The sequence below is a fragment of the Streptomyces sp. NPDC007088 genome, assembly GCF_042869355.1.
GTDB lineage: Bacteria > Actinomycetota > Actinomycetes > Streptomycetales > Streptomycetaceae > Streptomyces.
This window is the reverse complement of record NZ_JBIAFO010000020.1, coordinates 1-57,671: the sequence shown is the minus strand read 5'-3', so window position 1 is coordinate 57,671 and position 57,671 is coordinate 1. Positions and strand designations below refer to the sequence as shown.

Below are 57,671 nucleotides of genomic sequence, written 5' to 3'. Positions count from 1 at the left end.
CCACCGGGAGGACCCGGTGACCCGGCTGACCGGCAGGGCGTACTTCCTGGAGCGGCTGGCGCGGGCGCTGGAGGACGGCGCGCGGCGCGGCGACGTGGGCCGGGTGGGCCTGTGCTGCCTGGGCCTGGACGGTTTCGAGGCGCTCAACGCGACCTTCGGCCACCGGGTCGGCGACCGCTTGTTGCGCATGGTCGGCGAGCGCCTGACGGGGTGTGCGCGGGCGGCGGCCCCAAGGCCGGACAAGGTGCCGCTGGTGGCGCGTCTGGGCGGGGACGAGTTCGGGCTGCTGATCGAGGACTGCCGGGGCCAGGAGCAGGTGACGGCGCTCGCCGAGTCGGCCCTGCGGGCGGTGCGGGAGCCGTTCGTGGTGGCGGGGCGGCGGCTGTCGCTGTCGGCCTCGGCGGGGGTCGTGGAGCGGCACGCGTGCGAGACGAGCCCGGCGGACCTGATGCGGGCGGCGACCGCGACGCTGCGCTGGTCGAAGAGTGACGGCCGGGACCGCTGGACGCTGTTCGACGCGGAGCGCCACGAGCGGTGCCGTGACCGGCAGGTCTTGTCGGCGGCGCTGCGCCCGGCGGTCGAGGACGGGCAGTTCGAGCTGGAGTACCAGCCGCTGGTGGCCCTGAAGGACGGCACCCTGCACGGCGTGGAGGCGCTCGTGCGCTGGCGCCACCCCCGGCTCGGCCGGCTCGCCCCGGGCCGTTTCATCGAGCTGGCCGAGCAGGACGGCTCGATCGTCCCGCTGGGCCGCTGGGTGCTGCGTACGGCCTGCGCCCAGGCGCGCGCGTGGCAGCGGGACCATCCGCTGAGCCGGCCGGTGTTCGTGAGCGTCAATGTGGCGGTGCGCCAGCTGTGGGACTCGGATCTGGTGGGGGACGTCGCGACGGTCCTCAAGGAGACGGGGCTGTCTCCGGAGCTGCTGCAACTGGAGCTGACGGAGTCGGCGGTCGTCGGGCAGACGGGCCGGCCGCTGCGCGCCCTTCAGGAGCTGAGCGACATGGGGGTGCGCATCGCGATCGACGACTTCGGCACGGGCTATTCGAACCTGTCGTACCTCAGCCGCCTCCCGGTGTCGGTGCTCAAGCTCGACGGATCGTTTGTGCGGGGCTTCCCGTACGAGGCGGGGGACGGGGGCACGTCCGGGGACGGCGAGGCGCACCAGGCCGAGGAGGTGATCGTGCAGGCGCTGGTGGAGCTGGCGCACCGGCTGGGCCTGACGGTGACGGCGGAGTGCGTGGAGACCCGGGGCCAGGCGGAGCGGCTGCGCGGCATGGGCTGCGACACGGGGCAGGGCTGGCTCTACTCCCGTCCGGTCCCCCCGGACCGCATCGGCGACCTGCTGGAGACGACGGGCTGCTGTCCGGGCTGGCCGGGCAGCAGGACGACCGGGGGCGAGGACACGGACACGGCACCCGGCGAAACCGGGCCGGGCACGACGGACTGACCGCCCAGAGACGACGAACGGACCGGGCACGGCGAGCAGACCACCCCGGGGACGACGAGCGGACCGGGCACGACGCGCAGACCGGGCACGACGCACCGACCGCCCAGGGACGACGAACGGACCGGGCACGGCGAGCGGGCCGGGCGGCGAGCGGGCCGGGCGCGGCGGCGGCTCAGCCCCCCGCGCCCGCGCCGCCCCCGGTGCGCCGTCCCACGTCGAGGACCATCGTGTCGGCCTCCCCGGAGCGCCCCACCGCCGTGAACCCGGCCTCCCGGTACAGGCGCGCCACCCCGTTGCCGTCCTCGACGCTGAGGCTCAGGCGGGCGACGCCGCGCCGGGCGGCCTCGTCGACGAGGGCGGTGAGCAGGGCACGTGCCAGGCCCCTGCCCCGGTGGCCGGGTGCCACGGCGAGCATGATCTCGGGGACGTCGGGGGCGACGAAGCCGCATCCGGGGTCCTCGGCGGGCAGGGCCCTGGCCCAGGCCGCCCCGGCGGGCTCCTCCCCCGCCTCGCCCTCCTCGACGGCGACGACCCCGAAGTCCCCGGGCAGCGGCCAGCCCTCGACGTGGTGGGCGATGGCGGGGTCGGTGCGGACCTGTTCGCGGGTGAACCGCCCCTGGCCGGTCCAGTCGAACGCCTCGCGCAGCATGTCGGTGAGGAAGGGGGCGTCCTCGGCGGTGGCGGGACGGATGGGCATGGGGGTGCTCCTGGGGTCACGTCGACGGGACCGGCCGACCTTAGCCCGCCGTGGCGGAGTGTCCGTGCTCACAGGTGGCGGAACTCACGCGACTGGGCGTGCGCGCGGCGCGGACCGCCACATTCCAAGCCGGTCCGGGGCCCTGGGCACCGTAAAGCCACGCCGGGCGGGCGGGACGGGATGGGAAAGGAAGCCGTGGACCCGGCGGGCGGGCCTTTGGCGGGCCGGGGCGTGCGCGGCAATCGCCTCGCAGGCCGGTTGACGCGGCCGTAAGGTGACCGGCATGCAGGTGATCCAGTCGACGAAGCTCGCCAATGTCTGTTACGAGATCCGGGGCCCGGTGCTCGACGAGGCCATGCGGCTGGAGGCGGCGGGTCACCGCATCCTGAAGCTCAACACCGGCAACCCGGCCTCCTTCGGCTTCGACTGCCCGCCGGAGATCCTGGAGGACATCCTCCGCAACGTGTCCTCGGCGCACGGCTACGGCGACGCGAAGGGCCTGCTGGCGGCGCGCCGCGCGGTGACGATGCACTACCAGACGCTGGGCGTGGAGTCCGACGTCGAGAACGTGTTCATCGGCAACGGCGTCTCCGAGCTGATCGTCATGGCGATGCAGGGCCTGCTGGACGACGGCGACGAGGTACTGGTCCCGGCCCCGGACTACCCGCTGTGGACGGCGGCGGTCTCGCTGGCGGGCGGCACGGCGGTGCACTACCGCTGCGACGAGCAGTCCGACTGGATGCCGGACCTCGCCGACGTGGAACGCCGGGTCACCGACCGCACCAAGGCCCTCGTCATCATCAACCCGAACAACCCGACGGGTGCCGTCTACGACGAGGAGATGGTGCGCGGCCTGACGGACATCGCGCGCCGCCACAACCTGCTGGTCTGCTCCGACGAGATCTACGACAAGATCCTGTACGACGGGGCGACGCACACCCCGACGGCCGCCCTCGCCCCGGACCTGCTGACCCTCACCTTCAACGGCATGTCGAAGGCGTACCGGGTCGCGGGCTACCGGGTCGGCTGGATGGTGGTGTCCGGTCCGCGCGCCCACGCCAGTTCGTACCTGGAGGGGCTCACGATCCTCGCCAACATGCGGCTGTGCGCCAACATGCCGGGGCAGCACGGGGTGGTCGCGGCGCTCACCGGGCGCCAGTCGATCAACGATCTCGTCCTGCCGGGCGGCCGGCTGATGGAGCAGCGCGACACCGCGTACGAGCTGCTGACGCGGATTCCCGGGGTGAGCTGCGTCAAGCCGAAGGGCGCGCTGTACCTGTTCCCGCGCCTGGACCCGAAGGTCTTCAAGATCAAGGACGACCGCGAGATGGTCCTCGACCTGCTCCGCAAGGAGAAGATCATGGTCGTGCAGGGCACCGGTTTCAACTGGCCCGACCCGGACCACTTCCGGATCGTGACGCTGCCCAACGTCCAGGACCTGACGGAGGCGGTGACCCGGATCGGGCACTTCCTGGACGGCTACAGCCAGAGCTGAGCCCGTACCGCCCGGCATCACGGCGGGGACGCCGCCGCCGAACCATCACACGGGCGGCATCGCCGCGACCACCACACGGGCGGCCCGCCGCGACCACCGCACGGAGGGCACCGCCCGCCCGGCCGACGACACGACCACGGGGCGACCCGGCCTCGGGAAAGTGCGCGACGCTACTTTGGACAGGTTCTAACTTAGACACGATCCAATGTAGGATGGTCCCCAGATACCACCTGGAGGCCCCCATGTATGAACCGATCCGCGGCAAGTCGGTGCACTCACCCGCCGGCGACCAGGCTTCCTTCCCGCACCGTTCACGCGAGGAGGAGCTGGACATCCAGCTCGCCGGCCATCTCGCCGCCCTGCTCGCGGTGACCGACGAACTGCGTTCCCTCTCCCCCGACGAGGCCGCCGGGGACCTGGACGAGGCGGCCGCGGAGCTGTCCCGGCACATCGCCCGGCTGCGGCGCGGGAACGCCCCGGCCCGTTCGGCCGTGGTCCGCGCGATCCACGAGCCCGCGCTCTCCGCCCTGCACGTACGGGCGCACGCGCTCGCCGGCCGGGCCCTGGTCGTGGCCGCCTCGCGCGCCGACACGACGGTGGCGATCCTGGCCGCCCGCCGTATGGAGGCGCACGCCGCGCAGGCCGAGGGCGCCGGCGCCGTCGGCCACTCCGACCACGTCGCCGCCGGCCACTCCGCCGCGTCGGCCGACGGCCCGGCACTGGCCGCCGCCTGAGCGGTCCCGTCACCGGCGCCCGCCGGGTGCGCCACGCGGAAGACGGGCCTTCTGGGCCCGCCGCACGGGGAACGGGCCCCTCGCACGCCGTTGTGCGAGGGGCCCGTCCCTGGTTCCACGCCGGTTTCGTGCCCGGCGAGGAGGCTGGGGCGGCCCGTGGGCCGGGGCCGCGACCGGGGGGTCAGCCCAGGCGTCGTACGAGCGCCCGGTACTCGTCCCACAGCTCCTTCGGGGTGTGCTCGCCGAAGGTGTTGAGGTGCTCGGGCACGAGGGCGGCCTCCTCGCGCCAGACGTCCTTGTCGACGGTGAGCAGGTAGTCGAGGTCGGCCTCGGACAGGCCCAGGCCCCCGGTGTCCAGGGCGCCCTTCGCGGGCAGCACGCCGATCGGGCTGTCGACCCCTTCGGCCCGGCCGTCGAGCCGGTCGACGATCCACTTGAGGACCCGGCTGTTCTCTCCGAAGCCGGGCCACACGAAGCGGCCGGACTCGTCCTTGCGGAACCAGTTGACGTAGTAGATCCTCGGCAGTTTCGCCTGGTCCCTGCCCTTGGCTACGTCGATCCAGTGCCCCATGTAGTCGCCCATGTTGTAGCCGCAGAAGGGCAGCATCGCGAAGGGGTCGCGGCGCAGTTCGCCGACCTTGCCCTCGGCGGCGGCGGTCTTCTCGCTCGCGACGTTGGCGCCGAGGAACACGCCGTGGTTCCAGTCGAAGGACTCGGTCACCAGCGGTACGGCGGAGGCGCGGCGCCCGCCGAAGAGGATCGCCGAGATCGGCACGCCCCTGGGGTCCTCCCACTCGGGCGCGATGATCGGGCACTGGGCGGCGGGCACGGTGAAGCGCGCGTTGGGGTGCGCGGCAGGGGTCCCCGACTCCGGGGTCCAGTCCTGGCCCTTCCAGTCCGTGAGGTGGGCGGGGGGCTCCTCGGTCATGCCCTCCCACCACACGTCGCCGTCGTCGGTGAGCGCGACGTTGGTGAAGACGGCGTTGCCCCACAGCGTCTTCATCGCGTTGGCGTTGGTGTGCTCGCCGGTGCCGGGCGCGACGCCGAAGAACCCGGCCTCCGGGTTGATCGCGTACAGCCGGCCGTCCTCGCCGAACCGCATCCAGGCGATGTCGTCGCCGATGGTCTCGACCGTCCAGCCCTTGACGGTGGGTTCCAGCATCGCGAGGTTCGTCTTCCCGCAGGCGCTCGGGAAGGCGGCGGCGACGTACTTGCTCTCGCCGCGCGGCGGGGTCAGCTTGAGGATGAGCATGTGCTCGGCGAGCCAGCCCTCGTCACGGGCCATGACGGAGGCGATGCGCAGCGCGTAGCACTTCTTCCCGAGCAGCGCGTTCCCGCCGTAGCCCGATCCGTAGGACCAGATCTCGCGGTCCTCGGGGAAGTGCGAGATGTACTTCGTGGGGTTGCAGGGCCAGGGCACGTCGGCCTCGCCCTCCTGGAGCGGGGCGCCCAGGGTGTGCACGGCCTTGACGAAGAAGCCGTCCTCGCCCAGTTCGTCCAGCACGTCCTGTCCCATGCGGGTCATGGTGCGCATGGACACGGCGACGTACGCGGAGTCGGTCAGCTCGACGCCGATCGCGGACAGCGGGGAGCCCAGCGGCCCCATGCAGAACGGGACGACGTAGAGGGTCCGGCCGCGCATCGACCCGCGGAAGACGCCCCCCAGCCCGTCCTTGCCGCGGAAGACCTCGCGCATCTCGGCGGGGTCGCGCCAGTGGTTGGTGGGGCCCGCGTCCTCCTCCCTGGCGGAGCAGATGAAGGTCCGGTCCTCGACGCGGGCGACGTCCGAGGGGTCGGAGGCCGCGTAGTACGAGTTCGGCCGCAGCGTCGGGTCCAGCTTCCTGAAGGTGCCCCTGCGGACCAGTTCGGCGCTGAGCCGGTCGTACTCGGCCTCGGAGCCGTCGCACCAGACGACCGCCTCCGGCTCGGTGAGGGCGGCGATCTCGCCCACCCAGTCCACGAGCGCCCGGTGCCGGGTACGGGAGGGCCCGGGATCGACGGCGAGGGCGACCGCCGCGGGCCCCGCGTTTCCCGAGGGGGCCGGGGCGCCCGGCGAGGCGGGCGTACCCGAGGAGGCGGGAGCACCCGAGGAGGCCGGGGTGCCCGAGGAGGCCGGGGTGCCCACCGGAGCCGGGGTGCCCACTGGAGCCGGGGTGCCCGGGTCGGCGGAGTACTGGGGAGCCGCGTTGTCGCGCGCCACGATCGCTCCTAAGCGAGGGGTTCGAGGGTTGTGCCCCTTGGGGGCTGCGACCCGGATGCTTCGTAGCCGCTCATCCGGTGCCGACCGCACTCATATGATCCTGCGCCGTTCCCGCCCATCTGTCCAGAGGGCCTCACATCTGAGCGGAGTGACGCGGGACACGGCCCGGCGCCCCTCGCCGCACCCGCGCGCCCCCGGCTCCCGGGCACCCTCGGAGGCCGGGGAGAACCTCGCTTACGATGCCGATATGACTGCGCCCGCGTCCGACGCGACGCCGAACCACCCCGTCCCCACGGGCGAACCCACCGAGATCGCGCTTCCCGCCGTGGTGAAACCGAGAATGCGGGGCTGGCTGCATGCCGGGATGTTCCCGGCGGTGGTCGTCGCGGGTCTCGTCCTCACCGCGCTCGCCGACTCCGGCCGCGGCCGCGTCGCCTGCGGGATCTACACCCTGAGCGCGTGCCTGCTGTTCGGCGTGAGCGGCCTGTACCACCGGGGCGACTGGGGGCCGCGGGCCGGCGCGGTGCTGCGCCGGCTGGACCACGCCAACATCTTCCTGATCATCGCGGGCACGTACACGCCGCTGACCCTCCTGCTGCTGCCCGACAGCACCGGCCGATGGCTGCTGTGGAGCATCTGGGCCGCGGCCGCGGCGGGGATCGCCTTCCGGGTGTTCTGGGTGGGCGCGCCCCGCTGGCTCTACACGCCCTGCTACATCGCGATGGGCTGGGCCGCGGTGTTCTTCCTGCCGGACTTCATGCGGGCCGGCGGGACCGCCGTCCTGGTGTGCGTGGTCGTCGGCGGCGTGCTCTACAGCGCGGGCGGGATCATCTACGGCATCAAGCGCCCCAACCCCTCACCTCGGTGGTTCGGGTTCCACGAGGTCTTCCACTCCCTCACGCTCGCGGCTTTCGTCGTGCACTATGTCGGCATCTCGCTGGTGGCCTACCAGCACGCCTGACCCCCAGTACCCCCGGGCGCGGCGACGCGCCCGCCGCGCCCCCGGTGGCCGTGGCGGCCTCGACGCCACGGCCACCCGCCACGTCAGGGCGGCCACCCCGGCACTCACCGCGACGAACACGGCGAGGGCGCCGCCGGCGAGGAACCCCAGCACGACAGCGGCCGCGACGGCGAGGAACGCGGCCACCTCCCGCAGGACGCGCCCTCGCGTCCCGCCCCGTGAACCGGCGCCTCTCCTCCCGCCGGCACGCCTCGCCCACCCGTCTCCACGCGGCGCATCACCCGTCATGGGCCCTCCTCCTTGTCCTCTCGCGACCTCCGCGCCCTCCGCGACCTTCCATGATCACAACCGGTTGACCGACCGTCATCCCAGCGTGACACACACCTCGGACAATGGAGGAGGTTCCCCGCATTTGACTGAGGGCGGTAATTGCGAGCTACTGCCGCTTGATGGGCGGCGGACGGCGAACCGGGGGCCGGGAGGGGACGGGGCGGGCTGGAGCGGGAACGGGGCGGGCACGCCTCGTGACACGAGGCGCGGCACGAGGCGCGCGACACGAGGCGTGAACCGGCCGCGACGGGAACAGCCGGCCGGCCGAGACCGCGGGTGAGGACGGCGCGGAATGCCACCGGGCATAGCCCCGCCCGTCGGGGATGGCCGACAATGAGGCCATGGAATCGGTACAGTCCCCGGCGACCGCAACCACTCCCCACCTGGGTCTTCGGGAACGCAAGAAGATCAAGACCCGCCAGGCGATCCGGACCGCGACCTACCGCCTGATCGCGGCGCAGGGCTACGAGGGCACGACGGTCGAGCAGATCGCGGAGGCGGCCGAGGTCTCCCCCAGCACGGTCTTCCGGTACTTCCCGACCAAGGAGGACATCCTCCTCACTGAGGAGTACGACCCGCTGCTGGAGGACGCGCTGACGAACCGGCCGGCCGACGAACCGCTGGTCGAATCGCTGCGCCAGGTGATGCACCACGTGATGCGCGAGCAGTACGAGAACCACGCCGACGAGGTACGGGTCCGCTCCCGCCTCCTGAACGAGGTGCCCGCGCTGCGCGCCAGGATGCTGGAGAGCTTCTCGCTGACGGGCGCCATGCTGTGCCGCGTCATCGCCGCCCGCACCGGCAGGGACGCCGGAGAGCTGGAGGTGCGGGCCGTGGCAATGGGCCTGATCGGCGCGATGTCCCAGACCACGCTGTACTGGGCCGAACACCACCACGAGCACAGCCTGTTCGACCTCGTGGACCGGGCCCTCTCCCCTTTCGCGAACGGCTTCGCACTCTGACGGGGGCGTTGGTCGTCTGTCGGCGGGGGACGCGGAGGGTGTTCCGTCTCCTCCTCTTCAGGTGGCTCATCACCGGTGGCTCTTTATCGGTGGCTCCACACCGGTGATGAGCCACCGGTGAAGAGGGGCGCGGAGGGTGTGTTCGCCTTCTCCGCGCCCTCCGGCACCTCCCCGCGTGGTCGCTTCGGGCCGTTCGAGGCGCCTGGGCCGCCGCCTGGGCCGCCGCCCGGGCCGCCACCTGGGCCGCCTATACGATCATCACCCCTCCCTTGTGGATAACTTCGGGCAGCAGTCGCCCCGGCGTGCCACTCTGACCGCGTGAACGGACCGCAGATCGTCATCGCGTTCGGGCGCGGCCTGGAGACCTTCGTCTCCGCCGGCCGCCGCCACGGGCCCACCACCGCCACGACGGACGGGGTGTCCACCCTCGGCCACGTCGTGGAGTCCCTCGGCGTGCCACTGACCGAGGTCGGCGCTCTTTTCGTAAACGGCGCCCCGGTCGGCCCCTCCCACATACCGGCGGCCGGGGAGTCGGTGGAGGTGCGCCCGGTGGGCCGCCCGCAGCCGGTTCCCGGGGCGCCCCTGCGTTTCCTGCTCGACGTCCATCTCGGCACCCTGGCGCGGCGCCTGCGCCTGCTCGGCGTCGACGCGGACTACGAGGCGCTGGACATCGGCGACCCCGCGCTCGCCTCCCGCTCCGCGGCCGACCGCCGCGTCCTGCTGAGCCGCGACCGGGGACTGCTGCGCCGCCGGGAGCTGTGGGCCGGGGCCTACGTCTACAGCGACCGCCCCGAGGAACAGCTGCGCGACGTCCTCGACCGCTTCCGCCCGGCCCTCGCTCCGTGGACCCGGTGCACGGCCTGCAACGGCGCACTGCGCGAGGCCCGCGCGGAAGAGGTGCGGGACCGTCTGGAGGGCGGCACCAGCCGGACCTACGACGTCTTCGCGCAGTGCGTGGAATGCGGCCAGGTCTACTGGCGGGGCGCCCACCACTCCCGCCTGGAGGCGATCGTCGCGGACGCCGTGCGGGACTTCGGACAGCCGACGGCCACCACCCCCTTAGACGCCGCCGTCCTGAACAACGCGGCCTGGTGCTCCACCGTGTGCGCGACCCACGAGGGGCCGGGCACCTTCGGTTCCGGGGTGTGGTGGAGCGGGGGCGCGACTCCCCCGTACTACCCGGACGCGGTGACGCTGAGCCGGGAGGTCCGCGCGCGGGAGGTCGCCCAGCTGCTCGACGGTGCGAGTTCCGCCACCGCGGTGAAGGACAGTTACGCGTGCCTGGACCTGTCGCCGTACGGGTTCTCCGAGCTGTTCTCGGCGACCTGGACACACCTGCCCGCAACCACCCGTCCGTCCCCGCCCCCGTCCCCCCGCCCGCGGGTCGTGGCCGTACGGGAGGCGGGCGCCCTGGAGCGGTGGCAGCGGGCCTGGAGCGAGGAGCCCGTCGACGTGTTCCGGGCCGCCCTGCTCGACGAGCCGTCGGTGCGGGTCCTGGAGGTGCGGGAGGAGGACGGCTCGCTGTGCGGCGGGGCGGTCCTCAACGAGGCGGCGGGCGTGACCGGCCTGTCGAATCTCTTCGCCGTACGGCAGGGCGAGGAGCCGCGGGTGCTGGGCGCGGTCGTCGATGCCGCGGCCCGGCTGTTTCCCGGCTCCCCGCTGGTGGGCTACGAGTCCGGCGAGGCGCTGGCCGTGGCCCTCGCGGCGGGTTTCTGCCCGCTGGGCGATCTCCGCGTCTGGCTCCGCACCTGACCGAAGCCCGAGCGCGGTGCGGGCCGGGGCCCGCCCCAGGGCAAAGGTGCGGGCCCGCACAGGGGCGGCGAAGGTCCGGGAGCGCCCCGCCCCCGCCCCCCGCTGTCTCAGCTTCGGCTGCCGAGACGTTCGGCGACGGCCTCCGGGTCGGTCTCGGGCCGTTCGCACACGAAGCCCTTGCACAGGTAGGCGGCCGGGGCGCCGTCGACGAGCGGGCGGCCGGCGAGCAGCGGGAACTCGGGCTCCTCTCCGGGGGCGCCGACGGCCACGACCGCTCCCGGGGACGTGGCGAGCAGCGCCGTACGGTGCAGGGCGCGGGTGCGGGGGTCCTCGCGGTCGCCGACGACGGCGATCTCGTAGGGGCCCGCCAGCCGGGCTTCGGCGACGGCGAGTCCCTGGCTGATGAACCGGGGTACGCGCGGGCCGAGTGCGCTGACGACGCCGAGCGCCTGTTCGGCGGCGGTGCGGTGGGCCTCCGAGCCGGTGTGCGCGGCATAGGAGAGGAGGGCTCCGGCGGCGGCGTTCCAGCCGGAGGGGGTGGCGTTGTCGGTGGGGTCCTGCGGGCGGCGGATGAGGGGTTCGGCGTCGGCGGCGGTGTCGTACAGGGCACCGGACGCGTCACGGAACTGGTCGAGGACGATGTCGAGCAGGAAACCGGCGAACTCGACCCAGACGCCTTCCCCGGTGACGGAAGCCAGGGCGAGGAAGCCCTCGGCGACGTCCGCGTAGTCCTCCAGGACTCCGGCGGTGGTGCCGGGGCGTCCGTCGCGCGAGGTGCGGGTGAGCCGGGCGTGCGGGTCGAGGTGGAGGCGGACGAGGAGGTCCGCGGCGTCGACGGCGGCCTGGACGAGGTCGGGCCGTTCGAAGGCGGCTCCGGTCTCGGCGAGCGCGGCGACGGCGAGCCCGTTCCAGGCGGCGACGACCTTGTCGTCCCGTCCGGGCGCGGGGCGTCCGGCGCGTGCTTCGAGGAGGCGCGCGCGCAGGGAGTGGAGCTTCTGGGCGTCCAGGAGCGGTCCGCGTCCGCGGTCGCCGCCGGAGGCGTCGGGGCCGGGGCCGTCCGGGTCCAGGGCCTCCAGGTCGGGGCTACCGTACTCGTGGCTGTCACCGGCGGGGAGCCGCAGTACGGAACTGCCGTGCTCGAAGGTACCTTCCTCGGTCACTCCGTAATGGGCGGCGGCGAGCCGGGCGTCCTGTTCACCGAGGACGGCGCGCAGTTGTGCGGGGGTCCACACGTAGTAGGCGCCCTCGACGTGCCGGCCGCTGCCGTCGTCGCTGTCGGCGTCGAGCGCGGAGGCGAAGCCGCCCTCGGGAGTGCGCAGTTCGCGGACCATGAAGTCGGCGGTCTCCAGGGCCACACGGCGGGCGAGCGCGGAACCGGTGGTACGCCACAGGTGGGTGTAGGCGCGGGTGAGGAGCGCGTTGTCGTACAACATCTTCTCGAAGTGCGGCACGACCCACTCGCGGTCGACGGAGTAGCGCGCGAAGCCGCCGCCGAGCTGGTCGTAGATACCACCGCGGGCCATGTGCTCGGCGGTGTCGACGGCCATCTGGAGGGCGCCCTCGGAGCCGGTGCGCGCGTGGTGACGCAGCAGGAACTCCAGGGTCATGGACGGCGGGAACTTGGGCGCGTCACCGAAACCGCCGTGGGTGGAGTCGTAGTCGCGGGTGAGCCCGAGGAGGGCGGCGCCGAGCACGTCCTCGCCGGGCAGCGCGCTGTCCTCGGGGACGTTCAGCCGGCGTTCGGCGAGGTCGGCGGTGATGCGCGCGGCCACGTCGTCGACCTCCGCCCGCCGCTCGGCCCACGCGGAGCCCACCCCGTCGAGAACCTGCCGGAAACCGGGCGAACCGTGCCGGGGCTCGGGCGGGAAGTAGGTACCGAAGTAGAAGGGTTCGGCGTCGGGCGTGAGAAAAACAGTCATCGGCCATCCACCGTGCCCGGTGGCCGCCTGCACAGCCTCCATGTAGACGGCGTCAACGTCCGGCCGTTCCTCACGGTCGACCTTGATGTTGACGAACCCGGCGTTCATGACGGCGGCCGTGGCCTCGTCCTCGAAGGACTCGTGGGCCATGACGTGGCACCAGAGATCAGCAGGCTAAGTGGCACGACGAATATCCCACCGAGAGAAGGATGGGTACGTCGCGCCGCTTGGCCTCTTGCATCGCCTCCTCTCCCCATGGCCACCAGTCCACAGGATTGGAGGCGTGCTGGAGGAGATAGGGCGACTGCTCGTTGGCAAGTCGGTTCATGGCGCCATCGTCGCACGGTCCCCATCGCGACGGGGGATCATCCGGCCGGGCACGCTGACAATGCGTTCGGCGGGGTGTCCGGCAGAGCGGGCTGCCGCACGGCACGGTCAACCGGCTCGCGCCCCGGCGCCCGCGTACGGCTGCGGGCCGCGGGGACCGAACGCGACGGTGGCTCCGGCTGTCGACCCACCGATCGCGCCCCTGATTTCGGCTCCCTGGTTCACCGGGGGTGATCACCTTGAGCTGCGCAGCGCCCGCGACTGGTCGTACGACCGACTCGCACGCCCTGTCCGTCTCACACAACCGCGCCTCCACCGCGCTGACATGTTTCCCGGCAGTCGACACCGAGTCGACGGCCTTGGGCCGATCTCCGGCGCCGGGGACGCGTCTCTGCGACGATCGGGTCTCGTCGAACGAATGAAGGGCGGGCTGATGCCGAACTCAACCGTGGAGCTGTCGACCGGACGGGCCTCGTATCTGATCGGCGGTCGGCGCGTCCGGGTTTCGGACCTCGTGAACGCCGGCCTGCTCGCTGCGGGGACACGGCTCACGTTCCCGCGGAGGCGATCGGGGCAGGAGTACACCGGTTTCGTCACCGCGGACGGCAAGATCGAACTCCCCAACGGGCGGAAGTTTCGCACCCCCTCCAAGGCAGCGGCCGCGGCCACTGGACGAGGCCCCTATGACGGCTGGACCGCCTGGCAGTTGCCCGACGGCACACTGCTGGACGCCCTGCGCCAGGAGTTGCTCGACGCGGCTGCCGAACCGTTGTCCGGTGAAGCGGTGCCGGACGACAGTTCGGCGGCCAGGCACGCCTGGCTGAAGGACGCCCGAAGGCAGGCTGACGCCTCGGCACCTATCACACTCACCGTCCGCAACCTCCTGGCGTGGTGGGGCGTCTCCCGACGCGGCTATCTGGTCAGCGAGCAAGTGGCGACGGAGTTGGCGAACCACGGGCTGTCCACTGTGCCGGACTTCGCGGCGGTCGGCCTCGACGACCAGATCACCCTGACCGGGCCACCTGTGAACACCGAGGACGATCAGGAGACAGCGACCGGGGACGAGCTGTTGTCAGGACGGCTGATGGTCGGAGTGACGTCCGGTGAGCCAGAGGAGACGCGGCCAGAAAGCGCTCCCCTGGCCGCCGTCCCACCGCCCACCCCCTCTGTTGACAAGAAGAGCGAGGACGAGGACGAACCCATACAGGGGCAGACGGTCGGTAACCTGCGCTCCGCCCTGGGAGGAGTGACATCCGTGAAGTCCTCGGCCAGCTTCGAGGAGGCGTTCACCAAGATGCGGCTCAACGGGTACTCGCAGCTTCCGGTACTGAACGGGACGCGCAGTCTCCAGGGTGCCGTCACCTGGGAATCCATGGCGCTGGCCCGCTATACGGACGCCGGAGCGCCCTTCGCCCGAGCCGTGGTCAGAGCGCACGCCGTCAGCTACGCGGATCATCTGATCGACGTCCTGCCGCATCTCGAACAGTTCGGCTTCGTCCTGGTCAAGAACCAGACGAACGAGATCGCCGGCATCGTCACCATCGCCGATGTGGCCGTGGAGTACGGGGCCACGGCCAGGCCGTTCTTGCTCATCGGCGACCTGGACCGGCAGCTGCGCCGGATCATCTCGGAAGGGCTCGACCTGGCGGACGTGATCGCGTTGTGCGACGCGGACGGACGCCGCGGGCTCACGTCGTTCGGCCACTTGTCCTTCGGCGACTACCAGCGCGTGTTGAGCAATCAGGAGCAGTGGGACAAGCTCGGTTGGCCGCTGGACCGCAAGTCCTTCACGGACTGCCTGAACGAACTGCGTGAGGTCCGCAACGAACTCATGCACTTCAACGACAAGGACAAGGCCGGCGACGCGGCCATCCCGAAGTTGCGCAACATGATCGAGTTGCTCCGCGAACACGGGGGGTGAGGGCGGCAGCCCCACACGGCCGGCCGGACACCTCCCGGTTCGCGGAGCCCGGACGTGCGAGCCGCCGATGGCGTCGGACGTGCCGGCGGACCGGCTCTGCGGAGTTGCGCGAGAAGGACCTCGTGCGGGCGCGACCGCCCCCGGCCTCGTCAGGTCCCGCAAACCTCGCCGGCACCTCATCCCGTCGCGGCCGATTGTCTCGGTTGGCACGCCTGCCCGCGTCACGCCCGTCCGCGCGGCGCGGATGAGCCCCCGCCGAGCCGCATGGCCCCCAAGCCTCCGCGCCGGGATCATCCTGGAACGAGACGTCACCGAGGCGGAGGGCGAGCCCCCGCCACAGACCGCCCAGCCGCGAGCCGATATGGAACGTTCATCCGTATTCGGGTTCGGATTCCCGAACCCGAATACGGGTGAACGACCCATAGTGCCAGAGGACACGCTCTTCGTAACGTACGCGACATGCATCCCAGGACCCCCCGTCGGCACATCCTGTTCCGCGCTCTCGTACTCGCCCTCGCCGCCACTGTCTTCCCCGCCATGACCTGCGGTACGGGGCCGCCCGGGAACGCCGAACCTGCGCGCCCCTCGCTGCGGGGGCTGTGGCGGAGCAGCGGATACGGCACCGTCGTCTCGGTCAGCGGACGCCACCTCCGCACGTACGAGACGACACGCGTCAGTTGCCTGCCCGGCGGCCTGGAAGCCGAGCAGAGCGGCTCATCCCGGGCTGGCGGTGCCGTGGACTACACGCCGGCTGCCAAGGCGGACGCCGGTCCCATCACCCTCACTCCGTACACCGACGACGACTCCGCTGTCATCAGGCTCCGCTTCGCGGACAACGCGGGGTTCCGCACGTTGCACCGCGTCCACGAGCTCCCCGAGAGGTGCGCTCAAAGAGCGTCCGCAGACCCTCGTTCCGTTTTCGACACCTTCTGGCAGACGTACGCGGAGAACTATCCCTCCTTCACAGCCAAGGGCATCGACTGGGCCGCGGTACGTGACCACTACCGTCCCACCGTCACCGCCGACACCACCAATGCCGAACTGTTCGGTGTCCTCAAGGACATGATCGAGCCGCTGCACGACGCCCACACCGCCGTCGTCGCGGGCGCAGACCAGCACTTCACGGGCCACCAGCCGGACACGAAGGTGCCCACGCCCGACACCGTCACGAGGATCGAGAAGGCGACGACCGCAAGTGTGGGCACGCCGCAACAACGTTGGGGGCGGGGCGCCATCGGATACGCCGACCTGCCCAACCGCCTCGGCTACCTGCGTATCATCCGCTTCTCCGGCTTCACCGAGAACGGCGACTACGCGAGGGACCAGGCCGCACTCGACAAGGCCCTCGACGCCGTATTCACCGAAGCGCGCACCCGTGGCCCCCGGGCGCTGCGCGCACTCGTCATCGATCTCCGTTTCAACGGCGGCGGATCCGACTCCCTCGGGCTGCGCGTCGCCTCCCGGCTCACCGCCCACCCGTACACCGCCTACACGAAGCAAGCCCGCGACAACACCGAGGGGGCGCAATCGTTCACCTCACCCCAACCGATCAGGGTAAGCCCGCAGCCGGGCGGCCCGGTCTACACCGGCCCGCTCGCCGTGCTCACCGGCCGCCTGACCGTCAGCGCGGGAGAGACCTTCACTCAGGCCCTCATGGACCGCGCCCCGGCCCCTGTCCGTATTGGTGAGAACACCCAAGGAGCCCTCTCCGACACCATGGACCGTGTCCTGCCCAATGGCTGGTCCTTCACCCTGCCCAACGAGAGGTACCTCGCACCGGACGGTGCGGATTTCGAAGGGACCGGTATTGCGCCCACCGTCCGCGTACCCGTTTTCACCGATGCCGACTTCGCGGCCGGCCGCGACAGCGCACTCGCCCGAGCACGCGAGCTTCTCGACTGAGCCAGGTGAGGTGGGCGCGCGTGTCTGTGCACCGCAGGTTTCGCCTGTCCGGCACCCTTCAGCCGGGGTGAGGATCGCTGACGCCTTGCGGACAGCACCCGGCCCGGTCCTTGCCGCGGCGAGCGGAGCCGGGTGCGGACGCACGCGCCTTGTGCCGGCGCCTACTCGGGAGCGGGCACCATGTCCTCCAGGCTGTGCAAGACCAGGCCGGAGGCCGGTTTCGGGCCGAAGGAGGTCGACTTCCGCGGCATCGTGACGCCTCGGCGCGCCAGGTCGTGCACTACTTCCTCGCGTACCGGATGCATCAGCACGGCCGTCGCGTCACGCATCTCGGCCTGGGCCACCGCCGCCTCCGCGTCATGGACGTACCCGATGGAGTCGGCGGCATCCGGGATGCGCCACACCTGGGCCAGCAGGGTCTCGTGCAGTACCGCGGCGTCCAGGGCACGCCAGTCCGCCGGACGATCCGGTCGCACCGTACGGGCGAGAAGTGCTGGGTCCGGGCTGTCGAGGAGGTGATAGGAACCATCGCCCGCGAGAAGGAAGGCGTTACCGGTGGAGGCGGCTTCCTCCAGGGCTGTCATGGCCTGCGAAAGCGACGTGTCCAGGTGTCTGACGCGGAAGGAGCCCCCTACCGCGGCCAGCGCCTCGGAGACGGGAAGCCGATGGAGGAGCCGGTGGATCGCGTTGACCTGAAGGGGGTACAGCGCCGTGTCCACGAGGAGAACGAGACCGTAGTCCCAAGGGCTGGGGGCGGCGGCCTGCTCCTGCTGCAGACGTAGGTACGTGGCCCATCGGTGGTGGCCGTCGGCGATGAGAGCCTGGTGACCGGCGAGGTGATCGGCCACCTCACCGACGTCGGCCGGGTCGGTTATCGACCACAGGCGATGGTGGAAGCCGTCCTCCGTGGTGGTGACCGACAGGGGAGGGCGGGCTGTCGCTCGCTCGACCACGGACGTGGCTCCAGTCGGTTCGACCGTGCCCCGGTAGCTGAGCAGCAGGGGTTCGAGATGGGCCGCGGTGGCCCGCACGAGAGCCGCCCGTTCCTCCAGGGCGTACGCGATGACGTCCTCGTGGGGAAGGACGATTCCCTCCTCGGGCGGAGAGAGCGCCAGGGCGCCGATGACGCCGCGTTGCACAAGGTCGCCGCGCGACTGTTCGTACACGTACAGGGCCGGTTCGGCGTCGGAGGCGAGGATGCCTTCGGCAACCCACGCACGCAGCGTCCCTGACGCCTGTCGTCGGCGGCCCTCGGCCGTGTCCGCCTGCGGAAGTATCAGGCGGACGATGTTGTAGGGGTGCGTGGGCGCCTGCCCCACACGGCGGACCACGCCGTCGAGCGGGGACGAGACCACCGCTTCCAGGCCGCCGACCTCTTCCGGCACATAGCGCACTCCACGCAGCGGGAGCAGCCTCAGACCGCGGGTCTCTGCCGGTGGTGCGGGGTCGTCCTTTCCGGGAAGGAGATCGAGCATGGTCGTTCACCTGTCACCGAGGAAGGCAGCGGGCGGGCGGCGGGACCGCCTCGTCTGCTCGAAGGCGTGTGCCAGGCGAAACAGAACCGGTTCACTGAACGCCCTACCGGCGAAGGTGACACCGACCGGCAAGCCCTCCGTCCAGCCCGCCGGCACACTGATGGCCGGGTAGCCGGCCACTCCGGGCACGAGCGCGGCTCCTTGCGGCTCGGGATCGCCCTCGACGGCGTCGATCAGCCACGGTGGCGGGCAGGTGGGCATGACCAGCGCATCGAGCCGGTACTCGTTCATGACGGCGTCCATGCCTTCCGCCTGCGCTTTTCTCCGCATAGTGGCCAATGCGTCACGGTAACCCGGGTCGTTCAGGTCGGGGGTGTGCGCGGCCAGCATCTCCAGGACGTCCTGCTCGTACAGCTCCAGCTCGACCGCGGCGTTCTCCCGGTTGGCCTCCACCAGGGCGGCGATGGTGCGCGGGTGGCTGCCGGGCGTTCGGGCAAGGTAGTGCCCCAGGCCGTGGGCCGTCTCGTTCACCACGACGCGGCCGAAGGCCGGATGGGTGGTGAACTCGTCAGCCCCCGGGATCTCCGTCCCCTCGACGACGACCGCGCCAAGCCGGCTCAGGACCTCCAGAGCGGACTCGGCGACCGCGTCGGCCGCTTCGCTGTAACCGAAGAACATCTTGCGAGGCACACCTAGGCGCACACCACGCAGGTCCGTGGCGCCGAGGAAGCTCCGGTAGTCGAGCAGGGGCACACCGGCCGTCGCCTCGTCCAGCGGGTCGGGGCCGGCGATCACGGAGAGGACTTCCGCGGCGTCCGCGACCGAACGCGCCAGGGGTCCGACCGAGTCGAAGCTGGGGATACCGGGAATCATGCCCGCCCGGCTGGTGAGTCCCGTGGTCGGCTTGACCCCGACAAGACAGTTCGCGGCCGCGGGCCCCAGGATCGAACCGACCGTCTCAGTGCCGAGCGCCACCGCGCACAGGTTCGCCGAGGCGGCTACCGCCGAGCCCGAACTCGACCCGTGTGGCGACCGCGAGGGGTCGTACGGATTGCGCGTCTGGCCACCCCGGGCACTCCAGCCCGCGGGTCCGAGAATCCACGACGTCTTGTTCGCCTTGCCGAGCAGCACGGCTCCGGCGGCTCGCAACCGGGCCACGGCGGTGGCGTCGCGGACCGGTCGGGACCCGAGCATGACCGTCGAGCCGCTCGTCGTGTGCATGCGATCGGCAGTGTCCAAGTTGTCCTTGAGCAGGACGGGGATGCCGTGCAACGGGCCGCGGGCCGGGCCGGCGTCCAGCCGGGCGGCCTCTGCCTCGGCGTCCGGATTGACTTCGATGACCGCGCACAGTTCGTCGTTGAAGCGTTTGATGCGGTCCAGGTACCAGCGGGTCAGTTCGAGGGCGCTGAGGCTCCCGTCGGCGAGAGCCTTCCGCAGTCCAGCCACTGTCGCCTCGGTCGGTTCAAACACGGGACACCGCCCGCAGCGAGGAGATCTCCCGCAGCAGTGCCGCCTCGTGGTCGGCCAGGTAGAAGTGGCCACCGGGGAATCGGTGCGCCTCGAAGGGGCCCGTGGTGACCTCGGCCCAGGCGTCGACGTCGTGCGCCCGGGTATCAGCGTCATCCTCGCCGTAGCACGCGTGCACCGGGCAGCCGAGCAGGTTCGGACTGCCCGCGCGGTAGGTCCGGACAAGCGTGAAGTCCGCCCGGAGCGGGGGCAGGACCAGATCGCGCAGCTCAGGGTCCTCGAAAAGCTGGGCGTCGTACCCGCCAAGCCGTTTGACCTCCTCGACGAGTGCTTCGTCGCTGAGCTCGCCGGTTCCGTCGCCTCGGCGGGCTGAACCGGGGCGGGCTGAGTTCCTTCGTGAAGGCGGCACCTGGCCCGAGACGATCAACGCGTGCACGGGTGTCCGCTGCGCCACCTCGTACGCGATCCACGCGCCCATGCTGTGCCCGAACAGGACGAGCGGCCGGTCGAGGAGTGGCGCGAGCGCCTCCGTGACCGCCTCGGCCATCGGCTCCATCCGGTCGAGACAGGGCTCGGTCACACGGTCCTGCCGCCCTGGATAGCGCACCACGACCACCTCGACATCGGAGGGCAGCGCGGCGGGCCACGTACGGAAGGCGCTCGGGCCCCCGCCGGCGTGCGCGAAGCAGACCAGGCGGACCCGGGGCCGCTCTACCGGTCGGTATCTCCGCAACCAGGTGCTGGTCTGTTGAGCGGCGATCATGATACGCCTCCGAATAAGAGTTCGAGTGGGGGTGCGGCACGGCCTCGGCGCTTCCCGCCGCTCATGGGCACCGACACCGCAGACCACCGCGGATACCAGCCTCGCGGGCTCGACGAGAGGCGGTCAGTCGACCCTATGGAGGGCCGGTATCGCGCTGCTATCAGCCGGGTACTTCACGTGGAAAAGGGAGGCCGCCAGAACTCGGTCGCACGCCGCCTTGCGAATGGGGGCGGCCACCTCCATATGGGCGGTCCGCTCCGCGTGCAGGGCGTGCAGCGTGGGCAGGCGATACCGGAACCAGCCGTCCGGGCCGGTGTCGGCCACTTCGAGCAACGTGGCGTCGACCAGTTCCTCGAGCAGTCGCTGTGCGACCATCGCGCTGACTTCGAGGAGGGCCTCGGCCTCCCAGACCGCGATGCACTCGCCGTTGACGAGACCGAGCCTGGCGTACAAGCCCGCAGCCGCGGGCGACAGCGTCCGATACACGCTGTCCAGGACCTGCCGGAGAACGGGGGCGCCCGTACTGAGCTCGTCCAACCGGTGCCGGCGATCGCAGAGCCGGGTCAGCAGATGGGGAAAACGCCAGTGAGGCTTGGCGACGAGGCGCGCGGCAGCCGCGGACAGGGCGAGCGGCAGGTAGTCGCACAACGAGGCGAGGCTGTGCGCGGCGGCCCTGTCTTCCTCGACTCGTCCGTCCGCCACGAGAGAGCCGAGCAACGTCACGGCGTCCGCCGGGGTCAGTTCCGGGACCCTCAGCCGCACCTGTGCCGAGGTCGCGAGTACGCGTCGGCTCGTCAGCAGGACGCAGCACCGCCCCGCCTTGGGAACGAGATCGTGGGCGACGCTGTCGTCGGGGACCCCGTCAAGGATCACCAGGAGCCGCAGTTGCCCGACCTGCCGATGGAACTCCCTCAGCCGGTCCTGGTAGTCGCGGGGTATCTCGTGATCCGACATGCCGAGGGCTCGCAGAAGTGCGGCAGGGGCGTCGGCGGTGCCGGTCCGTTCGAAGTCGACATAGAGCCGGCCATCGGGGAACGCGTGGGTCGCTCTGCGCGCCCAGTGCAGTACCAGTGCGGTCTTGCCGATTCCGGGGCGGCCCACCACCAGGCCCACGGACGATATGCCTTCGCGGGCCCGGCGAAGCAGCGCGTCGAGAGACTGGATCTCCCTCTCTCGTCCGATGAACTGCACCGCACCCAAGGGAAGTTGAGGCGAATCGACGCCAGTGTTCAGCGGGCCCACCACATCCGTGGGCGGCATCAGGTCGGAGGCTTCCCGCAGGATGGCCGTGTGCAGGTCCTGAAGGACCCGGCCGGGTTCGAGGCCGATCTCCTCACGGAAGACCCGCTGCGCCTGACGGAAGAGGGCGAGAGCCTCGGACCGGTGGCCCAGGCGGTAGTGGGCCAGCATGAGCGCGGCTCGCGCCTGCTCCCACAACGGCCGGTCGTGCACGAGGGCCGTCAGCTCGGAGATGACCTCCCGGTGCCGGCCGAGCTGCAGTTGCAGGGTCGCGTACTGTTCGTATGCGGTGAGCCTCCGGTGATCCAGGAGCTCCGCCTCCGTCTCCAGGACGGGGCTGGACATGTCGGTCAGCACCGGGCCTCGCCACAGCCCGAGCGCCTGTCCGAGCCGATCGGCGGCGGCGCTGACGTCTCCTTGGCGTGCGAGGGTCTGCGCGGAGTCCACCCCGGCCGCGAACTCCATCGAGTCGATGTGGTGTCCGGCCGAGTGCAACAGGTATCCGGGCGCGGAGGTGGCGATCAGTTCGCCGGCGTACCCAGCGGTCCGGAACGCCTTGCGCAGGCTGGCGACGCAAATGGCGATCTGGGTACGGCACGTGGTCGGCGGCCGCCCGTTCCAGACGGCTTCGACCAGCTGGTCGATCGACACGACCCGGTCCGGCGCAAGGAGCAACATCGCCAGCACGACTCTCTGTCGGGGCCCACCGATCTCCACCTTGCGCGCCCCCACCCACGCCTCCAGCGGGCCGAGGACCTGAAATGAGATATTCGGCGCGGCTCGCCCGGCGCTTCCCTGTCGTGCCCGGTCACCCGCGGGCGTTCCCTCCGCTTCGGACAGTGTCGCCAATGAAGCTGCAGCCGCATGATGCATTCCTTAAGTCCCCGTTACTTAAGTCACCGTTAATTACTGTGCGCCAGAATCTCGGGCCCATCCTGTTCAGGCTCGGTCAGGTCACATACCTTCACAGACCAAAGGGGCTGTCCGGCCCGTTCGGCAGCCATACCGCAGCCCCCTCCGGTCGCGTCAGCCCCGTACCTCGTGCAGTTTCCGCCAGACGAAACCCTAACGCTTCACCTATTGCACGTGAAGGACGAGGCGGTGAGGCCGCTAAGCGCGCCTATTGGGTTCGCACACCCCGCATGAGCCACCCTGGGCTCTTGCCGTCTAGAGAAACGGCTTCCGACGTGGAGGCTATTCCCAGTCTCCATAATTTGTCTCCACCGGTCAACCCGACCGCAAAAAGAGCTGCTGAACCGCCCTGACCGCGATATCCCGCCCCCTCCGCTCCATTGCACCCCTCTGCGGTGCACGGCTCCCCCGGTACTGTGCGTTTACTTTCAGAACCGCTCACCGCGATGACCGTTGCGACTGCCACCCACTCCGCGTACCGGAAACAGAATAGACGGTTCCGGTTATGGGGACACTCGCCTGCGCGTGCCCCCACCACGAAACTTGATCACACAAGCCCTGCCCGGACAAGACCTTTCACCCCGCCGGCCGCCTTCTGCGCTCTACCCGAAACCCGACCAAGGGGAAATCAGGCACGATATCCCCTGACCCTCTCCGGCAGGCTTCTCAGCGTTATGCAAGAGTGAAGAAGACCATAGGGTTGTGGCGACTCTCGCGAACGGGAGCGTCAAGATGCAGCTTTTTTTTCGTCGTGCCGAGATGCTCGATGACTTCGGGAGCCTTCGCGGCCGAGGGGGTGAAGAAGCCGATGCCTCGCCTGGCAAGCCACTTCACGAGAACCGAACCCTCACTGATTGGCTTTGGCCGGCGGCCATGGAATACGTCGTGCACACTGACCGGGGTTCCGGGGCGAACCACCGGGAATAGGTTGTCCACGTACCAGCGACCAAATCGAGCACCGTGGTCGGCGTCGATGAAGAGGTAGTCCGCGTTGCGGACAGTATCTCCGAGCGTCTCCCGAACGTCCCCCTTGGTGAATGTCCAGCGGTTGGCAGACAGGTCAGCCGGGACGTTGCTCACCACGTTGTCGACGATGTCGAACGAATACAGGCGACCCCCACCGTTGTCTCGCAGCGCACTGAGAATCCACATGGTGGACCAACCGTAGAACGTGCCGATCTCGACCACCGTCTCGGGCCGGTACTCGCGCAGCAGCAAGTAAGTGATCTCCGCCTCGAAGTCGTCGAGTTGCGCCTTCATGGACTTGCCCCGCCGCCGAAGGAATTCCCGCTGCCGGTCCCTTACGGCACGCAGATCCTCCTGGTACTTCACATAGAGTTCCGACACCGCTTCCACGGTGAGGTCTTGAAGAGAGTGCACCGCACCACGCGCGGGAGTCACCTCAGTACCGCTTTCCACCGAGCCCCGAATGTTGTCCGAGATGGCCATCAAATTCCTCCTGCTGCATGTTGAGTCAAAATACATTTCAGAAATACCGAAAACCATAGGCCAGTACGGCATTATTCGATTATTGGCCGATTATCGGAGCCGCCGGGCGGATTCTTCCACGCCTTTGAAAGCCAGCCAGAAGAGAGCGAGTACGCATGCGAAGGCAGGGATCCAGCCGAGTCGGAAAGCCACCCAGTGCGGGTCTTCCGGGGCCGTGTGGAGTCCAGGCCAGCGCCGCCCGAACCCGAGCGAGATCACGGTGGTGGCGAGCATGGACGTCTGATGCCAGAGGAAGATCGTCATGGCCGAGAGGTTCGACAACGCCACGGCCGCCCAGCAGAACTGCCCCGCGGTGGCACGTGCCCCTTCAGCATCGGATGTGCCGGCCGGGGGTGAGGTGACCGGCTCTTTCGGTTGTCCGGTGAGCCGGCGGAGCGAGCCGCACAACAGCAGGCCGAGACCGCACTGGGCCAGGCCGAAGCAGACAGCCGCGAGACTCGGCGGGTTGAGGTTGGAAAGGGCGGCCCCGGGGACGCCGACCATGCTCGCCGGATAATCACACCAGAGCACTAAGCTGGCCAGACCAGCCACACCACCGACGAGCAGGCCGACTGCGTGTGCGCGACGGGCGAGGCCACCGGTTGCCCAGAACACTCCGAGGGCGTAGGGCACCAGCCAGCCGGTGAAGACGTTCAGCCATCGGAGCGTACCGACCCACTCCAGGTCGCCGGCTGACACGCGGACCAGATCCGTGGACACGACCAGGGCGAAGGCCACCACCACCAGCCGGCCCGCTCCACACCGCCTGATCATCGGAGTGGCCGCTGTGACCACCGCGTAGACGCAGAGAAACCAGAGCGGGGACACCGCAAGCCGCAGCAAGGTGCGGATCGTCTCGAAGGCAACACCTTCCACGCCCAGCCCGATCAGCACCAACACCCACACGCTCAGCAGGGCCAAGGTGGGACGCACCAGCTGACGTAACCGCTGGGCCAACCAGATTCGGTAGTGGGCTCCGGCCGCTGCCGCGGAGGTGTAACTCTGGGATCCGACTCTGCCGCCGACGAAGAAGAACAGAGAGAGCGGCTGCAACAACCACGTCACCGGAGTGAGCGCCGGCATGTGGTGCAGTGGGCTGTCGCCTCCCAGATGGCCACCAGCCCGGAGCACCACCGCACTCACGAGCCAATGGCCGAGCACCACGCCGAAGATGGAATAGGCGCGCAGGACATCGACCGCACGGTCCCGGGAGGGCGGGGTCGCCACGTCGATACGCAGCACCGCTCGGTGCAGCCGCTCCACCGGCGTCAGCCGGACGGGCTGTTCCGGTACCGGCTCGTCCCGGCCCAGGGGAGGGAGAGGCTCGGTCTCCGTACTGACCCGTACATCAGCCATGGGACACCTGCCGGCCTCGGTCCAAGCCGATCAGCGCGATGTTCCGGAGCGCGAGGCCGCCAGGACGCAGGTAGTCGCCGTGGCGGCTGTCACCGGCGGGGAGCGGTCGAGCGCCGAACCCCACGGACGCCGGATCCGGACCGAACCCCACTCTCTCGCCGAGGAAGCCGTACTGAGCGTGCGGCACGTTCGAGATCCAGTCCCTGCTGCCCTGGCCCACCCAGACCGGGAAGCTCGCGCCCAGGTCAGCGGCCGAGTCGACGCCCATCCCCGGACTACCGAAGACTGCCAGGCCCGTCAGCGTGGACTGGGCGGACCGATCCATTCCGCGCACCGCGTCCCCGCACACCACCGACCCGTACGAATGGCACAGCAGAGCCACGGAGGCACGGGGGTTGATTCGCCGCAGCCGGTGGATCTGGCGGCGGAGCAGTCGCCCGCCCTCCTCCGCCCTGTCCTGAGTCAGGGTGTCGCGGCTCTTGGTTCGCGGCGCCCGATAGCCGTACCACCCGATGACGGCGACCCGCGTTGCCGGGGCGGCGGCTCGCATCTGCGCGTACAGCGCCCGGCTTCCGCCGGCTACCGAGCCGTGCCGGGAGCCGAGGTGGTCGAAGGTGTCGACCGTGGTGTCCGAGCCCGGAACCAGGAGGGCGATCCGCTGGGCCTTCGCCAGGTCTCCGAGCACCTCCACCGCCCGGCCGTCGCCGTCGGCCGAGACCTCCAGGAAGTCGCGGTCGGGAGAGGCGAGAGCGGCCAGTACCCGGGCGCGCTCACCGTCCCCCATCCGGCCTGCCGCTTCGGCTACGCGGGTGAGGTAGCTTCGGTTCTCACCGTAGAGTTCGGGCAGGTCCTCCGCTGTGAGGGCCACGTTCCGGGGCACGGCCGGCAGGCCGGTCACAGTGTTCGCGGCGGCGGCCGTGACGGACGCGATGATGCATCCGGCCACGGTGGCTATCAGCACTCCGAGTCTGATCCGCGCAGCGCGCATGGACAGCTCTCCTTCCTCCGGGCATGGGTCGGCGCGAGACGTCGGACCGTGGGCGTCGGGAACGACGAGGTGGTGGGGCGGGGCGGGCCCGCGGGAGAGGTGAGCGGCCCGTTGTGAGCGGAAGTTCAGATCCGGACGGGCATCTCAAGCACGACGGTGGTCGTACCCGTTGGCGGGCTGTGGACGCTGAGGGTGCCGTCGACCGCGGTCAGCCGTTCTCTGAGACCCGACAGGCCACTGCCCGCACCGATCCGGGCTCCGCCGCTGCCGTCGTCCTTGACCTGGATCCGCAGCACTTTCCCGACGACGCACGCGTCCACCGATGCCTTCGTCGCCCCGCTGTGTTTGGAGATGTTGGTGAGCAGTTCGGCGACACAGAAGTACGCCACCCGCTCGATCACCGGATCCGGTCGCTGCGACGTCTCCACGGTGAGAGCCACTGGTACTGCGGCCTGTCCCGTCAGCTGGGGCAGGGCGTGGACGAGTCCCCGGTCGAGCGCGGCGGGGCTTATCCCGTCGATGAGACGTCTCAGTTCCGCGATAGCCGTGTCGGTCTGCGTGCGGGCCCGCGCGATGAGGGTACCGGTGCGTCCGGTGGCCGACTCGCTGTCCAGGGTGTCGGTGGCCAACGACAGCGTCATGGCGATCGCGACCAACTGTGCCTGCGTGCCGTCGTGCAGATCTCGTTCGACCTGCCTCAGGTCACGGGTGCCCTCGGTGAAGGCAACGGTGCGCGCCCGTTCCAGGGTCCGCACACGCAGTTGGGAGGCGCTGGGGCCAAGCAGCGCCCGGCCCAGCTGCCGGTGCAGCCTCATCATCGTGCCGGCCGCCACCGGGGCGAGGGCCAGGACGATCAACCCGCCCAGGACCAACGTCACCGCCAGCCAGAGCTCCGGGCCTCCGATCACCGCCCAGACGATCGACCACACAGCGAAGGCAGGCAGGGCGGCCGTCACCACGAAGCCGATCAGGTCGAGGGGGAGCCGCAGCATCAGGTAGAGCATGCTGCGCCAGGCAGTCACATCGGCCAGACGGCTCCGGACCCAGCGCACCGCGCCGGGTGCCACCGCCAGGGGCGCGGGGGGATCGATGTCCTCGCCTATCAGGGTTCTCATCAGCCGGGCGTGAGCGCGGCCGAGGTGGCGCGCCCCCCACAGACCGGTCGCGAGTACCGGCAGCCCGATCACGGTCAGTGAGAGCAGTCCGCCGACGTAGAGGACCACAAGACAGTAGGCCATGCCGAGGAGGGAGAGCGGTACTCCGGTGACGGCGAAGAGGATCGCTCCCGGCCTCACCTTCCGTTGTCCGTGGCGGTCCTCGTCCGCGAGGCGGGGCGCGGTCACCGCGCGGCCACGGCGGTGACCGCCGGCTCCGAGGTGGCCCGCACACCGGTGAGCAGGATCGTCAGCACGGTCAGCGCCACGGGTCCCAGCACCACAGGTGCATACGTGTGGAACGCGATCACGGGAAGCAACTCACCTCTCGCCGCACTCGCGAACGCCATGCTCATGGGCGCGGCGGTCAGGATTCCGAGCACCGTTCCGGCCAGGGCGGTCAGTATCGCCTCCGTGCCCAGCATGCGCAGCAACTGCCGCCGGGTCGCACCGGTCAGGGCGAGCAGCGCGTACTCACGCCGCCGCGCCGTCGTCAGTGAGGCGAGGGTGTTCACCGTGGCCACGGCTCCGAAGCCGGCCAGCATGGCGAGTTCCACCCCGCGGAGCCAGATGTCGCTCTCGGCATAGGTGCCGGGCGGAGCGACTTCTTGAAGGGTGCCGCTGACCGAGGCGAACGTGGTCGAGAGGCCGACCAGCAGTGCGATGGGCACGACGGCGGAGGACAGGCGGTGGGCATGCCCGCGCAGGTTGTCGGCGGCGAGAGCACCCCCGGCGTCCCCTCCGTGGCTGCGGCCCATCAACCGGAAGGGCACACCGAGCAGCACGATGGACAGTCGTGCCAGCAAGGGACCGAGTAGTCCGACGGCGACAAGGAAGAGCAGCGATCCGAGCAGAGCCACCTGGGCGGACTTGTCGGCCGACTGCTCGGAGGTGAACACGACAAGGGGTACGGAACCCGCGATCACGAGCAGACCGGCAATGCCTCGGAGCCAGCCCGTCTTCGTCTGCTCGGCCGCCTGCGCGAGCACGGTGGCCGGCCGGCCGCGGACAGACCGGCGTGCGGCGATCTTCGCCGCGCCGACTCCGACCAGCAGTGTCACCGCCGTACCGGTCAACAGGGGCCAGGGGGACCACATCAGTGTCGCGTCCGCCGGGACGATGTCCCGGGCGGCAAGCTCCTTCAGGAACCAAGTGGCCCCCCACGACCCGAGCAACCAGGCCAGTGGTGAGACGAAGAGGGTCAGCCAGAGGACCTGGCACCTGATCAGGCGCCTGATCTGTGCGGGCGTCGCCCCACTCGTCCTCAGCAGAGCCATCTCCCGGCTCTGCCCACGCACGGAGAAGGAGAGCGTGTTGGTGACCGTGAACAGCGCCATCAGCATCGCGATCTCGCCGAACGCCCCGCCGATCATCCCGAGCCGCGAGCCTCCGCGGCCACCGATCGCCGTTGCGATGAGGGATCCGAACATGGTGATCACGGCGACGGCCATCAGGAGCGCCGTGGCGGGCCCGGTGAACAAGGAGGGCCTGGCCCGCAGCAGCCCAAAGGCGAGCCTCAGCATGCGAGCTCACTCAGCTTCTCGGAGATCTGCGCGGCGGACGGGCGTACCAGCTGATCGACCACGACTCCGTCGGCGAGGACGACCACGCGGTCCGCGAAACTCGCCGCGACCGGATCGTGTGTGACCATGACGCAGGTGCGGCCTTCGTTCTCGACCCCCTCACGCAGGAGCCACAGCACCTCGCGCCCGTTCGCACGGTCGAGCGCGCCGGTCGGTTCGTCGGCGAACAGAACGCGCGGCCGGGCGAACAACGCACGTGCCACGGCTACGCGTTGCTGCTGGCCACCAGAGAGACGGCCGGGGCGTTCCTTCCTCCGGTCGGCAAGGCCCACCCGGTCAAGACAGTCGGTGACCGCGTCCCAGTCCACGCGGTCGCCCGCCAGACGGGCGGTCAGGGCGACGTTCTGTTCAACCGTCATGGCCGGCATCAGGTTGTACGCCTGGAAGATGAAGGCCGCCTCTGCGCGCCGCAGCTGCGCCAGGCGACGTTCGGGCAGTTCATTGATGTCAGTGGTGCCCCAGCGGACTGTTCCGGAGGTCTGCCGGTCCATTCCCGCCACGCACTGCAGCAGAGTCGACTTTCCCGATCCCGACGGGCCCATCACCGCGGTGAAGGTGCCCGGGGCGAAGCCGATGTCCACCCCACGCAGAGCGTGCACCGCGGCACGGCCACGACCGTACGAGCGGTGCAGGTCCTCCACGTGAATTCCCAGACCGCGCTCCGCGGTGGGCCGGGCTTGGGCTCCAGTGCTCAGTGACATGCCTTCATTCTCGGCAACACGAATCCTGAGGGCCATCGTGTTACCTCCCGTCTACGGGGTTCGGATATCCGCCCCCCGCCGACGTCCGCGGCCGCGGTACTGGCCCGAGGTCAGGTCCTGGACTCCTGCAAGTACGCCACGACCGCCTTGACACGGCGGTTGTCCGCAGCGGTCGGAGGGAGATCGAACTTCGCGAAGATGGATGCCGCGTGTTTCTCGACCGCGCGTTCGGAGATGACGAGCAGTTCCGCGATGGAACGGTTCGAGTGGCCCTGGGCCATCAGGTCCAAGGCCACTCGTTCGCGCTCGGTCAGCCGGTCGAGAGGGCGGCTGACCGTGTTGAACATACGGCTGACGATCTCCGGGTCGAGAGCCACACCGCCGGCCGCGACCCTGCGCAACGCCTCGATGAAGTCGGCGGTGGCCGCGACACGCTCCTTGAGCAGGTAGCCGACACCCGACGCCTCGCCGGCGAGCAACCGGGCGGCCCAGGACGGCTCGGCGTGCTGGGAGAAGACGAGAACCCCCACCTCGGGGTGGTCCTTGCGGAGTTGGACGGCCGCGCGGATGCCCTCGTCCGTGTGGGTGGGCGGCATGCGGATGTCGACCACGGCGACGTCCGGGGCGTGCGTGGCCACCGCGGTCAGTAGTCCTTCCGCGTCGTCGACGGTCGCGAGGACTTCGCAGCCCCGGGTGGTCAGCAGTTCCACCATGCCCTCACGAAGAATGACCGAGTCCTCGGCGATGACTACCCGCACTGCGCGCTCCCTCGTCTACGGCCAACCCGGCGCTGCCGCCCACGATTTCATTGAATCAGCACGTACCCGTCCTCCGGACGCTGCCCCCGCGAGCGCCGGAGGGCGGTCAGCGCGAAGGTGCGTTGCAGCCAACGGTCCCGGCCGTCGTAGCGCGGGGTGAACGCGGTACGGCCGTGAGCGGTGACATGGTTGTCGACGATGACCAGATCGCCAGGCAGCAGTTCCGACATGGTCGACACCCGCTCGAACAGTGCGCCCAGTTCCGCGAGGGCGGCGGTTCCCGCCTCAGTGGTGGCCCGGGTGGCGGCGAAGTCGACGCGCAGATCCGGGTCGGTCCCTGATCCACCCAGCACCGGGTGGTGGACCGCGCCCTCACAACCGGCTCCGAACGACGGTGGTGCCTCGGTGATGAACTCGGGGAGGCGCAGCGTCTGCGCGGCTGCCGGGCTGAGCAGGTCGAGGACTTCGCGTACGCAAGCAGTACGCGTGCCCGCCACTCCCTCGTGGTCGGCGCGCAGACACAGCAGCATGACGTAGTCCGGCCGGTGTTCGTGGAACGCGTTCTCGGTGTGAAAGGACAGGAGGACCGATCCGGCGTTTCCCTGGAACTCCTCACGGCCCGGGACGGGCACGACGTCCTGTACCAGGGCTCCGGACTTCTCCTGGAGGTACGCGGCCGGGTCGCCGAGTCCGCAAGCCACCATGAGGAGGAGCGCGGCGGCGACGGAAGCCTCCCTCTGGACCGAGTCGGCGCTCGACGGGGTGTGCCGCGCTTCCTCGCCCACCGGAAGCCCGCGAATCAGCAGGCGTCCGCGGGGGCCGGAGTGCCGGCGGAATCGCCGAACCTCCTGGCGCAGCGGGACAGGGAGCGTCTCCCAGGCGTCCCGGGCGGCAGCCACGAACTCTGATGAGTCGATCCGGCCGTTCGCGGCGTGGAGTATCCCCCGCGCGACTGCCTCCACGGTGGCGGCCTCGCCGCCGAGTGTGAAGGCGGCACTGTCTCGGACACCGTTTTCCAGCAGCTCTGTCATCAGGCAACACCCGTGGTGGACATCAGCGGAACTTCCCCAAGTTTCTCGAACTCACCGGCGAGCGTCGCGCTGCCGTAGATCTCCTCGACCCAGCCCCTGTGATAGATCGAGTCCAGATATCTGTCGCCCATGTCAGGTGCGACGGCCACGGCGGTGACGTCTGTGCCCGGTGCGTGCTCGTCGAGCCAGCGCAGAGCGCCGCTAATCACCGTCCCCGTCGATCCGCCGAAGAGGAAGCCGCGGCGGGCCAGTCGGCGGCAGGCGCGTATGGTTTCCACCTCGCTCACGTGGACCACGTCGTCCACGTAGGACCGGTCGAGCAGCGGCGGGCGGACACCCGTACCGAGACCGGGTATCTGCCGCGGCAGAGACGGCCCGCCGAACGTCACCGAGCCGACGGCATCGATCGCGACGACCTTGACGTCAGGGCAATTCTCCTTGAAGTAGCGGGCACATCCCATGAGCGTGCCCGTGGTGCCCGCGCCGATGAAGGCCACTTCCAGGTCGGGGAAGCGCTCGGCGATCGCCGGCGCCGTCCCCCAGTAGTGGGCGAGCGCGTTGTTCGGGTTCGCGTACTGGTTGAGCCAGACATGACGGTCGTCCGATTCGCACAGCTCCTTCACCAGGCGCAGCCGCGCGCCGAGGAAGCCGCCTTCTGCCGCGGGTTCCGTCACGGTGTGGACCGTGCCGCCCATGGCCTCGATGAGTTGCTTCGTGGCCAGGTTGGCCCTGCTGTCCGTGACGCAGACGAAGCCGTACCCCTTGCTGGCGGCGAGAATACTCAGCGCGACGCCGAGGTTGCCCGACGACGACTCCACCAGAACCGAGCCGGGGTGCAGTACCCCGCCGTCCTCCGCCGCCTCGACCATCGCCCGAGCGGCCTTGAGTTTGATCGAACCCGCGAAGTTGAACCCTTCGCACTTCAGGTAGAGCCTGCGTCCGAAGGTCCGATGGAGGTCAACGAACAGGTCGTCCTCGTGGTAGTCCTGCGGCTCTGAGATGATTGGCACAGCTCTCTCCCGTTCCGGGCAGTCGCCCTAGCCGCCGTACCGGCTCAACTCGTGGAAAAAGTCCTCGACCAGATGGAGGTCACCACTGCGCGACACCTGGTCGTAGACGTGGGCACTGACCGCCAGGTCGAGCACGCCCAGGCCGAACGGCGAGAACACCACCGTGCGGTCCGTCGGCACCGTGACACGGCCCGTCATGACGTCGTAGAGGGTCCCGTCGAGGAAGTCCCTGTTGCCGGAGAGCTGTTCGGCCAGGTGCGGCGAGGTGTCCGCCTTCAGGCAGTGCTCGATGTCGTCGACGTAGTTGACCGAGTCGAGGATGATCTCCGGTGCCAGATCACGGAGCGAGACATGGAGCACGAGCGGGTGATGGGCGAACAGCCGCGGATCGGTGACGTGCGGGGCACCCGCGACCGTGGCGAAGACGATCAGGTCGCTGGCGCGGATCAGATCGTCCACGGAGTCGTACACGTTCACCCGGCCGTTCTCGCCTGAGCGATGCAGGTAGCCGGTGAACGCGGCAGCGTGATCGTCGTGCAGGTCGTGCACACCGACCTCGTCGAAACTCCACCCGGTGCCTGCCAGGTAGGTGTGCAGGTAGCGGGCGATCAGACCGGTACCGACGAAACCCACCCTGGTGGGCAGGGCCCGCCCGCGGGTCAGTCGATCGGCGGCCAGCGCGGCCGACGCGGCCGTTCTGCTCGCGCTGATGATCGAGCTCTCCAGGCAGGCGTACGGATAGCCGGTGCGCGGGTCGTTGAGGATCAGGACCGCGGAGGCACGCGGCAGTCCCTCACTCACGTTCTCCGGGAAACTGGAGATCCACTTGAGACCGTCCACGGCGTCGTCGCCGCCCAGCGAGGCCGGAAGAGCGATGATCCGGGCCGTGGGACGGTCGGGGAACCGGAGGAAGTAGGACGGCGGGTTGACCGTGTTCCCGGTGCCGTGCGCGATGTAGGCCGCTTCGATGATCTCTGTGACCAGCTTCTCCTGGCCGCTCAGCGCACGTTGCACCTGGCGACCGGAGATCACTGCGAAATCTGGGCTGTACTGGGTCATGTGGTCTCTCAAGCCTCTATACGGGACGGGTGGTGGGATGTGCCATCGCGACGAGCACCTCTCGGGCTCCGTCGTAGGGCAATCGGCTGTGCGCCGTGCCGAGGTTGTCGACGAGCATCACGTCGCCCGGTCGCCACGGCTCGGCGAAGGTGATGGAGTCGTACACCTTGTTGATCGCCGCGACGACGTCCTCGGTCACCTCGGCGCCGCCGCCGAAGCTCGTGTTGAACGGCAGCCCTTCCGGGCCGTAGACGTCGATCAGGTACTCGCGTACCTCGGGCGCCATCGTCCACTGGTTGAGGAAGGCGATCTGGTTGAACCAGAGCCGCCGGCCGTCGGCCGGATGGTGCAGCACCGCTGAACGGCGCTGGCGGGTGCGCAGTTCCTGGCCGCGCCACTCGGTGGAGATGTCGTTGGCCGCGCAGTACCTCTCGACCTCGGAGCGGTCGGTGGTGCCGAATGCCTCCGCCCACGGGACACCGATGTCCTCGTTGTAGCTGCGCGTGAGCAGCCATCCCTCCCGTTCGAAGCGCTCGACGAGGTCAGAGGGCAGCTCTCGCAGGACACGACCGGCGTCGGCCAGGGCGGTGGCCCCGCCTGTGGCGGGGGCACTGAGACAGGCGAAGGCCATCGTGGCCGGGAACTCGACCGCGTAGCTCAGCTCGTGGTGCATGCACATCGGCTGGTTGGGCGGCCATTTGGAGGACGAGTAGATACGGTCGTCGTACGTCCAGCGGGGCGCGAACGCCTCGCGTTCGGGCATCAGGTCGTCTCCCAGCACCCTGAGTACCGCGGTCGCGCCGGCGGCGTCGGTCAGTCCCAGACCACGCACCAGTACCGCACCGTGCGCGGCGACGACTCGGTACAGCGCTTCGCGGTGCTGGGCGGCCCAGACCGCCGGGTCCGACGCGTCGGCGACGGTGACGACGGCCGGACGGCCTTCGTCACGGCGCCCGTCGAGTCCGGCGAAGAGGTCCGTGTCGATCGGTGGCACTTTCACACTCGCTCTCGTTGGTGCGTGTCGTGGACAGCCCGCACGACGGCCGCGGTCTGCGCCGGCCTGGTGCGGAAGAAGTGGTGACCGCCCTCAGGCAGCTCACGGACCTGCACGGACCGGGCGAAGCCGCGCCAGGCGTGAAGCTCGCTCTCGTGGCCCTCGGTGGCGGAGTCGTCGGCGGCGGTGACGAGGGTCAACGGGGCCTCGATGAGCGTGACCGGCGGGTTCTCCGCGGAGTCGGCGAAGAAGGTGTTCGCTTCCATGACGTCGTGCCGGTACGCCTCGCCGACCAGCGCCGCCCGGGTCGTGTCCGTCCCGGCGAAGTCGGCGTAGCCGCCGTCGCCACTGAGCCGCGCCGCGACCTCCAGGGGCGTGAGCGCCTTAAGCTCGGCACTGGACCTCCGCCGCGCCTCGGGGGTACCGACGAGCTGGCCACCGATCAGGACGGCCCGCAGGTCGTGACCCGCCTGTTCGAGAAGGCGCGCGGTCACCACGGCCGGCGCGGCCCCGGATGAATGTCCCCACAACAGGATCGGGCCGGCGGCAAGTCGGCCGATCTCACTCGCCGCGTTCTTGGCGACCTGCTCCAAGGAGAGGAAGGGCTCGGGCTCGACTGTGAGGTCGTGTCCCGGCAGTTCCACTCCGTAGACGGCCAGCCCGCTGTCCGCCAGTTCACCGGCCAGAGGACGGAAGTTGACGGCATTGCCGCCCGCGTAGGGGAAGCAGACGAGAGTGCCGGTCGGGGAGGGAGGCAGGAAGAGGGGGCTCAACACGCCCGTTGCGGCAACTGCCTCTTGCGGCCGGGCGGTCCCGTCGATGAACGCGGCCAGGTCACTCAGGCGCGGGTACCGGGTGAGGTCTCTCAGCGACACGGCTCGATCGAGCTTCACGACGAGGCGTACGGCGGAGAGGGAGGTGCCACCCGAGGCGAAGAAGTGGCTGTCCCGGCCGACCTGTCCGGGTGCCACGCCGAGCACCGCCGCCCAGGCGGTGGCGATACGGCGTTCCGTCCCAGTGGCCGGCGGCTGCGGACCGTCCTGGTCCGCTTCGGCGAGCTCTGCCAGCCTCTTCTTGTCGATCTTGCTGTTGGCGGTGAGGGGCAGGGCGTCCAGGCGCTGGAAACGGTGCGGCACCATGTACGCCGGCAGCGCCGCCACCAGCCACGATCGCAACTCCGCGGTGGGTACGTCGGCGGGAGCGGCGTAGAACGCCACCAGACTCTCGCCGACGACGACCACGGCGGTGTCACGGACGCCGGCGACACCGAGCAGCCGGTTCTCGATCTCCCCGAGCTCGATACGGAAGCCGCGCACTTTCACCTGTGCGTCTCGGCGCCCCAGGAACTCCAGTTTGCCGTCGGGACTCCAGCGGCCGAAGTCGCCGGAGCGGTACAGGCGCTCCCCCGGACGGTGCGGGTCGGTGCCGTACGCGGCCGCGGTCCGCTCCGGATCGTTGACGTAGCCACGCCCGACGCACATCCCGGCGAACACGATCTCGCCGGGCGAGCCGAGCGGCACCGGTTCGAGATCGGGGCCGACCACGTAGACCCTCACGTTGGCGACGGCCGGCCCGAGGGGGACACGGTCGCCGCCCGGAGGCTCGGTCATGACCTCGTGGTTGGTGTCGTCCGAGGTCTCGGTGAGCCCGTACGCGTTGACGAGGACGGTGCCGGGGAAGGCCGCGAACCAGCGCTCGACCAGCTCCTTCTTGAGCGCTTCGCCGGTGGCCGAGACGCAGCGCACCCGGCCCAGCCCGCCGCCACGCTCCTCCAGGTGCGACAGCACCACCTCCAGATAGGAGGGGACCAGCTGGGCCACGTCCGCGCCGCGGACCACCTCCACGAACCTCTCCACGTCGAGGATCGCGTCCTGCGGCACGATCAGCGTCGTGCCGCCCACCAGCAGGGGCGCGACCAGCTGCCAGAGCGAGATGTCGAAGCACTGCGGTGCGATCTGGGCGACGACGGTGTCCTCGCCCACTCCGAGGTCGTCGGTCTTGGCGTAGAGGTGGTTGAGCATTCCCTTGTGCTCGCACATCACCCCCTTGGGCTTCCCTGTGGAGCCGGAGGTGAAGTAGATGTAGGCCAGACGGTCGGGGCCAATGTCCACACCCAGGTCCGTCGGGTCGGCCCCTTCGCTCCTGTCGACGCGGAGCGAAGTGACGGACGGACGCGAGCGCAGCGCCTCGTCGAGGGCGCTGGTGCTGCCCGGTTCGGTGAGGACGAGCGTGCATCCGGCCCGGTCGAGGGTGGTGCCGATGCGGTCGGCCGGGAAGTGGGGCTCGATGGGTACGTAGACGCCGCCTGCCTTGAACACGGCCAGGACGCGGGCCAGCCAGCCCGGGTTGCGTTCGGTCACCACGGCGACGGGGTCCTCGGCCCGCAGACCGTTGGCGAGGAGGGTCCGGCCGATCCGGTTCGCGCGGGCGTTCAGCTCGGCATACGTGAGCCGCTCCTCCCCCATGATCACGGCGGTCTTCTCGGGACTCAGGCGCACCCGCTCCTCGAACAGCTCGTGGAAGCGGCGGTCGGGCAGTTCTCGCGCCGGACCGGCCATGTCGACGAGCTGTCGGCGTCGTTCTCCGGCGGAGAGCAGGGTGCGGCCCTCGTGCGGGGCGTCCGGTTCGCCGGCGATGCGGTCGAGGGCCGTGCGGTGATACCCGGCGACTCTGGTCGCGTGATCGGCGTCGAATTCCTCGGTGCGGTAGGTCAGCACCAGCGCGCCATCAGCGACGCACACCCCGAAGACCACGCCGTCGGGCAACTCCCCCGGCGGGCCCCCGGTCGTCGTCTCGAAGCCGTGGCCGGGCACGACGGCCGCCTCGCGGACGCGGTCCACCAGGCCGCTCCAGGTGGTGTGGGCCACGGGCACGCGGTGGGGGGCGGGGCCGAAGGCCACCTCGTCCTCTCCGCTGAGAGTCGCCAGGACCTTGGCATGTGCGGCGGCCAGTTCTGTCGCCGTTGGTTCGGATTCCAACGGAATGCGAACGGTCGCCGTTCCCGGGGCCGTACCGATTTTCGTCTGCCACCGCGGAACGGCGGTATGACCGGACCTCATAAGAGGGCTCCTCCACTTGGGGAGTGGGAAAAGGTATTCGGGAGAGCTTCCCTCCCGTTGTCGATCCCGTTATCGATCACATTCAGCGACGTCGATAGCGGGATACTGCCAGCGGAACCGCGAGGCACATGAGGCCCACGCTCCACAGCGCGGTGCCGAGGACCGGCTCGGCGATCGCCCCTCCGCCGAGCAGGTTGCGGCACGCGTCCGTGACCAAGGTCGTCGGATTGGCTTCGGCGAAGGCCCGCAGCCACCCCGGCATCGTGCTGGTCGGGACCAGCATGGAACTGCCGAACTGGAACGGGATCATCCACAGGAACCCCACGGACTGCACGGTGTTGGGACTCCGCATGGAGAGACCGATGAAGGCCGAGACCCAGGCCAGCGCGGTGCCGTACAGCAGTGTGAGCAGGACGGCGGCCACCGCGAACAGGAAGTTGGTCTCCACCCGGAATCCGATGGCGACCGCGAAGGCGAGCATGACCACTTGCCCCATCAGGAGCTTGCTCATGTCCGCGACGATACGGCCGGCCAGAACCGCCACCCGGGAGATGGGCATGGACCGGAACCGGTCCATCACACCGTTGGTGAAGTCGACCGCGAGCATGTACCCGGTCGACCGGGAGGCGAACATCAGCGTCTGCACCATGATCCCCGGCAGAAGGAACTGCCGGTAGTCGCCGGGACGGTCCCCCCAGATGGCACCGCCGAAGACGTACAGGAAGATCAAGGTGAAGACCATCGGCATGACAACGGAATCGAGAAGCTGTCCGGGGTCGCCCCGCAGCTGAAGCAGATTGCGCCTGGCGATGGCGAGGGACTGTCTGGTGATGTCCCTCGGTCCGTTCTGAGCGGCCCCGGCGAGACCGGGAGTTCTGACGTCCGGCGTGGCGTCGGTGGTCGAGGTCACTCAGCACTCCTGGTCAGTTCGATGAACGCCTCGTCGAGACTGGCGACCTGCGTGTCCATGGCCAGCACGTCCACCGCGGAGGCGGCGATGGCCCGTACGGCGCGCGTCAGTTCGTCCGGCTCCCCGAGGGGCAGCCGGACCACGCCCGCCTCTTGGTCGATGCGGCCGAGCAGACCTTCCAGGGCCAGACTTCCCGCGACCGCTGCCAGGTCCTGCGGGTCCACGAGCCGTATCTGAAGCGTCCGGCCGCCCACCCGGGCCCGGAGTTCCGCGGCCGTGCCGGCTGCGATCACTCTCCCCCTGTCCACCACGACCACCGAGTCGGCGAGCGCCTCGGCTTCTTCCATGTACTGCGTGGTGAGCAGGACGGTGCTGCCCGCGAGGGCGCGCGCTCTCACCATCGCCCACAACTCGTTCCGGCTGTGCGGGTCAAGACCGGTGGTCGGCTCGTCGAGGCAGATGAGCCTTGGGTGGCCCATGAGTGACGCCGCGAGATCGAGGCGTCGGCGCATCCCGCCGGAGTACTCGCGGACGAGCTTGCCCCCCACTTCACCGAGGCGGAACCGCTCCAGCATCCCGTCGGCCTGCGCCCGTGCCCGACGGGCGGGCACGCCCAGGAGGCGGGCGATGAGATACAGGTTCTCCCTTCCGGAGATCTCCACGTCGACTGAGGCGAACTGCCCGGTCAGAGCGATGCAGCGCCGGACCTCGTGAGGCTCTTCCACCACATCGTGTCCGAAGATCCGGGCTCGCCCGGCATCAGGTCGCAGCAGGGTCGACAGGACGCGTACGGCGGTGGTCTTACCTGCTCCGTTGGGGCCGAGCAGGCCGAGAATCCGTCCGGCGGGCACCGCGAAGCTGACTCCGTCGAGGGCCCGGTGGGCGCCGAAACGCTTCACCAGCCCCTCGACTTCGATGGCCGGGGTCATGGCGCTAACGCACGTCCATCTCGGTGGCCAGACTGCGCGGGCGCATATCGGTCCAGTGACTCTCGATATACGCGAGGCAGGCGTCGCGGGTGTCGGACTGATGGGCGGTCAGCCAGCCGGCCGGCACGTCGATGAAGGCAGGCCAGAGGGAGTACTGGCCCTCGTCGTTGACCAGCACCACGTAGGTGCCGTCCGCGTCCTCGAACGGATTGGTCATACTCGTTCTCCTTCGGATGGGGGGTCGAGCACTGCGGCGAGTGCGCCGACCGTCGGGTGTTCGTAGAGGTGGTGCACCGACAGCCGGGCGGTCAACGCACTGTTGATGCGGTTCACCAGTTGCGCGGCGCGCAGAGAACTGCCGCCGAGGTCGAAGAAGCGGTCATCACGGCCGACCTCGCCACCGAGCACGTCGCTCCAGAGTCCCGCCAGAGCCCGTTCCAGGTCGGTGGCCGGCGCCACGAAACGCCGGCCGCCGCGTTCGAGCGCCGCGACCGCGACGGCGAGCAGCTGGTCTCGATCGGCGGGCAGCTTCTCGACGCGCAGACAGCGCATGGGGTGGTCGAGCTCTCTGGCCACCCGTGCCACGGCCGCCCGGACCTCGGCCTCGGGCGCCGTCCCGGTGTAGGCGACGATCACTTCCGCGGTGTGCATGCTCTCCGGGGCAAGGGCGCGAGCGATGTGCTCGTTGCGGCCGTCGAGGCCGACCAGCACGGTGGGCCGGTCCTGTTTCAGTACGGCCAGCAGCGAGGCGAGCCCTTCGTCGGGGTCGAGCGTGCGGAAGCCACGTGCCGCGGCCGCGGCAGCCGGGGCTCCCCGGTTCATGCCCAGCTCCCTCCAGGTGCTCCAGGCCAGGCAGCGCACGGGCCGGCCGCGCTCGCGTCCCCAGTGATCAGCGAATCCGTGCAGGAAGCTGTTGGCCGACGAGTACGCCGCGAAGGAACTTCCACCGAACTCGCCGTTCACCGACGAGAAGAGCACGAGGGGAGTGCCGGGCCGGTCCTCCAGCAGTTCGGCGAGTGCCAGAGTGCCGGCGACCTTGGCCCGGTAGGCGTCGACGAATGCCTGCGGGGACTCCCTGATGATCTGGTGGCGCTCCAGTTGTGCCCACTGGTGGGAGACGTCGGCGCCGGCCAGGTGCATCACACCGTCGAGTGGTGCTCCCCAGTGCGCCTCCGCCTCACGCACCGCGGACCGCAGCGCGACCGGGTCGGCCACGTCGAGCGCGTGGTAAGTCACCTCGCCCAAGGCACTCAGGTCGTTGAGGCGCTCCGCGCGCTCACCGCGGTCGGCGCGGCCCCGGCCGATCAGGAGCAACTTCGCGCTGTGGGCGGCCAGGAGATACTCCGCGACGGGGTGGGCGACGCCCCCGAGGCCACCGGTGATCAGGTAGCGCCCACCGGTGACGAACGCGTCACCGCCCCGGTCGTCCAGCGCGATCGTTCGCAGCCGGGGCACCAAACGGCGCGTGCCTCGGTGGGCGACGAGGTCGTCGGCATCGGGGCAGGCGAGTTCCGTGACGATGGCGGCGGCTCTGTCCGCGGGGTCGGCCACGTCCAGTTGACGGACGGACGGCAGCGCTCGCTCGACCGCGGCCGTCCGTACGAGGCCGGGGAGGCTCGCCGCGGCGAGGGTGAGCGTATCGCCCTCCGCCGTCCACAGACCGCCGCTCGTGACGACCAGGAGCGGGGGCACACTGTCGCGTGCCGCAAGCCCCTGGAGCAGCCGCAGCACGTCGAGTGCCACCTGCTGGGCGTCGGTTCCCTCCGCCAGATGGACGACGGCACCGGTCGGTCCGGCCGGCGGGAGACTGCCGGCCGGGAGGACGGCGAGCTCGGGGACGCCAGGGGTGGAGGCGAGTTCCTCCGCGAGGGCTTCGGAGACCAGCCACGGTCCGGGGGGCAGCGCACCGCTTTCGGCTGGGCTGTCGATCCAGGTGCGCTCGAAATACCATGGTGCGTCCGCCTCGTCGCACCACTCGGCGTACCTGCCGTCGTCGAGGTCGGCGATGAGCTGGGCACGCTGGATCTTGCCGCTTCCTGTCTTGGGGAAGTCGTCCCGCTCCACCGGGATCACCAGATCGGGCTGGAGACCCAACGCCTCGGCCACCCGCGCCTTGATGGCGGCGATCGTGTCGTGGACCGAGGTCCGGTCGTCCGAAGTCGGGACGAAGAAGATCACCAGTTTGTCGGTGCTGTCTCCCGCGCCGGACCAGCCGCAAGCGGCTACGTAGGTGACTTCGGTGCCCTCTGCCTGCTCCGCGATGGACTCCACGTCGTAGCTCAGGATGTTGGCGCCCTGAACGATGATGAGGTCCTTTTCCCGGCCGGTGATGGTGAGCCGGCCCTCGTGCAGGAAGGCGAGGTCCCCCGTGCGGAACCAGCCGTCGGAGGTGAACGCCTCGCTGTTCGCCTGCTCGTTGCGGAAGTAGCCGTCCATGATCGTCGGCCCCGTGACCTGGAGCCGTCCCACATGGTCCTCGGGCAGGAGGGCGCCATCCGCGTCGACGATGCGCAGCCTCACGCCCGGAATCGGCGGTCCGACCTCGGTGAACGTGACGGCATCGGCTTCGGTGGACCACCTCAGCGCCCCACCGAGGGATGCCTTGTTCACCCGCAGTCGGCCTACGTGCGGGTTCCCGGCGTGCAGCGTCGAGTACGCCACCCCCGAGCTGGTCTCCGACATCCCCCAGCACGGACGCATCGCGTCGGCCGGCAGCCCGTGGGCTGTCAGAAGTTCGATGAACACATCCGCGGTCCGGCTGACGACGGCCTCGCCCGCGTTGCACAAGTGCCTCAGTGTCGACAGGTCCCATGAGCGTCCGGACATCGCGGTCATGCGCTCGTTGACGAGTGCGAAGGCGAAGTTCGGGGCCCAGGTGTTGGTGACGCCGTATCGGTCGATCCAGTCGAGCCAGCGCGTCGGCTCTGCCAGGAAGGCGTCGATGGTCGCGTTGATGTGCCGGCAACGCAGCACCACGTCCCGGACGTTGTACATGACGATGCCGCCGACGTGATCGAGGGGCATCCAGTTGAGTGCGACCTCGTCCGCGTCGAAACCGTTCGCGGCAGCGGTGGCCCGGGTGCGGGCCAGGATGCTGCGGCTGGCGTGGCGGACCACCTTCGGCACGCCGGTGCTGCCGGAGGTGAGCAGGTGCACGGCCGGGCTGTCCGGTGTCGCCGGGAACCAGTCCGTGCTCTGTGGGCCGTCGTTCAGCTCCTCGAACACGGCCATGCGCAGATCGTCGGTATCCCACAGAGCGGACAGCCTGGCCACCGCCGGGGCGAGGGAGGCGTCGGTGAGGACGAGCGGCCGGTCCAGAAGCTCCCAGGCGTTGCGGAGCTTGGTGGTCACGGCGTTCTCGCGGTCGTAACCGGGTGCGGCGCCCACCGGTGTTGGCAGGTAGCCGCCCAGGACGCAGGCCCAGAAAGCCGAGACGAAGGCACGGTTGTCGTTGAACTGGAACAGCACGGCGTCACCGGGGTTGATGCCGGTGGTGCGCAGACCCGTGAGCAGCCGCTGGGCCTCCGCGAGCAACTCGGGGTAACTCTGGAAGTACTCGCCGTCGCCCGTCAGGTAGACGGTCCCCTGATCCGGGGCGAGTGCGGCGGCGAGCCGGAGGGCCTCCTGCAGGGTGGCCGGGAACTCGGGGTCCGCCGGCAGCTCGCCGCCGTACGCGACGGCCGGCGCTCCGCCTGTCGGGGCCGGGGCGTCCGGGGTGCGGGGCGCGGCGGAACGCACCCGGTCGAGCCGGGCCTCCCGGCGCATCAGCGGTACCGCCTCGCGGACCCCCGGGACGGATTCTGCTGCCGCCCGCAGGAGGTTCTCGGCCTCGTGCCTGGGTGTCGTCATCGGTTCCGCTCCCCCTGACCGGCGTGCGCGGGCTCACGGCCCAGCAGCGTGCCGCTGAGGGTCGCGGTGAGCTCGGCGGCGGAGTCGTTGAGATAGAAGTGGCCGCCGTGGAAGACCTCGGCCGAGAACGGGCCGGTGGTCTGCGACCTCCACGCCCGGAGGGCGCTGAGGGGCACGCGCGGGTCAGTGTCCCCGCCGAGCGCGGTGATCGGTACGGAAAGCGGCTCGCTGGGGCGATGCCGGTGGTTCTCCCAGAGGGTGAAGTCGGCGCGCAAGGTCGGCAGCAGCAGATTCATCAGGGCGGGGTCGGTGAACACTCCGTCCGACGTGCCCTCCAGGTCCCGCAACGCCGCGGTGAACTCGTCGTCGGACAGTCGGTGCAGCTCCGGCGCGACCTCGCCCGCGCCCGGGGCCGCCTGCCCGGACAGGAACAGATGTCCGGGCTGGGTGCCCCGCTTGCGCAGCGCCCTGGCCAGTTCGAACGCCAGCAGCGCACCACCGCTGTGGCCGAAGAACGCGTACGGGCCCTGAAGGTAAGGCCGCAGGGCCACCGCGACCGCACGGACAGCGACATCCACTGAGGCGGGACGCGGCTCGCCGACGCGGTCCTCGCGACCGGGCAGTTGCACGGCCACGACTTCGACTTCGGACGGGAAAAGCGCCGGCCATCCGGCGAATGCGCTCGCTCCGGCTCCCGCGTGCGGAAAGCAGAAGAGACGGAGCTTCCGGTTCGCCCGTCCGGCACGACGAATGTAGGGAGTTTCTGCGATGAGCCTGTCAGACATGACCGAGCCGCCTCAGAATCTGCGGGACAACAGGAATACCCAGCACGGTAATGGGCACTCTTATCGGTCCTCTATTACAGATTTTTCCGGGGCGCATTCAAGGGGCGTCCTAAGACGCATGGCTATCTCGCGCAGTACGTCCGGCTCCAGCAAGCCGTCGTGATCACAGTCGAACGAGGTAACAGCCAGCTTTCCGTCCACATAGGGGCTCCAATGTGCCGCCAGCTTCGCGGCCCCCTCCTCGCCGCCCGAGGTGAACAGGGCGACCTCGCCCTTGAAGGTGGTGGGACGGTGGGCGGTGACCACCATGATGGTGTTGATCATCACGTCGAAGAGCCGCTCGTCGGCCGCACCGCCGAGGATCTCCCCCACCAGGCCGAGACCCCGCGCCCGCTGCTCCGCCTCGTCACCGCGGTCATGCGGGTCTCCGCCCGCGTCGTCGCTCAGCCGGGCGAGCACGTCGGCCGCGGTGAGCAGCCGGTGCTCCTCCACCGGGCCTTCCTGGCCGGGGTCCCCTGGTCTGGCGTCCATGATGGCCAGCAGAGCCACCTCCTCGCCCTGCTCCTGCAAGGCGGTGGCGATGGCATGCGCGAGGTTGCCTCCGGTCGAGTACCCCAGCAGGTGATACGGGCCGCGCGGCTGCACTGCCCGTATCTGCTCGACGGCCTCGAGGGCCCATACGGCCAGCGAGTCGGGCAGTGGTCCCGGGCCGTCGAGGCCCCACGCCTGCAGACCGTGAAGTCCCACGTCCTCGGGGAGCCCGCGCAGGAGCCCGGCGTAGCACCAGCTCAGGCCGAGTGACGGCGGGGCGCAGAACAGGGCGGGGCGATCGCCACCACGGCGCAGCACCACCATGGGTCCAGTGTCGTCGGCACGATCGATCCGCTCGGCGAGGAGGCCGGGAGTGGGCGCCTCGAAGAGAGTGCGCACGTCGACCTCGGCCTCAAGCGCGCCGCTGATCCGGGTGACGAGACGCATCGCGAGCAGCGAGTGGCCACCGGCGTCGAAGAAGTTGGCGTCGACCCCGAACCGGGGCAGTTCGAGCGCTTCCGCGAAGAGGCCGCAGAGCAGTTCCTCGCGCAGGCTGCGCGGGTCGCGCCCGCTCGTCACCGCCGTGACTTCCGGCACGGGCAACGCCTTGCGGTCCAGCTTGTTGTTGGGACTCAGCGGTAGGCGCTCGAGCACCACCACCACGCCCGGCACCATGTGCGACGGCAGCACCTCGGCGAGCCGGCCGCGCAGCTCCCGGGGATCAGGCCGTGCGCCGGCCTCCGGGACGGCGTAGCCGACGAGCCGGTCGCCATGGACGGCCGCGGCGGCGTGGCTCACCTCGGGCTGCTCGGCGAGCGCGGCCTCGATCTCACCGAGTTCGATGCGCAGGCCGCGCAGCTTCACCTGCGTGTCCGACCGGCCCACGAACACCAGATGACCGTCACGGTCCCAGCGGACGACATCACCGGTGCGGTACATCCGGCCTCCGGACGCGAACGGGTTCGCGACGAACCGCTCGGCGGTCAGGGTGGGCCGGCGCAGGTAGCCGCGGGCCAGACCGGGCCCGGTCGTGTACAGCTCCCCCGCCACACCCGGCGGGACGGGCCGGAGGTACCGGTCGAGCACGTACACCCCGGCGTTGGCGATGGGCCTGCCGATCGGGACCGGCTGCCGGCCCGGCGAGTCGTGCACCCAGGACGCCACGTCCACGGTGGCCTCAGTCGGACCGTAGGCGTTGACGAGTCTGCGGCCCTCGGCCCAGTACGCGATCGCGTCCGCCGGGGGGACGTCGCCGCCGGTGATGATCGTCCGCAGGGCGGGCAGCGCTGTGCGCGGCAGGCCGGACAGCACGGCCGGCGTGAGGTGCGCGTGGGTGATACGGCGATCGGCCAGGAACTCGGCGAGTTCTTCGCCCGCCAGGGCGCCCGGCGGGATCACCAGGCAGGAGCCGGTGAGCAGGGCGAGGCACAGCTCGGAGACGCTCGCGTCGAAGCTCGGGGAGATCAGCTGTGCGACGCGGTTGCCGGGCCCGGCCCCGTAGCGCTCCGCCTGGTTGGCGCACAGCCCCGCGATGCCGTGGTGCGACACCACGACGCCCTTGGGCCGGCCCGTCGACCCGGAGGTGTAAATGACGTACGCGGCGTCCTTGAGGTGCCGGGGGACCACCGGTTCCTCGTCGGGAAGCGCGACGGGAACCGGGAAGGAGCCGGGTGTGAGCTCGCACACCGGGCGGGCGTCATCGAGCATGAACGCGACGCGCTCGGCCGGGTAGTCCGGGTCGACCGGCAGGTAGGCGGCTCCGGCCTTCAACGTCGCCAGGACGGCGACCACCAGATCGGCCGAACGGGGCAGCCTCAGCGCGACGATCTCACCGGGCAGGGCCCCCCGCTCACGCAACAGGTGCGCGAGCCGGTTCGCGCGGAGGTCCAGCTCGGCGTAGCTGAGCGTCTCGGCGCCGTCCTGTACGGCGGGATGGTCCGGGAAGGCGGCCACCTGCCGGGCGAAGAGCTCCGTCCAGGTGAGCGGGGGCACCGCGCGAGCGGTGTCGTTCCACTCCTCCAGGACCAGCTTGCCCAGGCCGGGGCCCAGGACGTCGAGACGCTCCAACGGTGTGTCGGGCTCGGCCACGGCCGCGGCGAGCAGCCGGACCAGGGAGTCCGCCAGGCCGCGAGCGGTTTCCGGGTCGAACAGGTCGGCGGCGTACCGCACGATCCCGTCAAGCCCCGAGGTCTCGTCCTCCTCCAGGACGAAGGCCAGATCCACCTTCGCGGACTCGGTGTCGACCTGCTCCCCGGCGACGACCAGACCCGGGAGCTGGGGCTCTGAGACTTCGAGGTTCTGCAGGGTGAGCATCACCTGGAACAGAGGATGGTGGGCCGGTGAGCGCGTCGGGTTCAGCGCCTCGACGAGCCGCTCGAAGGGGACGTCCTGGTGGGTGAACGCGGCCAGGTCGGTCTCCCGTACCCGGTCGAGAAGCTCGTGCAGGGACGGGCTGCCCGAGACATCGGTGCGCAGGACGACCGTGTTGACGAAGAAGCCGACCAGATCGCGGGTGGCCTCCTCGTCGCGCCCGGCGATCGCGCAGCCCAGCGGGATGTCCGAGCCGCTCCCGTACCGGGACAGCAGGGCGGCGACGGCTGCCTGCACCACCATGAACACGCTCACGTGCCGCCGGCGGGCCAGGTCGACGACGGCGCGGTACAGGCCGGGCCCGATCGTCAGCGGCACCGATCCACCGCGGTGGCTGAGAACGGCGGGCCGGGGGCGGTCGAGGGGGAGGTCTAGCAGGTCGGGGGCGCCCGCGAGGGTGTCGCGCCAGAACGCGGTCTGGCGCGCCAGCACGCTGTCCGGGTCGCTCTCCTCTCCGAGGACCTCCTGCTGCCAGAGAGCGTAGTCGGCGTACTGCACCGGAAGCGGTGTCCAGCGCGGAGTACGCCCGGCGCGGCGTGCCCCGTAGGCAGTGGCCAGATCGCGCAGCAGCGGCCCCGTCGACCAGCCGTCGCTGACGATGTGATGGACGAGCAGGAGCAGGACGTGGTCTCCCTCGCTCCGGGTGAAGAGCCAGCAGCGGATGGGCAGCTCGCGGTCGAGCTCGAACGCGTACCCGGCAGCTGCGGCGACGTCGTCGCCCGGCGCTTCCACCAGAACGGGTTCCGCGGTCACGATCCGCTGGTACGGCACGCCCCCTTCGTCCCCGAAGACAGTGCGCAGGCTCTCATGCCGGTCCACCACGTCGGCGAGGGCAGCTCGCAGCGCGGACCGGTCGACCCGACCGGTGAGCCGCAGCGCCAGCGGGACGTTGTACGTGGGCGACGGGCCCTCGAAGCGGTACATGAACCACAGACGGCGCTGGGCAGCCGACAGGGGCACCCGCTCGGGCCTCGGTCGCGGGGTCAGCGGGGGCCGGGACCGGTCGACGGCCGGTGCCGACTCGGCGATCCGCGCGGCGAAACCGGCGACACTGGGTGCCTCGAAGAGAGTCCGGATGCCGACGTCGACGCCGAGTTCGTCCCGGACGCGGGCGACGACCCGGGCGGCGAGCAGCGAGTGCCCGCCGAGATCGAAGAAGACGTCGTCGATGCCGACCGAGGGCACGCCCAGGCTCTCGGCGAAGATCGCGCACAGGGCTTCCTCCCGGGCGTCCCGGGGGCCCTGGGCGGACGTGATCGTCGCCTCGGGTTCCGGCAAGGCCTCCCGGTCCAGCTTCCCGTTAGCGGTGAAGGGCAGTTGCTCCATCGCCACGTACGCGGACGGCGCCATGTACTCGGGAAGCCGTTCGGCGACGTACGTCCTCACCGCCGCCAGATCTGTCCCGGCCGGCGTCACGTACGCCACCAGGCGTTTGTCCCCCGGCCTGTCCTCACGCAGCACGACAGCCGCGTGCGACACGTCCGGGTGCTTGCCGACGGCCGTCTCGACCTCACCCAGCTCGATCCGGAAACCCCGCAGCTTCACCTGATGGTCGACACGGGCGACGAACTCCAGTTCGCCGTGGCGGTTCCACCGGCCGAGGTCCCCGGAGCGATACATGCGTGCCCCCGGGGGGCCGTACGGGTCCGCGACGAACCTGGCCGCGGTGAGGCCGGGCCGGTTGAGGTAGCCGCGGGTGACCAGATGGCCGGCGATGTAGAGCTCGCCCGTCACCCCGGCCGGCAGCGGCCGCAGTTCCGCGTCGAGCACGTACATCCGGGTGTTCCAGACCGGGCGGCCGATGGTGATGACACCACTGGGGACGGCGTCGCCGGGGGCGATGCGGAACTCGGTGCAGCCCACGGTCGTCTCCGTGGGCCCGTACTCGTTGACGACGGTCACGCCGGGGTGCCGGCGGCGCCATTCGTCGAGCAGTTCGCCCATCAGCGACTCCCCTCCGAGTACGAGTTGCTCGGCGGGGGAGAACGCCTCTGGGAGGTTCAGCAGCAGCGAGAGGTGGCTCGGGGTGGCCTTGACGAAGGCGGGACGCGTGCCAGGGGCGTCGCCGTTCAGGTCGACGAGGTCCACGGTGCCACCCGCGGTCAGGGGCGCGAAGACACCGGTGACGGTGAGGTCGAAGGAGATCGGCGAATGCACGAGTGCGCCGCGCTCCACGGAGTCGTAGGCGTCCCGGGCCCACGACAGGTACGAGTTGAGCGAGCGGTGCTCGACCACGACGCCCTTCGGCAGGCCGGTGGAGCCAGAGGTGAAGATCACGTACGCGGCGGCGCTGTCCGGCACGAACCCGGGCAGAGGTCCCTCCCGTTCCGTGTGCGCGGGAAGGTCCGCGTCCAGGTGGAGACGTGGACGTGTGCCGGGGAGGCCGGCCGCACTGGTGGTCAGCACGAGCACCGGATCCACGTCGTCGAGCACGAAGGCGAGCCGGTCCGCGGGGTGCTCCGGGTCCAGCGGCAGGTAGGCCGCCCCGGCCCGGAACACGGCGAGCACCGCCACCACCAGATCGACGGACTTCGGCAGGGCGATGGCCACGAACGTCTCCGGTCCTGCGCCCCGTGCGACCAGGATTTCAGCCAGTCGTTCGACGCGGTCCGCCAGTTCGCGGTACGTGACGCGGTCGTCGCCGCACACCACGGCGGTGGCCCCGGGGGTCCGGGCCGCCTGGGCGGTGAACAACTCCGGCACCGTCGTGCGGGGCACGTCGTGCCCCGGGTCGTTCCAGCCGACCAGAACGCTGTGGCGTTCTTCCTCCGACAGGATCGGCAGGTCACCGACCGGGAGGCCGGGGTCGGCCGCGGCCGCGGTGAGCAGACGGACCAGACGGTCGGCCATCGCCTGCACGGTCTCGGCGTCGAACAGGTCCGTCGCGTACTGGATCGCACCCCGCAGACCGTCCGGACGGCCGTCCTCGGTGTGCTCCTCAGCGAGGAAGAAGGACAGGTCGAGCTTGGCGGTGTCCGCGCCGATTTGCTCGCGGACCACGTCGAGGCCGGCCATGTCGAAGTCCCCGCCCGCCGTGTTGGCGAACGTCAGCATCACCTGGAACAGCGGGTGGTGGGCGAGGGACCTGGCCGGGTTGACCACCTCGACCAGCCGCTCGAACGGCACGTCCTGGTGCGAGTACGCGGCCAGGTCGGCGGTGCGGACACGGCGCAGCAACTCGGCGAAGGACGGGTCGCCGGAGACATCGGTACGCAGCACCAGGGTGTTGACGAAGAAACCGACGAGATCGTCCAGCGTCTCGTCCGTACGGCCGGCGATCGCCGTGCCCAAGGTGATGTCGGTGCCCGCTCCCATTCGGGTCAGCAGGGTCGCGATGCCGGCCTGGACCACCATGAAAACGCTCGCCTGTTGGGCCCTGGCCAGCGCCACGAGCAACGCGTGGGTGCCGGCGGGCAGGTTCAGCTCCACGACACCACCACCGTTACCCACGACCGCCGGACGCGGGCGGTCGGTGGGCAGTTCGAGCAGTTCCGGGGAACCGGCCAGCGCAGTTCGCCAGTAGGCGAGTTGCTGGGCGATCAGGCTTTCGGGGTTCTCCTCTCCGGCGAGAAGTTCGTGCTGCCACAGGGCGAAGTCCGCGTATTGCACACGCAGGGCCGGCCACGTGGGACTCTCACCGGCGCGGCGGGCCGCGTAGGCGGTGGCGAGGTCGCTCGCGAGCGGGGCGGCGGACCAGCCGTCGCCGGCGATGTGGTGCATGAGCAGGAGCAGGGTGTGCTCGTCGGGGCCGGACTCGAAGAGCGTGACGCGCAGCGGGGCTTCCCGTTCGAGGCGGAAGGCGTATCCGGCCGCCGCGTCGAGGGCCTGCGGGGAGAAGGGTTCCACTCTCAGCTCGACCTCGGGAGGCAGGACGTGCTGGTAGGGCGAGCCCGCGAAGTCGGGGAAGGTGGTCCGCAGGGCCTCGTGCCGTTCGACGACGTCGGTGAGCGCGGCCCGCAGCGCGGAACGGTCCAGCCGGCCGGTCAGGCGCAGCACGATCGGCAGGTTGTAGGTGGCGGCAGGACCCTCCAGCCGGTACAGGAACCAGAGACGTCGCTGCGCGTACGACAGTGGCGGGTGGTCGGGGCGTGAGCCGACGAGGATCGGCGGACGGGCACCGGCCGCCGTGTCGAGGCGGAGAGCGATCCCGGCTGGGGTCGGTGCCTCGAACAGCGCCCGGACCGGCAGCTCGACGGCGAACGTGGTGCGAATACGGCTGACCAGCCGAGTAGCGAGCAGCGAGTGCCCGCCCAGTGCGAAGAAGTCGTCGTCGACACCGGCCCGCCGCAGTCCGAGCACCTCTGCGAACAGCCCGCAGAGGATTTCCTGCTGTGGCGTCGCCGCGTCCCTCGCCGCCGGATCGGCGGCGAACTCGGGGGCGGGCAGTGCCGCGGTGTCGAGCTTGCCGCTGGGGGTCAGCGGCAGGGCGTCGAGAAGCACGATCGCGCCGGGTACGAGCACCTCGGGCAGTCTCGCGGCGAGGTGCTCCCGCACCGTGCGGATCAGGTCGTCACCGATCCGGTCGTCACGGGGAACGACGTAGGCGACGAGACGCTCGTCCAGCGCGGTGACGGCGGCCTGCCCCACCTCCGGCAGTTCAGCCGCCGTGGCCCGGATCTCGTCGAGCTCGATCCGGACCCCCCGCACCTTGACCTGGCGGTCGGCGCGGCCGGCGAACTGGAGCGAGCCGTCGGTGTTCCATCGCCCCAGGTCGCCGGAGCGGTACATCCGCGCCCCTGCCGGGCCGAACGGATTGGCCACGAAGCGCTCCGCGCTCAGGCCCGGCCGGTTCAGATAGCCGTGCGCGAGTTGGGCGCCCGCGAGGTAGAGCTCGCCCACGACACCGGGCGGAACCGGTCGCAGCGCCGCGTCGAGTACGTAGACGCGGGTGTTCCACACGGGGAAGCCGATGGGCGCGTTGCCCTGGTCCCACTCCTGGCCACCGTCCCAGGCCGTGACGTCGACGGTGGCCTCGGTCGGGCCGTACAGGTGGTGGAGGGGAACGTCGAGCATGTCGCGGAAGCTCTGCCACAGGTCCGCCGGCAGGGCCTCGCCGCCGCAGAAGACACGGCGCAGGCTGGTGCAGTCGGCGAGCTGCGGTGTCTGCACGAACGCCGCGAGCATGGCGGGGATGAAGTGGGCCGTGGTCACGCGTTCGGTCCGGATCAGCTCGGCAAGGTACTCGGGATCGCGGTGCCCGTCCGGCTTGGCGAGCACTATCGCGGCCCCCCGCAGCAGCGGCCAGAAGAGCTCCCACACCGACACGTCGAAACTGGTGGCGGTCTTCTGGAGCACTCGGTCGTCGGCCGACAGAGCGTAAGCACGCTGCATGCCGTCGAGCCGGTTGAGGGCCGCGGTGTGCGGGATGACGACCCCCTTGGGACGGCCGGTCGACCCGGAGGTGTACATGACGTACACCGGGTGGAAGGGGCGCAGCGGACGGAGCCGGTCGGCATCTGTGAGCGGTGTGTCCTCGTACCCCGTGATGTCCGTACCGGCCAGGTACGGGCCGTCCAGCACACAGATCGGAGTGGCGTCGGCGAGCATGTGGGCGATGCGCTCGGCCGGGTACCCGGCGTCCACGGGAAGGTACGCCGCGCCCGTCTTCACGATCGCGAGCAGTCCGACCAGGAGGTCCACCGAGCGGGGCAGGGCGAGTGCCACGAGTTCGCCCGGCCCCGCCCCCCTGCCGATGAGGTGGCGTGCCAGCCGGTTGGCACGTGCGTGCAGTTCCCCGTACGTGAACTCCTCGCCCTCCAGGACCAGGGCCACCCGGCCGGGGGTACGGGCCGCCTGGACTTCGAGCAGCTCGGGCAGGACGGTGGCGGGCAGTTCGAGATCTGTGGCGTTCCACGTCTCGACGACCTGTTCCCGCTCGGCGGGCAGGGTCACCTCGATGCGGCCGACGGGAAGGTCGGGGTCGGTGGCGACTGTTTCGAGGACCTGGAGGAACCGGGCCGCGATGGCGCTGCCCTGCTCCCTGTCGAACTGTTCGGGACGGATGTCGAGCCGGACGACGAGCCGGTCTCCCGCGATGCCGGTGATGAGGCTGAGCGGGTAGTGGGTCGCGCCGCCACCGTCCATGTCGGCGATCCTGAGCGTGGCCTCCGGTCCCTTCCCGGCCTCGTCGAAGGGGTAGTTCTCGAAGACGAGGATCGAGTCGAAGAGCTCCCCCAGGCCAGCCGCCCGCTGGATCTCGGCGAGGCTGACGTGATGGTGGTCGAGCAGGTCGCCCTGCCGGCGCTGCAGGGCGCCAACGGCCTCGGCGAACGGTACGGCGGGGTCCAGCCCGACGCGTACCGGGATGGTGTTGATGAACGAGCCGATCATGTCCTCGACGCCGGGCAGGTCCGCCGGGCGGCCGGAGACCGTGGCGCCGAAGACGACATCGCTGCGGCCGGTGAGCTGCCCGAGCACCATCGCCCAGGCGCCCTGTACCAGATTGTTCACGGTCAGGCCCCGCTCGGCCGCCACCCGGACCAGTCGGCTCGTGGTCTGCGGCGGCAGTTCGGCGGCGATCCGCTCGGGCAGCACCGTGCCCGCGGGGGCTCCGGGGGCCACCGTGGTCGGCCCGTCGAGGCCGGCGAGCGCCGTCCGCCACGCCTCGACGCCGGCATCCGCGTCCTGCCGGGCGAGCCAGCCCAGGTATTCCCGGTACGGGGTGACCCGAGGCAGGCCGTCGGTGCCGCCCCCCGCCTCGTAGACCGCGAAGAGCTCGTCGACCAGCAGGGGAGCCGACCAGCCGTCGAGCAGGATGTGGTGGTTGGTCACCACCAGCCGATGGTCTCGCGGACCGAGGTGGACCAGAGCGAACCGGATCAGCGGCGGCCGGCCGAGGTCGAACCGGGTGGCCCGTTCGGTCGTCAGGAACACGTCCAGCTCCTCGGCCCGGAGGGTCGACTCGGACCACCCGGGCTTCACGTCCCGGGGGATGATCTGCATCGGCCGGCCGTTGGCCCGCAGCCGGAAACCCGCCCGGAGGTTGGCGTGCCGGCGCAGGACGGCTTCCGCACTGCGGCGCAGCAGGGCTCCGTCCACCTCACCGGACAGCTCCAGCACGAGCTGGGTGTTGTAGACGTCCACCGCCTCGTCGTCGTAGAGGGAGTGGAAGAGCAGCCCCTCCTGCAACGGTGTCAGGGGCAGTACGTCCTCGAGCCGTGAGCGCTTCATTACCAATCCCCCAGTTCAGCCTCAAGGCTGTCGATCTCGCTTTGTGACAGGTCGTCGCTCAGGTCTGACGGCGTCAGTCCGACCGCGTCCGGCCGCTCGTCCGCGAGGGCCGTGAGCGCGTCGAACCACCCCTGGGCCAGCCCCCGTACCTCGGACTCCGCAAGCAGTCCGGAGGCCCAGGCCCAGGTGGCGACGAGGCGCGGACGGCCCTCGTGGCTCTCGGTGACCGCGGTGATCTCGATCGCGTGTGTCATCGCCATCTCGGGGGACCTCGGCGCGGGGGTCGGCCCGTCGACGGTCTGCCAGTCATCCGCGTCATCGCCGTCGGTGTAGCGGCCCAGGTAGTTGAAACCGATCTGCGGCGAGACGTCCAGACCGGTCTCATCTGTCAGGTGACGCAGGATGCCGTACCCGACACCGTTGTCCGGGAACGCTCGCAACTGCTCCTTGACCGCCTTGAGCCGGTCGATGGGCAGGCGGCCCTCCGGAGTGAGCCTGACGGGGTAGAGGCTGGTGAACCAGCCGACCGTCCGTGAGGTGTCCACCCCGTCGACGATGTGTTCCCGGCCGTGGCCTTCGAGGTCCACGAGGACCGGTCCGGCTCCGCGGTGCCCGACGACCGCCGTCGCCAGCCCGCACAGCAGTGCGTCCGTGATGCTGCCGTTGACGCTCGCCGGCACCCTGGTGAGCAGCGCCTCGGTGACGTCCGGTTCCAGGGTGAGCTCGATCTCCCTGCTGGTGGCGGCGGTGTCGATCGCCGGGTCCAGCCGACGGGTGCCCAGGAGCGGCTCCGGGGTAGCGGCGATCTCCCGCCACACCGGGAGCTCGGCCCGCCGGTCCGCCGCGTGCAAGTGTCCGGACCAGGTCCGGTACGACGTGGCGACGGGAGCGAGCGCCGGGGCCCGGCCCGCGGATGCCGCCTCGTACGCGGCGGCGAGATCGGGCAGCAGAATCTGCCACGACACCGCGTCGACGATCAGGTGGTGCAGGACGATCAACAGCGTGCCCGGCGTGTCGGGTCCGGCGTCGAACCAGACGAAGCGTGCGACCTCACCCGTCGCCGGGGCCAGTTCCCGGCGGGCCGCCTCCGCGGCTCGATCGTCGTCCGGCTCGGCCCGCCTGACCGGGACCGGTACGGTTCCGCGCTCGCGCACCTCGTACGTCCCGTCCGGGTGGTGGCGCAGGCGCAGGAGGTCGTGGTGGTCGGTCAGGGCTTGAACGGCTTGGTCCAGTGCCTGTTCGTCGAGGCCGGCCGGGACGCGTACGGTCATCGACTGGTTGAAACCGTCGGTGGCCTCGTACCGCTCCAGCCAGCGCATGATCGGCGTGGGCCGGAAGGTGCCCGTGCCCGCGTCCCGGTCCTCCGCCGCCGCCGGAACCGCTGTGGCCGCCTGAGCCAGAAGGGCCGGGGTGCGCTCCTTGAAGATGTCGCGGGCCGAGACCAGCAGCCCGCCCGCGCGGGCCCGGCTGACCACCTGGATCGACATGATGCTGTCGCCCCCGAAGTCGAAGAAGTCCGCGTCGGGGCTGACGGCGGGCAGGTCGAGGACGTCGGCGAAGATCTCGCAGAGCAGTTCCTCGCGTGCGTCGGCGGGACGGCGGCCAGTGCCGGCGGAGGTGGGCCCCTGCGGTGCGGGGAGCGCCGCCCGGTCGACCTTGCCGTTCGGCATCAGCGGGATGTTGTCGAGAACGACGAGGGCAGAGGGGAGCATGTGACCCGGCAGCCCGCTCGCGATGCGCGCCCTGACGGTCACCGGGTCCGCGTCGCCAACGTAGTAGGCGACCAGGCGCCGGTCGCCCGGACGGTCCTCGCGGACCAGGGCGGTCGCCCGGCTCGCGCCGGGCACCGCGTTGAGGGCGCTCTCCACCTCGCCGAGCTCGATGCGGAATCCCCGCAGCTTCACCTGGGAGTCGGCCCGGCCCAGATAGGACAGTTCCCCCTCGTCCGTCCACCGGACCAGATCCCCGGTGCGGTACATCCGGGTCCCCGCCGGGCCGAAGGGATCAGGAAGGAACCGTTCGGCCGTGAGTGAGGGGCGCCCGAGATAGCCGCGGGCCAGGCCCGCGCCGGCCACGTACAGCTCACCGGCGACACCGGGGGCCACCGGGCGCAGGGCCCCGTCCAGCACGTACACCCGTGTCCCCACGATGGGACGGCCGATCGGCGGTACCGACCCGCCCGACAACGGCGCGCTCATCGTGGCGCACACGGTCGTCTCTGTCGGGCCGTACGCGTTGATCATGCGGTGTTCCGCCGTCCAGCGGGCCACCAGCTCCGGCGGGCACGCCTCGCCCGCCACGACGACCGTCGCACCGGCCGGCAGGGCACCCTCAGGCAGCACCGCCAACGCCGTCGGTGGCAAGGTCACATGCGTCACGGCCCGTTCGGCGCACAGCGCAGCCAGGTCGGGTCCCGGCATCAGCCGCTCCGCCGGCGCCACCACCAGAGTCGCCCCGGACAGCAGCCCCATCACGATCTCCCAGGCCGTCGCGTCGAAGCTCAGCGCGGCGAACTGAAGTACCCGGCTGCCCGGCCCCACCCCGAACGCGTCCTGCTGTGCCCGGGCCAGGGAAGCGATACCACGGTGCGGTACGACCACCCCCTTGGGACGTCCCGTCGACCCCGACGTGTAGATGACATAGGCCGGGTGCTCGGGGTCGAGGCGCACCTCGGGGGGCAGCTCACCGGTGAGTTCCAGATCGTCGACCAGCACCGCCGGTACTGCGGGGTCGCCCAGCCCCGGCAGCGTGGCGCTGTCGGTCACCAGCAGCACCGGCCGGGAGTCCGACAGCATGTACGCCACCCGCTCCGCCGGATAACCCGGGTCCACCGGCACATACGCACCACCGGCCCTGAGCACCGCCAGCAGGGACACCACCAGATCCACCGACCGCGGCAAGGCCACGGCCACCACGGACTCCGGCCCCACACCACACGAGGCAAGGTGACCGGCGAACGCGTCCACCCGCGCCGCCAGCTCACCGTACGACAACCCGGCACCCTCGAACTCCAGCGCCGGCGCCGAGGGATTTGCCGCCACCCGGGCAGCGAACAACTCAGGGAACGACTTCCACTCCTCCACCACCCCCGCCCCGGCAGCCCACTCCTCCAGCACACGACCGTGCTCGGCGGCCGACAGCACCCCGACCGCGGAGACCGGGCCGTCCACCTCCGCGAGCAGCCCCTCCAGCACCCGAACGAAACGCTCGGCCAGGCCCCGCGCGGTCGTCTCGTCGAACAGGTCCGACGAGTACTGGATCTCTCCGCTGAGCCCTTCGGAGCTTTCCTCCATGTGGAAGGTCAAGTCGAACTTGGCCACGTCGAGGTCGGCGCTCTCGACGCTGGCGTGGAGTCCGGGCAGGTCGAGTGTCGCCTCGGTGTTGTTGTCGAAGACGACCATCACCTGGAACAACGGATGATGCGCCATAGACCGCTGCGGGCTCAA

At 70.4% G+C, this 57,671-nt stretch carries 34 protein-coding genes and 1 pseudogene (1 of these 35 running past the window's edge); 8 read left to right on the top strand and 27 right to left on the bottom strand.

Annotated elements, in window-relative coordinates; translation table 11 throughout:
• Positions 1-1,444, top strand: the 3' portion of a protein-coding gene (locus ACFYMP_RS26250) for a putative bifunctional diguanylate cyclase/phosphodiesterase (RefSeq protein WP_388862097.1). 536 nt of this gene lie to the left of the window's left edge; the window shows 1,444 of its 1,980 coding nt (coding positions 537-1,980); its start codon lies off the left edge, out of view; its stop codon occupies positions 1,442-1,444.
• A gap of 172 nt (positions 1,445-1,616) precedes the next feature.
• Here ACFYMP_RS26250 and ACFYMP_RS26245 read toward each other — a convergent pair whose 3' ends face one another.
• The gene (locus ACFYMP_RS26245; RefSeq protein ID WP_388862095.1) at positions 1,617-2,141 is read right to left on the bottom strand and encodes a GNAT family N-acetyltransferase; all 525 of its coding nucleotides are present in this window, start codon (positions 2,139-2,141) and stop codon (positions 1,617-1,619) included.
• Positions 2,142-2,424: 283 nt separating this feature from the next.
• On the opposite strand from ACFYMP_RS26245, the gene ACFYMP_RS26240 reads away from it, so the two are divergent.
• Together ACFYMP_RS26240 and ACFYMP_RS26235 are read left to right on the top strand one after the other, a co-directional pair.
• Positions 2,425-3,636, top strand: a complete 1,212-nt coding sequence (locus tag ACFYMP_RS26240) for a pyridoxal phosphate-dependent aminotransferase (protein ID WP_388862093.1) — start codon at positions 2,425-2,427, stop codon at positions 3,634-3,636.
• Between the two features lie 242 nt (positions 3,637-3,878).
• Complete coding sequence (locus ACFYMP_RS26235; protein ID WP_388862091.1) at positions 3,879-4,370, top strand: hypothetical protein; 492 nt, start codon at positions 3,879-3,881, stop codon at positions 4,368-4,370.
• A gap of 181 nt (positions 4,371-4,551) precedes the next feature.
• Here the strand turns inward: ACFYMP_RS26235 and ACFYMP_RS26230 are convergent, their stop codons facing one another.
• Positions 4,552-6,495: a phosphoenolpyruvate carboxykinase (GTP) gene (locus tag ACFYMP_RS26230; RefSeq protein ID WP_388862183.1), complete on the bottom strand. Its 1,944-nt coding sequence runs from the start codon at positions 6,493-6,495 to the stop codon at positions 4,552-4,554.
• Positions 6,496-6,817: 322 nt separating this feature from the next.
• Between ACFYMP_RS26230 and ACFYMP_RS26225 the strand changes: the two genes are divergently transcribed.
• From ACFYMP_RS26225 to ACFYMP_RS26215, 3 genes and pseudogenes are all read left to right on the top strand, one after another.
• Positions 6,818-7,531, top strand: a complete 714-nt coding sequence (locus ACFYMP_RS26225) for a hemolysin III family protein (protein WP_388862089.1) — start codon at positions 6,818-6,820, stop codon at positions 7,529-7,531.
• A gap of 671 nt (positions 7,532-8,202) precedes the next feature.
• Positions 8,203-8,823 (top strand): TetR/AcrR family transcriptional regulator, encoded by a 621-nt coding sequence (locus ACFYMP_RS26220; protein ID WP_388862087.1) that lies wholly within the window; start codon positions 8,203-8,205, stop codon positions 8,821-8,823.
• Between the two features lie 318 nt (positions 8,824-9,141).
• Positions 9,142-9,861 (top strand): annotated as a pseudogene (locus ACFYMP_RS26215) (Mut7-C RNAse domain-containing protein); the annotation flags it as partial.
• A gap of 821 nt (positions 9,862-10,682) precedes the next feature.
• Here the strand turns inward: ACFYMP_RS26215 and ACFYMP_RS26210 are convergent.
• Together ACFYMP_RS26210 and ACFYMP_RS26205 are read right to left on the bottom strand one after the other, a co-directional pair.
• Entirely contained in the window at positions 10,683-12,644 is a 1,962-nt protein-coding gene (locus ACFYMP_RS26210) for a thioredoxin domain-containing protein (protein ID WP_388862085.1), read from the bottom strand.
• A gap of 16 nt (positions 12,645-12,660) precedes the next feature.
• Positions 12,661-12,822, bottom strand: a complete 162-nt coding sequence (locus ACFYMP_RS26205) for a DUF255 domain-containing protein (RefSeq protein ID WP_388862083.1) — start codon at positions 12,820-12,822, stop codon at positions 12,661-12,663.
• Positions 12,823-13,254: 432 nt separating this feature from the next.
• Between ACFYMP_RS26205 and ACFYMP_RS26200 the strand changes: the two genes are divergently transcribed.
• Both ACFYMP_RS26200 and ACFYMP_RS26195 read left to right on the top strand, forming a co-directional pair.
• Positions 13,255-14,742 carry a CBS domain-containing protein gene (locus ACFYMP_RS26200; protein WP_388862081.1) on the top strand — a complete coding sequence of 496 codons (1,488 nt, stop codon included), beginning with the start codon at positions 13,255-13,257 and terminating at the stop codon, positions 14,740-14,742.
• Positions 14,743-15,201: 459 nt separating this feature from the next.
• The gene (locus ACFYMP_RS26195) at positions 15,202-16,644 is read left to right on the top strand and encodes a S41 family peptidase (protein WP_388862079.1); all 1,443 of its coding nucleotides are present in this window, start codon (positions 15,202-15,204) and stop codon (positions 16,642-16,644) included.
• Between the two features lie 161 nt (positions 16,645-16,805).
• On the opposite strand, the gene ACFYMP_RS26190 is transcribed toward ACFYMP_RS26195, so the two are convergent.
• The 23 genes from ACFYMP_RS26190 to ACFYMP_RS26080 all read right to left on the bottom strand — a co-directional run bounded on the left by ACFYMP_RS26190 (position 16,806) and on the right by ACFYMP_RS26080 (position 57,653).
• Entirely contained in the window at positions 16,806-18,119 is a 1,314-nt protein-coding gene (locus tag ACFYMP_RS26190) for a DUF1015 family protein (RefSeq protein ID WP_388862077.1), read from the bottom strand.
• A 6-nt stretch (positions 18,120-18,125) separates the two neighbouring features.
• Positions 18,126-19,565, bottom strand: coding sequence for an amidase family protein (locus ACFYMP_RS26185; protein ID WP_388862075.1), 1,440 nt, complete (start codon positions 19,563-19,565; stop codon positions 18,126-18,128).
• A gap of 16 nt (positions 19,566-19,581) precedes the next feature.
• Positions 19,582-20,349 carry a thioesterase II family protein gene (locus ACFYMP_RS26180; RefSeq protein WP_388862073.1) on the bottom strand — a complete coding sequence of 256 codons (768 nt, stop codon included), beginning with the start codon at positions 20,347-20,349 and terminating at the stop codon, positions 19,582-19,584.
• Positions 20,350-20,472: 123 nt separating this feature from the next.
• Complete coding sequence (locus ACFYMP_RS26175; protein WP_388862071.1) at positions 20,473-22,461, bottom strand: BTAD domain-containing putative transcriptional regulator; 1,989 nt, start codon at positions 22,459-22,461, stop codon at positions 20,473-20,475.
• Between the two features lie 711 nt (positions 22,462-23,172).
• Positions 23,173-23,949, bottom strand: a complete 777-nt coding sequence (locus ACFYMP_RS26170; protein WP_388862069.1) for a class I SAM-dependent methyltransferase — start codon at positions 23,947-23,949, stop codon at positions 23,173-23,175.
• A gap of 90 nt (positions 23,950-24,039) precedes the next feature.
• A complete protein-coding gene (locus ACFYMP_RS26165; protein WP_388862067.1) occupies positions 24,040-25,344 on the bottom strand; it encodes an acyltransferase in 1,305 nt (434 codons plus the stop codon).
• Complete coding sequence (locus ACFYMP_RS26160; RefSeq protein ID WP_388862065.1) at positions 25,337-26,332, bottom strand: alpha/beta hydrolase; 996 nt, start codon at positions 26,330-26,332, stop codon at positions 25,337-25,339. Before ACFYMP_RS26160 ends, ACFYMP_RS26165 begins: the two co-directional genes overlap by 8 nt.
• Before the next feature lie 125 nt (positions 26,333-26,457).
• Complete coding sequence (locus tag ACFYMP_RS26155; protein WP_388862063.1) at positions 26,458-27,627, bottom strand: sensor histidine kinase; 1,170 nt, start codon at positions 27,625-27,627, stop codon at positions 26,458-26,460.
• 44 nt (positions 27,628-27,671) lie between these two features.
• Positions 27,672-29,009 carry an FtsX-like permease family protein gene (locus ACFYMP_RS26150; RefSeq protein WP_388862061.1) on the bottom strand — a complete coding sequence of 446 codons (1,338 nt, stop codon included), beginning with the start codon at positions 29,007-29,009 and terminating at the stop codon, positions 27,672-27,674.
• Positions 29,003-29,806 carry an ABC transporter ATP-binding protein gene (locus ACFYMP_RS26145; protein ID WP_388862059.1) on the bottom strand — a complete coding sequence of 268 codons (804 nt, stop codon included), beginning with the start codon at positions 29,804-29,806 and terminating at the stop codon, positions 29,003-29,005. Before ACFYMP_RS26145 ends, ACFYMP_RS26150 begins: the two co-directional genes overlap by 7 nt.
• Before the next feature lie 74 nt (positions 29,807-29,880).
• Positions 29,881-30,528: a response regulator gene (locus tag ACFYMP_RS26140; RefSeq protein ID WP_388862057.1), complete on the bottom strand. Its 648-nt coding sequence runs from the start codon at positions 30,526-30,528 to the stop codon at positions 29,881-29,883.
• A 47-nt stretch (positions 30,529-30,575) separates the two neighbouring features.
• Complete coding sequence (locus tag ACFYMP_RS26135) at positions 30,576-31,559, bottom strand: TauD/TfdA family dioxygenase (RefSeq protein ID WP_388862055.1); 984 nt, start codon at positions 31,557-31,559, stop codon at positions 30,576-30,578.
• Positions 31,559-32,569, bottom strand: a complete 1,011-nt coding sequence (sbnA, locus tag ACFYMP_RS26130) for a 2,3-diaminopropionate biosynthesis protein SbnA (protein WP_388862053.1) — start codon at positions 32,567-32,569, stop codon at positions 31,559-31,561. The genes ACFYMP_RS26135 and sbnA overlap by 1 nt, the downstream gene beginning before the upstream one ends.
• A gap of 27 nt (positions 32,570-32,596) precedes the next feature.
• Positions 32,597-33,628: a 2,3-diaminopropionate biosynthesis protein SbnB gene (gene sbnB, locus ACFYMP_RS26125; RefSeq protein WP_388862051.1), complete on the bottom strand. Its 1,032-nt coding sequence runs from the start codon at positions 33,626-33,628 to the stop codon at positions 32,597-32,599.
• A gap of 16 nt (positions 33,629-33,644) precedes the next feature.
• A complete protein-coding gene (locus ACFYMP_RS26120) occupies positions 33,645-34,622 on the bottom strand; it encodes a TauD/TfdA family dioxygenase (protein WP_388862181.1) in 978 nt (325 codons plus the stop codon).
• Between the two features lie 2 nt (positions 34,623-34,624).
• Positions 34,625-37,600 (bottom strand): amino acid adenylation domain-containing protein, encoded by a 2,976-nt coding sequence (locus ACFYMP_RS26115; protein ID WP_388862049.1) that lies wholly within the window; start codon positions 37,598-37,600, stop codon positions 34,625-34,627.
• 163 nt (positions 37,601-37,763) lie between these two features.
• Positions 37,764-38,591, bottom strand: a complete 828-nt coding sequence (locus ACFYMP_RS26110; RefSeq protein WP_388862047.1) for an ABC transporter permease — start codon at positions 38,589-38,591, stop codon at positions 37,764-37,766.
• Positions 38,588-39,520 carry an ATP-binding cassette domain-containing protein gene (locus ACFYMP_RS26105; protein ID WP_388862045.1) on the bottom strand — a complete coding sequence of 311 codons (933 nt, stop codon included), beginning with the start codon at positions 39,518-39,520 and terminating at the stop codon, positions 38,588-38,590. The genes ACFYMP_RS26110 and ACFYMP_RS26105 overlap by 4 nt, the downstream gene beginning before the upstream one ends.
• A gap of 4 nt (positions 39,521-39,524) precedes the next feature.
• Complete coding sequence (locus ACFYMP_RS26100; RefSeq protein ID WP_388862043.1) at positions 39,525-39,737, bottom strand: MbtH family protein; 213 nt, start codon at positions 39,735-39,737, stop codon at positions 39,525-39,527.
• Complete coding sequence (locus ACFYMP_RS26095) at positions 39,734-43,369, bottom strand: SDR family NAD(P)-dependent oxidoreductase (RefSeq protein ID WP_388862041.1); 3,636 nt, start codon at positions 43,367-43,369, stop codon at positions 39,734-39,736. Before ACFYMP_RS26095 ends, ACFYMP_RS26100 begins: the two co-directional genes overlap by 4 nt.
• Entirely contained in the window at positions 43,366-44,154 is a 789-nt protein-coding gene (locus ACFYMP_RS26090; RefSeq protein ID WP_388862039.1) for a thioesterase II family protein, read from the bottom strand. Before ACFYMP_RS26090 ends, ACFYMP_RS26095 begins: the two co-directional genes overlap by 4 nt.
• A 60-nt stretch (positions 44,155-44,214) precedes the next feature.
• A complete protein-coding gene (locus tag ACFYMP_RS26085) occupies positions 44,215-54,225 on the bottom strand; it encodes an amino acid adenylation domain-containing protein (RefSeq protein ID WP_388862037.1) in 10,011 nt (3,336 codons plus the stop codon).
• Positions 54,225-57,653: an amino acid adenylation domain-containing protein gene (locus tag ACFYMP_RS26080; RefSeq protein ID WP_388862035.1), complete on the bottom strand. Its 3,429-nt coding sequence runs from the start codon at positions 57,651-57,653 to the stop codon at positions 54,225-54,227. Before ACFYMP_RS26080 ends, ACFYMP_RS26085 begins: the two co-directional genes overlap by 1 nt.
• Positions 57,654-57,671 lie beyond the last annotated feature (18 nt).

What these genes read in the sequence shown, in the direction of transcription:
- ACFYMP_RS26085 (WP_388862037.1), bottom strand. Translation starts at nt 54,225, where the DNA reads ATGAAGCGCTCACGGCTCGAGGACGTACTGCCCCTGACACCGTTGCAG.
- ACFYMP_RS26080 (WP_388862035.1), bottom strand. Translation starts at nt 57,653, where the DNA reads ATGGCGCATCATCCGTTGTTCCAGGTGATGGTCGTCTTCGACAACAAC.
- ACFYMP_RS26190 (WP_388862077.1), bottom strand. Translation starts at nt 18,119, where the DNA reads ATGCTCGATCTCCTTCCCGGAAAGGACGACCCCGCACCACCGGCAGAG.
- ACFYMP_RS26160 (WP_388862065.1), bottom strand. Translation starts at nt 26,332, where the DNA reads ATGCGCGCTGCGCGGATCAGACTCGGAGTGCTGATAGCCACCGTGGCC.
- ACFYMP_RS26150 (WP_388862061.1), bottom strand. Translation starts at nt 29,009, where the DNA reads ATGCTGAGGCTCGCCTTTGGGCTGCTGCGGGCCAGGCCCTCCTTGTTC.
- ACFYMP_RS26225 (WP_388862089.1), top strand. Translation starts at nt 6,818, where the DNA reads ATGACTGCGCCCGCGTCCGACGCGACGCCGAACCACCCCGTCCCCACG.
- ACFYMP_RS26100 (WP_388862043.1), bottom strand. Translation starts at nt 39,737, where the DNA reads ATGACCAATCCGTTCGAGGACGCGGACGGCACCTACGTGGTGCTGGTC.
- ACFYMP_RS26180 (WP_388862073.1), bottom strand. Translation starts at nt 20,349, where the DNA reads ATGATCGCCGCTCAACAGACCAGCACCTGGTTGCGGAGATACCGACCG.
- ACFYMP_RS26145 (WP_388862059.1), bottom strand. Translation starts at nt 29,806, where the DNA reads ATGGCCCTCAGGATTCGTGTTGCCGAGAATGAAGGCATGTCACTGAGC.
- ACFYMP_RS26195 (WP_388862079.1), top strand. Translation starts at nt 15,202, where the DNA reads ATGCATCCCAGGACCCCCCGTCGGCACATCCTGTTCCGCGCTCTCGTA.
- ACFYMP_RS26220 (WP_388862087.1), top strand. Translation starts at nt 8,203, where the DNA reads ATGGAATCGGTACAGTCCCCGGCGACCGCAACCACTCCCCACCTGGGT.
- ACFYMP_RS26240 (WP_388862093.1), top strand. Translation starts at nt 2,425, where the DNA reads ATGCAGGTGATCCAGTCGACGAAGCTCGCCAATGTCTGTTACGAGATC.
- ACFYMP_RS26170 (WP_388862069.1), bottom strand. Translation starts at nt 23,949, where the DNA reads ATGGCCATCTCGGACAACATTCGGGGCTCGGTGGAAAGCGGTACTGAG.
- ACFYMP_RS26090 (WP_388862039.1), bottom strand. Translation starts at nt 44,154, where the DNA reads ATGTCTGACAGGCTCATCGCAGAAACTCCCTACATTCGTCGTGCCGGA.
- ACFYMP_RS26200 (WP_388862081.1), top strand. Translation starts at nt 13,255, where the DNA reads ATGCCGAACTCAACCGTGGAGCTGTCGACCGGACGGGCCTCGTATCTG.
- ACFYMP_RS26105 (WP_388862045.1), bottom strand. Translation starts at nt 39,520, where the DNA reads ATGACCCCGGCCATCGAAGTCGAGGGGCTGGTGAAGCGTTTCGGCGCC.
- ACFYMP_RS26165 (WP_388862067.1), bottom strand. Translation starts at nt 25,344, where the DNA reads ATGGCTGATGTACGGGTCAGTACGGAGACCGAGCCTCTCCCTCCCCTG.
- ACFYMP_RS26175 (WP_388862071.1), bottom strand. Translation starts at nt 22,461, where the DNA reads ATGCATCATGCGGCTGCAGCTTCATTGGCGACACTGTCCGAAGCGGAG.
- ACFYMP_RS26235 (WP_388862091.1), top strand. Translation starts at nt 3,879, where the DNA reads ATGTATGAACCGATCCGCGGCAAGTCGGTGCACTCACCCGCCGGCGAC.
- ACFYMP_RS26245 (WP_388862095.1), bottom strand. Translation starts at nt 2,141, where the DNA reads ATGCCCATCCGTCCCGCCACCGCCGAGGACGCCCCCTTCCTCACCGAC.
- ACFYMP_RS26205 (WP_388862083.1), bottom strand. Translation starts at nt 12,822, where the DNA reads ATGAACCGACTTGCCAACGAGCAGTCGCCCTATCTCCTCCAGCACGCC.
- ACFYMP_RS26210 (WP_388862085.1), bottom strand. Translation starts at nt 12,644, where the DNA reads ATGGCCCACGAGTCCTTCGAGGACGAGGCCACGGCCGCCGTCATGAAC.
- ACFYMP_RS26135 (WP_388862055.1), bottom strand. Translation starts at nt 31,559, where the DNA reads ATGACAGAGCTGCTGGAAAACGGTGTCCGAGACAGTGCCGCCTTCACA.
- ACFYMP_RS26095 (WP_388862041.1), bottom strand. Translation starts at nt 43,369, where the DNA reads ATGACGACACCCAGGCACGAGGCCGAGAACCTCCTGCGGGCGGCAGCA.
- sbnB (WP_388862051.1), bottom strand. Translation starts at nt 33,628, where the DNA reads ATGACCCAGTACAGCCCAGATTTCGCAGTGATCTCCGGTCGCCAGGTG.